The sequence below is a fragment of the Sinomicrobium halophytocola genome (genome assembly GCF_052983395.1).
The window spans coordinates 1-57671 of record NZ_JBRKIT010000011.1; the positions used below are offsets into that span (position 1 = coordinate 1).

Annotated in this window: 50 protein-coding genes; 19 read left to right on the forward strand and 31 right to left on the reverse strand. The window is 43.6% G+C overall.

The features are described 5' to 3' along the window. Together ACVBDY_RS02305 and ACVBDY_RS02310 are read right to left on the reverse strand one after the other, a co-directional pair. The coding region (locus ACVBDY_RS02305) for a phage tail-like protein (protein WP_514360660.1) at positions 1-1238 on the reverse strand (1238 nt) is incomplete at its 3' end. A gap of 486 nt (positions 1239-1724) precedes the next feature. Then, entirely contained in the window at positions 1725-2342 is a 618-nt protein-coding gene (locus ACVBDY_RS02310; protein ID WP_447173852.1) for a response regulator, read from the reverse strand. Positions 2343-2846: 504 nt separating this feature from the next. On the opposite strand from ACVBDY_RS02310, the gene ACVBDY_RS02315 reads away from it, so the two are divergent. The 4 genes from ACVBDY_RS02315 to hxpB all read left to right on the forward strand — a co-directional run bounded on the left by ACVBDY_RS02315 (position 2847) and on the right by hxpB (position 5513). Continuing rightward, positions 2847-3695 (forward strand): methylated-DNA--[protein]-cysteine S-methyltransferase, encoded by an 849-nt coding sequence (locus tag ACVBDY_RS02315; protein WP_447173853.1) that lies wholly within the window; start codon positions 2847-2849, stop codon positions 3693-3695. A 2-nt stretch (positions 3696-3697) separates the two neighbouring features. Next, on the forward strand, positions 3698-4411 hold the full coding sequence (locus ACVBDY_RS02320) for a 2OG-Fe(II) oxygenase (RefSeq protein ID WP_447173854.1): 714 nt from the start codon (positions 3698-3700) through the stop codon (positions 4409-4411). A gap of 35 nt (positions 4412-4446) precedes the next feature. Next, complete coding sequence (locus ACVBDY_RS02325) at positions 4447-4701, forward strand: Ada metal-binding domain-containing protein (protein WP_447173855.1); 255 nt, start codon at positions 4447-4449, stop codon at positions 4699-4701. Positions 4702-4841: 140 nt separating this feature from the next. Continuing rightward, entirely contained in the window at positions 4842-5513 is a 672-nt protein-coding gene (hxpB, locus tag ACVBDY_RS02330) for a hexitol phosphatase HxpB (protein WP_447173856.1), read from the forward strand. A gap of 1 nt (position 5514) precedes the next feature. Here hxpB and ACVBDY_RS02335 read toward each other — a convergent pair whose 3' ends face one another. Beyond that, a complete protein-coding gene (locus ACVBDY_RS02335; protein ID WP_447173857.1) occupies positions 5515-6015 on the reverse strand; it encodes a hypothetical protein in 501 nt (166 codons plus the stop codon). Positions 6016-6562: 547 nt separating this feature from the next. Between ACVBDY_RS02335 and ACVBDY_RS02340 the strand changes: the two genes are divergently transcribed. Beyond that, complete coding sequence (locus ACVBDY_RS02340) at positions 6563-7342, forward strand: SGNH/GDSL hydrolase family protein (protein ID WP_447173858.1); 780 nt, start codon at positions 6563-6565, stop codon at positions 7340-7342. 142 nt (positions 7343-7484) lie between these two features. On the opposite strand, the gene ACVBDY_RS02345 is transcribed toward ACVBDY_RS02340, so the two are convergent. Next, on the reverse strand, positions 7485-8714 hold the full coding sequence (locus tag ACVBDY_RS02345) for a glycoside hydrolase family 88 protein (protein WP_447173859.1): 1230 nt from the start codon (positions 8712-8714) through the stop codon (positions 7485-7487). A 176-nt stretch (positions 8715-8890) separates the two neighbouring features. Next, a complete protein-coding gene (lon, locus tag ACVBDY_RS02350; protein WP_447173860.1) occupies positions 8891-11341 on the reverse strand; it encodes an endopeptidase La in 2451 nt (816 codons plus the stop codon). Positions 11342-11655: 314 nt separating this feature from the next. Here lon and ACVBDY_RS02355 point away from each other — a divergent pair, with 314 nt between their 5' ends. Beyond that, positions 11656-12111, forward strand: coding sequence for a hypothetical protein (locus ACVBDY_RS02355; protein ID WP_447173861.1), 456 nt, complete (start codon positions 11656-11658; stop codon positions 12109-12111). A 412-nt stretch (positions 12112-12523) separates the two neighbouring features. Here ACVBDY_RS02355 and ACVBDY_RS02360 read toward each other — a convergent pair whose 3' ends face one another. From ACVBDY_RS02360 to ACVBDY_RS02395, 8 genes are all read right to left on the reverse strand, one after another. Beyond that, entirely contained in the window at positions 12524-13585 is a 1062-nt protein-coding gene (locus ACVBDY_RS02360) for an adenylate/guanylate cyclase domain-containing protein (protein ID WP_447173862.1), read from the reverse strand. Positions 13586-13984: 399 nt separating this feature from the next. Next, complete coding sequence (locus ACVBDY_RS02365) at positions 13985-14890, reverse strand: hypothetical protein (protein ID WP_447173863.1); 906 nt, start codon at positions 14888-14890, stop codon at positions 13985-13987. Positions 14891-15017: 127 nt separating this feature from the next. After that, a complete protein-coding gene (locus ACVBDY_RS02370; RefSeq protein ID WP_447173864.1) occupies positions 15018-16418 on the reverse strand; it encodes a beta-helix domain-containing protein in 1401 nt (466 codons plus the stop codon). Positions 16419-16473: 55 nt separating this feature from the next. Then, positions 16474-19818 carry a TonB-dependent receptor gene (locus ACVBDY_RS02375; protein ID WP_447173865.1) on the reverse strand — a complete coding sequence of 1115 codons (3345 nt, stop codon included), beginning with the start codon at positions 19816-19818 and terminating at the stop codon, positions 16474-16476. Positions 19819-19947: 129 nt separating this feature from the next. Continuing rightward, a complete protein-coding gene (locus tag ACVBDY_RS02380) occupies positions 19948-20934 on the reverse strand; it encodes a FecR family protein (protein WP_447173866.1) in 987 nt (328 codons plus the stop codon). A 279-nt stretch (positions 20935-21213) separates the two neighbouring features. Continuing rightward, entirely contained in the window at positions 21214-21735 is a 522-nt protein-coding gene (locus tag ACVBDY_RS02385; protein WP_447173867.1) for an RNA polymerase sigma factor, read from the reverse strand. A 288-nt stretch (positions 21736-22023) separates the two neighbouring features. After that, positions 22024-24984 carry a DNA polymerase III subunit alpha gene (locus ACVBDY_RS02390; protein WP_447173868.1) on the reverse strand — a complete coding sequence of 987 codons (2961 nt, stop codon included), beginning with the start codon at positions 24982-24984 and terminating at the stop codon, positions 22024-22026. Continuing rightward, on the reverse strand, positions 24984-26198 hold the full coding sequence (locus tag ACVBDY_RS02395) for a DNA polymerase Y family protein (RefSeq protein WP_447173869.1): 1215 nt from the start codon (positions 26196-26198) through the stop codon (positions 24984-24986). The genes ACVBDY_RS02390 and ACVBDY_RS02395 overlap by 1 nt, the downstream gene beginning before the upstream one ends. 65 nt (positions 26199-26263) lie before the next feature. Between ACVBDY_RS02395 and ACVBDY_RS02400 the strand changes: the two genes are divergently transcribed. From ACVBDY_RS02400 to ACVBDY_RS02415, 4 genes are all read left to right on the forward strand, one after another. Further along, entirely contained in the window at positions 26264-27055 is a 792-nt protein-coding gene (locus tag ACVBDY_RS02400; protein ID WP_447173870.1) for an XRE family transcriptional regulator, read from the forward strand. A 284-nt stretch (positions 27056-27339) separates the two neighbouring features. Continuing rightward, complete coding sequence (locus ACVBDY_RS02405; protein WP_447173871.1) at positions 27340-29568, forward strand: FUSC family protein; 2229 nt, start codon at positions 27340-27342, stop codon at positions 29566-29568. A gap of 95 nt (positions 29569-29663) precedes the next feature. Further along, positions 29664-30656, forward strand: coding sequence for a DUF6929 family protein (locus ACVBDY_RS02410; protein ID WP_447173872.1), 993 nt, complete (start codon positions 29664-29666; stop codon positions 30654-30656). Between the two features lie 536 nt (positions 30657-31192). Next, positions 31193-33187, forward strand: a complete 1995-nt coding sequence (locus ACVBDY_RS02415) for a tetratricopeptide repeat-containing sensor histidine kinase (RefSeq protein WP_447173873.1) — start codon at positions 31193-31195, stop codon at positions 33185-33187. A 5-nt stretch (positions 33188-33192) separates the two neighbouring features. Here the strand turns inward: ACVBDY_RS02415 and ACVBDY_RS02420 are convergent, their stop codons facing one another. The 7 genes from ACVBDY_RS02420 to rpsF all read right to left on the reverse strand — a co-directional run bounded on the left by ACVBDY_RS02420 (position 33193) and on the right by rpsF (position 37497). Continuing rightward, positions 33193-33789, reverse strand: coding sequence for a hypothetical protein (locus tag ACVBDY_RS02420; RefSeq protein WP_447173874.1), 597 nt, complete (start codon positions 33787-33789; stop codon positions 33193-33195). A gap of 148 nt (positions 33790-33937) precedes the next feature. After that, positions 33938-34123 (reverse strand): hypothetical protein, encoded by a 186-nt coding sequence (locus ACVBDY_RS02425; RefSeq protein ID WP_447173875.1) that lies wholly within the window; start codon positions 34121-34123, stop codon positions 33938-33940. A 142-nt stretch (positions 34124-34265) separates the two neighbouring features. Further along, complete coding sequence (gene hisS / locus ACVBDY_RS02430; RefSeq protein ID WP_447173876.1) at positions 34266-35642, reverse strand: histidine--tRNA ligase; 1377 nt, start codon at positions 35640-35642, stop codon at positions 34266-34268. 187 nt (positions 35643-35829) lie between these two features. Then, complete coding sequence (locus ACVBDY_RS02435; protein ID WP_447173877.1) at positions 35830-36306, reverse strand: DUF6495 family protein; 477 nt, start codon at positions 36304-36306, stop codon at positions 35830-35832. Positions 36307-36390: 84 nt separating this feature from the next. Then, a complete protein-coding gene (gene rplI / locus ACVBDY_RS02440) occupies positions 36391-36843 on the reverse strand; it encodes a 50S ribosomal protein L9 (protein ID WP_447173878.1) in 453 nt (150 codons plus the stop codon). A 13-nt stretch (positions 36844-36856) separates the two neighbouring features. Next, positions 36857-37156, reverse strand: coding sequence for a 30S ribosomal protein S18 (rpsR, locus tag ACVBDY_RS02445; RefSeq protein ID WP_447174367.1), 300 nt, complete (start codon positions 37154-37156; stop codon positions 36857-36859). Between the two features lie 2 nt (positions 37157-37158). Beyond that, positions 37159-37497, reverse strand: coding sequence for a 30S ribosomal protein S6 (gene rpsF, locus ACVBDY_RS02450; RefSeq protein ID WP_447173879.1), 339 nt, complete (start codon positions 37495-37497; stop codon positions 37159-37161). 286 nt (positions 37498-37783) lie between these two features. Here rpsF and ACVBDY_RS02455 point away from each other — a divergent pair, with 286 nt between their 5' ends. Then, positions 37784-38473 (forward strand): LytR/AlgR family response regulator transcription factor, encoded by a 690-nt coding sequence (locus tag ACVBDY_RS02455; protein ID WP_447173880.1) that lies wholly within the window; start codon positions 37784-37786, stop codon positions 38471-38473. 201 nt (positions 38474-38674) lie between these two features. Here the strand turns inward: ACVBDY_RS02455 and priA are convergent, their stop codons facing one another. From priA to nadC, 4 genes are all read right to left on the reverse strand, one after another. Further along, positions 38675-41149, reverse strand: coding sequence for a replication restart helicase PriA (gene priA, locus ACVBDY_RS02460; RefSeq protein WP_447173881.1), 2475 nt, complete (start codon positions 41147-41149; stop codon positions 38675-38677). Positions 41150-41292: 143 nt separating this feature from the next. Further along, positions 41293-41724 carry a DUF2147 domain-containing protein gene (locus ACVBDY_RS02465; RefSeq protein ID WP_447173882.1) on the reverse strand — a complete coding sequence of 144 codons (432 nt, stop codon included), beginning with the start codon at positions 41722-41724 and terminating at the stop codon, positions 41293-41295. Between the two features lie 35 nt (positions 41725-41759). Continuing rightward, positions 41760-42680, reverse strand: a complete 921-nt coding sequence (locus ACVBDY_RS02470) for a YihY/virulence factor BrkB family protein (protein WP_447173883.1) — start codon at positions 42678-42680, stop codon at positions 41760-41762. Positions 42681-42754: 74 nt separating this feature from the next. Further along, the gene (gene nadC, locus ACVBDY_RS02475; protein WP_447173884.1) at positions 42755-43624 is read right to left on the reverse strand and encodes a carboxylating nicotinate-nucleotide diphosphorylase; all 870 of its coding nucleotides are present in this window, start codon (positions 43622-43624) and stop codon (positions 42755-42757) included. 229 nt (positions 43625-43853) lie between these two features. Between nadC and rlmH the strand changes: the two genes are divergently transcribed. Both rlmH and ACVBDY_RS02485 read left to right on the forward strand, forming a co-directional pair. Next, a complete protein-coding gene (gene rlmH, locus ACVBDY_RS02480; protein ID WP_447173885.1) occupies positions 43854-44327 on the forward strand; it encodes a 23S rRNA (pseudouridine(1915)-N(3))-methyltransferase RlmH in 474 nt (157 codons plus the stop codon). A gap of 44 nt (positions 44328-44371) precedes the next feature. After that, positions 44372-44950 (forward strand): non-canonical purine NTP diphosphatase, encoded by a 579-nt coding sequence (locus ACVBDY_RS02485; protein WP_447173886.1) that lies wholly within the window; start codon positions 44372-44374, stop codon positions 44948-44950. 5 nt (positions 44951-44955) lie between these two features. Here ACVBDY_RS02485 and ACVBDY_RS02490 read toward each other — a convergent pair whose 3' ends face one another. The 4 genes from ACVBDY_RS02490 to ACVBDY_RS02505 all read right to left on the reverse strand — a co-directional run bounded on the left by ACVBDY_RS02490 (position 44956) and on the right by ACVBDY_RS02505 (position 47453). Beyond that, positions 44956-45822, reverse strand: coding sequence for a phosphatase PAP2 family protein (locus ACVBDY_RS02490; protein ID WP_447173887.1), 867 nt, complete (start codon positions 45820-45822; stop codon positions 44956-44958). A 108-nt stretch (positions 45823-45930) separates the two neighbouring features. Next, positions 45931-46587, reverse strand: a complete 657-nt coding sequence (locus ACVBDY_RS02495; protein WP_447173888.1) for a ClpP family protease — start codon at positions 46585-46587, stop codon at positions 45931-45933. 70 nt (positions 46588-46657) lie between these two features. After that, entirely contained in the window at positions 46658-46927 is a 270-nt protein-coding gene (locus ACVBDY_RS02500; protein WP_447173889.1) for a hypothetical protein, read from the reverse strand. Beyond that, a complete protein-coding gene (locus ACVBDY_RS02505) occupies positions 46908-47453 on the reverse strand; it encodes an RNA polymerase sigma factor (protein WP_447173890.1) in 546 nt (181 codons plus the stop codon). Before ACVBDY_RS02505 ends, ACVBDY_RS02500 begins: the two co-directional genes overlap by 20 nt. A 254-nt stretch (positions 47454-47707) precedes the next feature. Between ACVBDY_RS02505 and ACVBDY_RS02510 the strand changes: the two genes are divergently transcribed. After that, positions 47708-49423, forward strand: coding sequence for a DEAD/DEAH box helicase (locus ACVBDY_RS02510; RefSeq protein ID WP_447173891.1), 1716 nt, complete (start codon positions 47708-47710; stop codon positions 49421-49423). Positions 49424-49757: 334 nt separating this feature from the next. Beyond that, positions 49758-50525, forward strand: a complete 768-nt coding sequence (locus tag ACVBDY_RS02515) for a carboxypeptidase-like regulatory domain-containing protein (protein ID WP_447173892.1) — start codon at positions 49758-49760, stop codon at positions 50523-50525. Positions 50526-50539: 14 nt separating this feature from the next. Here ACVBDY_RS02515 and ACVBDY_RS02520 read toward each other — a convergent pair whose 3' ends face one another. After that, the gene (locus ACVBDY_RS02520) at positions 50540-51196 is read right to left on the reverse strand and encodes a TrmH family RNA methyltransferase (RefSeq protein ID WP_447173893.1); all 657 of its coding nucleotides are present in this window, start codon (positions 51194-51196) and stop codon (positions 50540-50542) included. Positions 51197-51423: 227 nt separating this feature from the next. Between ACVBDY_RS02520 and ACVBDY_RS02525 the strand changes: the two genes are divergently transcribed. The 4 genes from ACVBDY_RS02525 to ACVBDY_RS02540 all read left to right on the forward strand — a co-directional run bounded on the left by ACVBDY_RS02525 (position 51424) and on the right by ACVBDY_RS02540 (position 54911). Further along, positions 51424-52113, forward strand: coding sequence for an SIR2 family NAD-dependent protein deacylase (locus ACVBDY_RS02525; protein WP_447173894.1), 690 nt, complete (start codon positions 51424-51426; stop codon positions 52111-52113). 2 nt (positions 52114-52115) lie between these two features. Next, the gene (locus ACVBDY_RS02530; RefSeq protein ID WP_447173895.1) at positions 52116-52682 is read left to right on the forward strand and encodes a HEAT-like fold family protein; all 567 of its coding nucleotides are present in this window, start codon (positions 52116-52118) and stop codon (positions 52680-52682) included. Positions 52683-52877: 195 nt separating this feature from the next. Continuing rightward, the gene (locus tag ACVBDY_RS02535; RefSeq protein WP_447173896.1) at positions 52878-54053 is read left to right on the forward strand and encodes an acetyl-CoA C-acyltransferase; all 1176 of its coding nucleotides are present in this window, start codon (positions 52878-52880) and stop codon (positions 54051-54053) included. A gap of 108 nt (positions 54054-54161) precedes the next feature. Then, complete coding sequence (locus ACVBDY_RS02540) at positions 54162-54911, forward strand: C40 family peptidase (RefSeq protein ID WP_447173897.1); 750 nt, start codon at positions 54162-54164, stop codon at positions 54909-54911. 93 nt (positions 54912-55004) lie between these two features. On the opposite strand, the gene ettA is transcribed toward ACVBDY_RS02540, so the two are convergent. Both ettA and ACVBDY_RS02550 read right to left on the reverse strand, forming a co-directional pair. Next, entirely contained in the window at positions 55005-56696 is a 1692-nt protein-coding gene (ettA, locus tag ACVBDY_RS02545) for an energy-dependent translational throttle protein EttA (RefSeq protein WP_447173898.1), read from the reverse strand. A 415-nt stretch (positions 56697-57111) separates the two neighbouring features. Continuing rightward, positions 57112-57291, reverse strand: a complete 180-nt coding sequence (locus tag ACVBDY_RS02550; protein WP_123217743.1) for a CAL67264 family membrane protein — start codon at positions 57289-57291, stop codon at positions 57112-57114. Positions 57292-57671: the final 380 nt, after the last annotated feature.

Genomic DNA, 57671 nt, shown 5'->3' on the forward strand with positions numbered 1-57671 from the left:
TTGTTAACCAATGTCGTCACCGTTTCATTAGCCTGTACCAACTCTTCGAAGTTGATCGTCTGGGTTTCTCCATTTTCATCAAGGTAGGTGAACTGGTTGCCGTCGTAGTACACATTGCCGCCAACATTCTCAATAAGTTCGGTGATCTCGTTAACTACATTTTCATTCCGGATAATCTCCTCAAACTGGTTGATCACATCGGCAGGAACATTGATTGTGGTTACCGTACCATCTTCGGAAGTATAGGTGTAGGTACCATTTTCATTGTTAACCAATGTCGTCACCGTCTCATTAGCCTCTACCAATTCCTCGAAGTTGATGGTCTGGTTTTCCCCGTTCTCATCAAGATAGGTGAATTGATCACCATCATAGTACACATTACCGCCGACATTCTCAATAAGCTCAGTGATCTCATTAACTACGTTTTCATTCTGAATAATTTCCTCAAACTGGTTGATCACATCGGCAGGAACATTGATCGTGGTTACCTTACCATCTTCGGAAGTATAGGTGTAGGTGCCATCATTATTGTTTACTAATGTGGTAACGGTTTCGTTAGCTTTTACGATCTCCTCAAAATTGATGGTTTGTGTCGTTCCGTTATCGTCCACATAAGTAAAACTATCACCGTCATAGTGCACATTACCCCCGATATTTTTGATGAGTTCGGTGATCTTGTTGACTATATTTTCGTTTTTAATAATTTCCTCAAACTGGTTTATTACATCCGCCTGAACATTAATTGTGGTTTCCGTTCCGTCTTCCGACGTGTATATATAGATCCCGTTATCGGTATTGACAAGTGTAGTAACCGTTTCATTGGATTTAACGATTTCCTCGAAATTGATCTCCTGAGAATTACCATTCTCATCAATGTATGTAAACTGATTGGTTACCGGGTTATATACAACTATATTATCCGGAATGTCCCCTCCGGTAAGATCTCCCGATGACACTACCCGGTGCCAGCTGTCTATATGCCAGTAATAGTAGCCCGGTTTCAGATCGGCAGTACCGGAGGTGTTAAACACCAGTAAACTCTCGACATTACCATTAGCTATAGTAGTCACATCTTTAATCCCCTTAAGAGCAATTCTGGGAATCAGTACTCCTTTGTCTTTCGCTACAACATCCAACTGGGCAGAACTGTCGGGCATAGGTGTTCCTACACCTACCTGGGCATACCCCGAAAAAATAACTGCCAGAAAAAGTACTAACGCGTAAAAGTGTTTCATCATGCTTTGATTAATTTTATTATTACAATCTGTCTATATTGCCCTATGAGCAATTTTTTAGTCCTGTGATTACTGAATAAAATGTCCGGGACCTCAGACCCGCTGAGTCGGACTACAGAGAAGTGTCAATTGTCCGGTTAAGAACAATGATTATCAATCTGAATACCTACCTTTTTAATAAATACAGATAAAGTAATTTTTTCCCATTCATTTTATTTTCGAACAAACTTATTACTGTATACAGAATGCGAATAATAGGGGATTCCCTACTTTCGGTTAATGGGGAGCTTTTACCGGTCAACAACATCATTTTTGGAATATTTTAAGGGAAATCGAAATAACATCCTGTCTAAAAAAACATTTTTAATAAACTGTAATAAAGACACTTACATACACCGACAAAAAGAAAAGCCCTTTTGCATTCTACACAAAAAGGCTTTATAATGAAAAAAACAGCTATTATCCGGAAGCGCAAAAAGAAGCATCAAATTATAAAAAGACTTTGTTTCTCAGTGCCCAGGATAACAAAGCACCATATGAAGAGGGTAAATCCAGTTTTTTTCGAACATTCGTCTTGATCTTCTCCACATTTTTCTCACTGCAAAAAAGGACCTCGCCTATTTGGCGATTGGTTTTCCCTTCAATAAGTAAGCGGAGGATTTCCATTTCTCTCGCTGTGAGACTATTCAGTCCCGAAGTTGCCTGATCCACTATTCCCTGCATGGATTCCGCTATATATATTTCTCCTTTACCCAGGGCTTCCATACAAACTTGAAGTTCTTCTACCGTTACATTTTTGGACAAATAAGCGTTTGCCCCTACTTCCATCGCCTCCTGATAATACTCTACGCTATTATGCATGGTAAGCACCACAAAATGCGTATCCTTATCTTCTTTCCTGATATTACTTATTACCTCCAGTCCGCTCATATGAGGCATGGTAATATCTATAAAAACCACATCCGGCTTATAATGTCCGATTTTCTGCAAGGCATCATTTCCATCTTCTGCTTCCGCCACTATTATGGTATCCGGTATCTGGGATATCAGAAACCGGAATCCTCTTCTCAAAATAGAATGATCGTCTACAAGTAAAATTTTAACCATAACCTAACCCCTCCTTATTACAATATCACCCTAAAAAGAACTCATTAAACTTTCCTTATCCCGATAATTATCGGAAAACAGTCAAATGCTCTTTAAGATTTTTTCTTAACAGGTATAAAATTCATAACAAAAGCACATATAACTAAACAATATGGCATTTTTCTCGAAGAAAACAGACTAAATGCCTTAATTAATCGATCAAATTAAGTTATTCCCGGCAGTAGAATTAAGTGTCGAACACACGTTTGTGTGCACGAAAACAATAAATTGCTTTTATTTACTGGTTATTGAGTTATTCAAGTGACATTCTTAAATAATTCGGTAACCTCATACCCCTAACCAATACTTTTAGAAAATAAAGTGATTACGATGACTCTAATAAGATCGCCGAAGTACATAGTTTTAGAACTATTTTGAAACTGATCCGGAGAAACAATTCCGCAAATTCCGGGTTTTTCACGACAACACGTGTCCGTATCTTTGTGCATATAAAAATGTAACATCATGAACTCACAAAGCACCTTAGATTATGATCGCATTGCAAAAGCGATAGGATACATACGCGAAAACTTCAGGGAGCAACCCAATCTGGATGAAGTAGCAGAGCAGATTCACCTGAGTTCCTTTCACTTTCAACGGATGTTTAAGGAGTGGGCCGGAGTAAGCCCGAAGAAATTTTTACAATACATTAGTGTGGAACATGCCAAACAAATCCTCCAGGACAAAAACACCACTTTATTTGACGTGGCCTACGATACGGGACTTTCCGGAACAGGCAGACTGCACGATCTCTTTATAAAAATTGAAGGTATGACTCCCGGCGAGTATAAAAACGGAGGAGAGAAACTTACTATAAATTACAGCTTTGCCGAAAGTCCGTTTGGCAATATTCTCGTAGCATCTACGGCCAAAGGCATATGTCATATAGCATTTTCGGCGAATGAAGAAGAGGCATTCCTGGCGCTGACACAAAACTTCCCGAAGGCACAGTTCAGGCAAATGACTGATCTGATTCAACAAAATGCCTTACATGTCTTTACTCATAATTGGGACGAAATAGACCAGGTTAAACTACACCTGAAAGGAACGGAATTCCAGTTAAAGGTCTGGGAAGCCTTGCTTCAGGTGCCTATGGGGCAATTATCCACCTACGGAAATATAGCCATGAATATCGGGAACGAAAAAGGATCGCGGGCCGTAGGCACTGCTATTGGCAGTAATCCGGTAGCCTTCCTGATCCCCTGTCACCGGGTGATCCGGTCAACAGGGGTCATAGATGGCTATCGTTGGGGAAATAACAGGAAAGCGGCAATTATCGGTTGGGAGGCAGCCAAAACTGATTCAGAAGCATAACAATGGAAGATATACCACAAAAAACAGGAGACAGGGATTGGCGACAAATTACCGAAAACCTGAATGAAAAAGGATACGCCATTGTCCCCCGATGGCTGACAGAACAGCAATGCCAGGCCTTGATCGAAAATTATAACAGAACATCGGCATACAGAAAAACTGTAGTCATGGAACGTTACCGCTTCGGACTGGGAGAGTATAAATACTTCGACTATCCCCTACCCGACATGATACAGGCTACACGGGAAAATATTTACCCTAAACTGGTACCTGTGGCTAACCTCTGGATGAAAGTTTTGGGAACAAACATCCGGTTTCCCCAAACCCATTCGGAATTACTGCAACAATGCTGGGATAACGGACAGTTAAAACCCACACCCCTGATTTTAAAATACGGACCGGGCGGGTATAACACCCTGCACCAGGACCTCTACGGGGCCGTGTTTTTCCCTTTACAGGCCGTATTTTTTCTCAATGAAGCCGGGACCGACTATGACGGAGGTGAATTTGTACTTACCGAACAGGTTCCCCGGGCACAGTCCAGGGCAATCGTGCTCCGCCCCGGAAAAGGGGATATGCTGATATTTACCACCAACTTCCGGCCGGCAAAGGGTAAGAAAGGATATTATCGCATACACATGAAACACGGCGTAAGCGAAGTGACCCGGGGTGAACGCTATACTTCGGGAGTTATTTTTCACGACGCTGTCAGTTAATCTCCGGGGACGTACCTTTAAAAATACTTCATAGCATGCTGGAACATAACGATATCCCCGATATCCTGTTGCGCAAATACATCCGTAACAGACATATTTCCATCGGGGGAAATAAAAAACTGAAAATTTATGGAAAACTCCACTGCAGGTCCGGTAAAAGAATGCTCCGGAAAAACAGGATGTTCTTCACTTCCGAACAGGAAGCCACCGAGTATGGCTATCGCCCCTGCGGACATTGTATGCCCGATGCCTACCGGCTTTGGAAATTGAGTGTAAAACCACATAACTAAACGATTGTGGACTTGAAGTCCCCAGGTTTCGGCAGCAATCCTGCCCGTCCGGCGGGAAAATTGCTTTTTAGTTTCAACTCTTTTCGGGACCAATAGAACGATAAAAAGTATCTTTGTAAAGATCATAAAACTTCCTGCATATGTCCGCAACAACTCATGCCGTTATTTTCGATATGGATGGCGTACTCATTGACTCCGAACCGGCCTGGAAGAAGGCAGAATACGAAGTTTTTACTTCCGTAGGAGTACGCGTGGCCCCGGAACTAGCGGAGGTGACCTCTGCCATGACCACTACAGAAGTTACAAAATTCTGGTATGAAAAGGCTCCCTGGCAGGGTAAAAGCTTGCAGGAAGTGGAAAACGAAGTCATAGACCGTGTAGGCCGTTTTATCCTGGAAGAAGGAGAACCCATATCCGGAATAAAACAATTACTGGAACTCTTTCGTCACAGAAACTTCCGGATAGGTCTTTCTACGAATTCCCCTTCCAGGCTGATTCCCCTTGTATTGGAAAAATCCGGTATTTCGGACTATTTTAATGCCATATCCTCCGCAGAAAATGAGATACAGGGAAAACCACACCCGGCGGTATACCTATCTACAGCAAAGAAGCTGGGGGTTTCTCCAGGACACTGTATCGTTTTTGAAGATTCGGTATACGGAGTGATGTCAGGAAAAAATGCAGGAATGAAAACCGTAGCCGTGCCTTCGGATAAACAATTTCACCTGGAAGGATTTAACCTGGCCGACCTCAAATTAAGACAACTGGCTGATTTTAATGAACAACACCTCGCCTCACTTTTGAAAATCTGACTTACTTTTCCGCTGCTTTCCGTAAACCCGAGTAGAAAGAATAGGCCCCGAAGGACAAGGGTATACCTATAGCCACGATCAATATGGAAATAGCAACAATTACCGAGGATATCTCTACTGGTCCGCGTGGAACATCGGAAAGCGGAACCACGACAAAATTCATCAATAGCCCTACCAGAATTCCGTAACCTATACCGGTAATCACCCGGTTGTACTTCCATAAACGCAATGGGGGATATAAGCTAAAGAACAGGATGGTCCAGCACATGGCTATAAGATAATGAAAAAAGAGTCCGTAAAAGACATAGGCTATGGTGCCGGAAAAAGCGGCATCACCAAAGACCCCACTGGCCACATATCGCAGTACACGTTCCGGCCCCACTCCCCTTATACCCGCCTGTATACACGCCGCACTAATATCCAGGGTACCTACCAACAGGCCGTTAAGCAGGATAGCCCGGAAAAGCCTTTTTCCGTTTCCCGGATTTGTATATGATTCCATGTTTCAACAGATATAATATCCTTTAAATATACTTATTTTCACAGTGCGTTGAATATCCATTCGTTTTTTGTGCAAATTTTTTAGACATCTAAATGGCTGATGTCCCGAAGTTACAAAGTTTTAAACCGTGATTTAGAGCAGAGAAATACGAAATCTCCATGCTGAACCAAAAAACACCTTTACCGGCATACAGGGAATCACTTCCCGTTTTAAATCAGATCAGTTTCATTTCGGTATGATGGTATCCAACGTTAAAGGAGCGTTCCGTTTTGCTTTTGTTTTTAGAAATTCGGACTTCATGCGGAGAACATTTATAACCCTAAACAGTTAACACAAACAGGCATCTGCCAATTTTCATTTACTTTACCAGGATAATGCCATGAAAATTACAATTATTTAAAAACAAGGGGCATAATATACACTTCACACAAACACAGTATTTTGCAAATATTTATTAATGTTTTGCTTTAATTCAACTATTTCACATTCAAAAAGAAAAAAATATATTTTTTACGTCATTAAAAAGAATAATATTAAATTTGAGAACATGAAAACTGACATAAAATCAACCGAACGCAGAAATTTTATAAAATCTGCATCCCTGGCCTCGGCAGGGCTACTTGGTTTCCATACCATGCAGGCCGTAACTAATCCGAAATCAAAAACACCATCTCTTAACCTTCCCGGAAAACTTACCGTAGTATTCCAGGGAGATTCCATTACTGATGCAGGAAGAGATCGCGGGCATTACTATCCCAATGAAGCCCGGGGTATGGGACTGGGTTATGTTTTTAACATTGTAAGCCATATTATGGCCGCCAATCCGAAAACGGAATGGACCATGTATAACCGGGGAATCAGTGGTAACAAAGTTTATCAGCTGGCTGACCGGTGGAAAGACGATTGCCTTCAGCTACAACCGGACGTACTAAGTATACTCATAGGTGTTAATGACTTCTGGCATAAGCTCAATGGCAATTATGACGGAACCGCGGAAATATACGAGCGGGACCTGCGAAAGCTTCTGGACAATACGCTGCAAAAATTTCCCAATGTAAAACTTATCCTGGGACAGCCTTTTGCGGTAAAAGGCGGATCGGCCATTACCGATAAGTGGTTCCCGGAATTCAAGGGATACCAGGAAGCGGCAGCACGTATCGCCAAGGATTATAAAGCCATATGGATCCCCTTCCAGGAGGTTTTTGACGAAGCCCTCAGAAGCGCTCCGGCATCTTACTGGTGTCCGGATGGCGTACATCCCTCTATTCCCGGAGCTTACTTAATGGCAGAAGCATGGATAAAAGGTTTTAACTCTGTTGACCTATAAAATATCGAAGAAGAACCAACCAAAATTTTTTATAATTCCTGATTACCCCGATGTACTCCACCGGGGTAATTTTTTTATTCTGTATATGTCCGGATACTTCCTGGCCCGACAGCAGACATCAGAAATGAAATTGCGTCCTGTTTCAATGGAATGTATTGCGGACTTGCCCCACATTAGTTGACTTTCCTTCCCGCAGATATTTTTTACGAAGCAGCGCTTCCAGGTAATAATAATCGGCGTAAGCAAGTGGTACATCCACTTCGCTGTCGAAAGGCCTGGACCCGACACTGTGCAATAAAATAAAGCCGCGGGCCTCTCCTTCGGGTGCGGTGTATTTCATGGATAGCGCATCAATTATCTTATCTGCTGTTTTCCGGTATTCCGCTCCTTTTTTACTGTACGTGCTCAATTCATATAAGCCGGACGCCATTACTGCAGCGGCAGAAACATCTCTTTCCTCGTCAGGTATTTCCGGGGCGTCAAAGTCCCAGTAGGGCACGAGGTCTTTCGGCATATGGGGATGGCTCAATATATAATCCGTGATCTTTTCGGCGTGATGCAAATAGGTTTCGTCTCCTGTCGCCCTATAACACAGGGTATACCCGTAAAGCCCCCACGCCTGCCCTCTTGCCCAGGCAGATGCGTCACTGAACCCCTGGTGGGTGTTCTTTTTATCCGCGGCTCCGGTTTCCGGATCATATCCGATCACATGGTAAGAACTATAATCGTCCCGGAAATGGTTTTTCATGGTAGTGTTGGCATGTTTCACCGCAATATCGTAGTAAACGGAATCCCCGGTAATCTCTGTTGCAGCAAAAAGCAGTTCCAGGTTCATCATGTTATCAATAATCACGGGAAAATCCCACTTATCTTTGTTATGGTCCCAGGAGCGTATAGCTCCTACCCTGGGATTAAAGCGTTTTATCAGTGTCCCGGCTGCCTGTACTACAACATCCTTGTAATGTTCATTTTTGGTAAGCCTGTACCCGTTTCCATAACTGCAATAAATCTTAAATCCCATATCATGGGTGCCGGCATTCCATTTTTCCTGTTCGATATTTGCGGTAAAGATCTCGGCTTTTTTACGCCAGGCATCCTTTCCGCTGTATTCGTACAGGTACCATAATACGCCCGGAAAAAATCCGCTGGTCCAGTCTTTGGAAGCCACAAGTTCCAGCTCTCCGGAGGGGCCGAGAGTCCGGGGAGATACCAGTGCGGATGTATTTGTTTTTTGACGGATTTCCTGCAGCAATAATTCTGTCTGCTTCCCGGCATGCCCAAAGGCTTTGGCCACATCGGTATTTTGAGCTGTTGCAGGAAAAATAAAGAGAAAACAGACGAGAGGGAGAAAATAAAACTGGTGCAGGGTCATTGTTTTGTCGGTTTTATGATGTAATTAATAATATGTCCAAAACTACACAGCACTTCCACATTAGTATTATGCTTTTTTAGCATATGATTAAGCAATTTTAGCAAACTGAAAGAAAAAACCGCCTCCGGGAATATATTCCGAAGACGGTTTTATATATAAACCGAACCGCTGTGGTATCAAAGCGTTTTAGCGTTCTTTACTTTTTCCTTTGTAAGTGCCAGATTCAATACTTCGCTCATATCACTGACATAGTAAAACGTTAACCCTTTCAGGTATTCCGGTTTGATCTCCTCTATATCTCTCCTGTTCTCTTCGCAAAGCAGGACTTCTTTGATACGTGCTCTTTTAGCAGCCAGTATTTTTTCTTTTATACCTCCTACGGGCAATACCTTTCCCCTAAGGGTTATTTCTCCTGTCATGGCCAGACTCTTTTTCACCTTTCTCTGGGTAAAGAGCGATACCAATGATGTCAGCATTGTTACGCCGGCACTCGGGCCATCTTTGGGTGTTGCCCCTTCCGGAACGTGGATATGCACATTGTACTTGCTAAATATATCCGGGTCTATTCCCAGTTCCTGGGCATTAGCTTTAATATATTCCATGGCAATAGTGGCCGATTCCTTCATCACTTTACCGAGGTTCCCGGTAATGGTCAGGTTTCCTTTACCCGCAGAAAGTATGGACTCTATAAAGAGAATGTCTCCTCCCACACTTGTCCATGCAAGGCCGGTAACCACTCCCGCCACATCATTGTTCTCATATTTGTCACGCTCCATACGTGCAGGCCCCAGGATCTTCTCTATATCTTCGGAAGTGACCTTTATGTTGTATTCCTCTTCCATTGCAATGGATTTGGCAGCGAAACGAACCATTTTGGCTATTTGCTTTTCAAGTCCCCTTACACCCGATTCCCTGGTATAACCTTCCACGATTTTCTCCAGGCCTTTTTTCGCAATCTTCAGATTATCGGATGTGAGTCCGTGTTCTTTCAATTGTTTGGGCAGCAGGTGTCTTTTCGCTATTTCTACCTTTTCTTCAATAGTATACCCGGTAACGTTTATCACCTCCATCCTGTCACGCAACGCAGGTTGTATATTTCCCAGGTTGTTGGCCGTAGCAATGAACATCACCTTGGAAAGGTCAAATCCCAGTTCGAGGAAATTATCATAAAAAGACGTGTTTTGTTCGGGGTCCAGCACTTCCAGCATAGCAGACGAAGGGTCTCCGGTATGACTGGTAGTAAGTTTATCTATCTCGTCCAGTACAAAAACAGGGTTAGAGGTCCCCGCTTTTTTCAGGGATTGTATGATCCTACCGGGCATGGCACCGATATATGTTTTTCTGTGCCCCCTGATCTCTGCTTCATCCCGCAGACCTCCAAGAGATATACGCACATATTCCCTGCCAAGCGCTTCGGCTATAGATTTACCCAATGACGTTTTACCTACACCGGGAGGCCCGTACAAACACAGTATGGGCGATTTCATATCGTTGCGCAGTTTAAGCACCGCCAGGTATTCTATGATCCTTCGTTTTACTTCATCCAGTCCGTACTGGTCCCTGTCCAGGATACGCTGGGCCCTTTTCAGGTCAAACTTATCTTTGGAATACGTACCCCACGGAAGTTCCAGGAGCAGGTCCAGGTAATTCCGCTGTATGGAATATTCGGCCACCTGGGGATTCATCCGCTGTAACTTGGCGAGTTCCCTGTCAAAATGTTCCTTTACCTTAATATCCCATTTCTTTCCATTGGCCTTGTCACGCATGTCCTCTATTTCCTCCTCATAAGACACTCCGCCCAGTTCTTCCTGGATAGTCTTCATCTGCTGATGCAGGAAATACTCGCGCTGCTGCTGGTCCATATCGTGGCGGACCTTGGATTGTATATCTATTTTCAGTTCCAGTTTCTGGAATTCCACATTCAGATATTTCAGGGTAGCCAGCGCTCTTTCCCGGAGATTGTTCATCTCCAGAAGTTCCTGTTTATCTTCCACACTAAGGTTCATATTGGAAGAAACAAAATTGATAAGGAACGAACCGCTTTCTATATTCTTGATAGCAAAAGATGCTTCAGAAGGAATATTGGGACTGTTTTTTATGATCTGCAGGGAGAGTTCTTTTATGGACTCGATAATCGCCGTGAATTCCGGGTTGTTCCGTTCCGGCCTTATTTCTTCCACTTCTTTTATACTCGCCCTCATATAAGGTTCCGTAGACACTACCCGGTCTATTTCGAAACGCTTTTTTCCCTGGATGATCACTGTGGTATTCCCGTCGGGCATCTGCAATACCCGGAGAATACGTGCTACTGTACCCAGGGTATTGATATCCTCAACTTCGGGGTTTTCCACCTCTTCATCTTTCTGAGATACCACCCCGATAACTTTATCGCCATTGTTCGCGTCTTTTATCAAACGGATGGATTTGTCCCTTCCTGCGGTAATTGGTATTACTACCCCCGGAAACAACACCGTGTTGCGCAGTGGTAAAATGGGCAATTCCTTGGGAAGTTCTTCTTTGTTTATTTCTTCTTCGTCTTCCGGGGTCATTAACGGAATAAGTTCCGCTTCTTCGTCTATTCCCTGAAATGACAAACTGTCAATATTTAAAAACTTTGATTTAGCCATAGATTATCTGTGAGTCATTCTGTCATTACAACAGCTTATGAACAAATGATTGTTATTTAATAACTTTCTAAAAATCAATACATAAACATATTGATCCCTATGCGGGTATTTCTATATCACAATAGTTATGCCAAGTAATCAGGAGATAGGCCTGTTATAATCGCACTTTCCGGAGCTTTTCCTTCTCCCGATTATCATATCCTTGTTTTTTAAGCATAAAACAATAAATATTCAAAAAAAATATGATAATCCACTAATTTTACGTAAATTAGATACAATGTCCTCCTGAATCAATAACCTAAAAATTCTTCATTATGAAAAATTTTATTTATGTTTTAGCAATTGGATTTCTGGCCGTGATTTTATTGGGTTGGAACCGTTATCCTGATACAAAAGAAGATGCCCCCGTTTCGCTGGAAGGTGTTTGGGAACTTGTAAATTACTATACTTACGAAGATAATAATGTCATAGATAGCTTTCCGAATACGGAAGGATACAGGCAGGTAAAAATGTACCAGGACGGAAAGGTCATGTGGACCAGGAAAGTTCCGCAGGATTCCACACAGTGGTATGGCTACGGAAAATATCTATCTACCGACACCAGCCTGGCAGAAACCCTGGAATACGGTTCGGCCAGTATGATGAAGATCATCGATACCTCCCGTATATTCTCTTTCGAGCTGCAGGGAGGAAAAGACTGGTTCCGCCAGATAAGTATCAATGAAGAAGGAAACCGGACGTTCTCCGAAAATTATATCCGGATCCGTTAAACTTAGTGGGAAATATATAAGTCCGTGTCCCGGTAGTACAGGAAGAGGCAAGCAGGGAATTTTATGTCGATCTACCGGGCCACGGATATTATTTTCTTCACCAGTCCTATTTGTCCTGTATGATAAATATCGTGCTGTATAATACCTTCCAGAATACAGGCAAAAGTGTCTCCTCCGGGCACAGGTCTTTCGTCAAGAAAATCGTCGGTCTTGCTTTCCGGCAGCTTCAGGATTTCTTCCTGGGTTTCTTCCAGTTCTCTGCGTAGAACGTCCCATCCTTTCCGTTCTAATTCTTTTAAAGGCCCTGGAATGGTACCACCGGCAAAAGAAAGGGAAATAGTCGAGGAGTTCGGAGTTGGTTAGTTCAGATAAGTCTAAAATTAAAATGATTCCTCAACTCCAAAACTTCAAGCTAATTTGCTTCCGCCTCTCTTATCGCGACAAGCAAAACTTCCTGCTCTTTGCCTTTCAACCTGATCGCTCCGAGATGACGAATGGTGAACCCACTTCCGTAATCCAGTTCCGAAAGCAGATCGGATGTGACTATGACCTCTTCGTGAAACCTGCTGCACATATCCAGAATACGCGATGTGGTATTCAGTACATCCCCGGAATAGGTAATATCCCTTTTAATAACACCGATCTCCCCGGCTACCACTCCACCGAAGTGTATCCCTGCCTTAAATGAAGGTACCATACCGTATTTATGCATGTATTTGTCTTTCTTCTGTTCGATATGTTTTTTCATTTCTGGGAAACACCGCAGGCATTGCAGGTTTTCCACACCTTCTTCGAACTTCCATACCACTACGACCTCATCGCCCACATATTGGTAGATATTTCCTCTGCTTTCCAGGATAGGGTCCGTTATGTCCGCAAAAAAATCCTTGAGCAACGCATGATAGGCTTCATTACCCAGGCGTTCCGCTATGGTTGTCGAAGAATTCAGGTCCAGGAACATGAATATCCGTTTTTCCGTTTTGGGCGTGTTGTATTTTCCCTTAATGATATTCCAGAAGGTATCCGGGCCAAACTTGCTGTTCATCTGCAGGAGCAACTGGGTCATAGCCACGATAAAAGACCATACCAGTCCGTTTTTTATGGGGTAACTGTCCGTAACAAAAGCGTGGAAAGCTCCTTTGGACACCGGGTCATACAACGGTCTCCCTGTCTTAAAAGGTACTATAATGGCGGCCATAACCAAGGTAATCAGAGCTATGATACAGACAAAGATGACGCTGACGATCAGGATAGTGTATCCGTAAGGTTTATCCCGGTATTTTACATTGATATAAAACACCAGTAAACTTCCGCCCAGCAAGGCGCCGATAAGCCCCGCTCCTACATTGCGCATTACGGATATGGCAAAGGAATAATCTTCGGATGGCCCCAAAGAGGTATTGGTATGCAGTATCAGATGATCGTAAACCGCAATGATAAATCCGATAGCCATCCAGGCTATTATAATGATCATTAGCTGTTTCAGCTTAAGTTGAAGTCCTCTTTTCACAAGTTTGGTATTCCTGCTTTGACAAGATGGTAAAAGGTAATTCCCTGTCCGGTTTTATGGTCCAAGCTAATTTAAGCATTTTTAACATTTTCAGGGAAAAAGAATATCCATGTCTTTTAAGAAGATGATAATATAAAATCAAAAAAAAGACCGAGGACCGAAGAAAAGGCGGTTTTGAAATACGATACTCCGGTCTTCGGACTATAGCCCGGGCGGGCGGGTATGCCGGGCATGGGAGAGGTTGGGAACGGGCAGTATCCCGGCATAAGAAAGGTTAAGTTTAAATATTTTTGATTTTATTTTCTTTTTTATAATCCGGAAAATTTTAAAATTGGGTTAAAAGAATGACTATTCATACTTCATTTATTCACTTAGAGCATTTATAATGCGCTGCTCATATTCTCCATATCCTTGATACGATTCAAATGTCAATTCAAATGTCACTACCTCATAATCCTCTATACCACCTATATTACTTGTTAAATTTCCAATATTTCTTTCTCCCCTGATTACTATTCCCATTCCAAAAGACGGGAAACCGGGAAAAAGCTCTCCTTCTTCAGCATAAACATCAGAGAGCAACTCTCCGGTATCAGCATCAAATATTTTAGCTCCGGTAGTTTTTAACTCATGTCCGACTTCCGTACTCATAGTTTCCAACTCAGGGAGGCTTATAAAAAAAGTAAAATCATCCGGAGAAACCTTTTCAATATTATATATCGGTTCTTCTGTCATGGCTTCATTATAAAAACCGGCGGCATTCAATTCCGTATTATATATCCCATACACCTCCAGTCTTAAATTTTTGCCTTCCAACATCCCTTCATCTTTAATAAAATTGATAAATCGTACTTTTTTATAGCCCTCCGGAGCTGGCTCTTTTTCTTCATCTGTTAAAGGCATCATAGGAATTACAATATCCCCGGTATAAAAGGCAGTAATGGCAACATCTTCACCAAAAACGGTGGTTCTTGTACTGTCCAGTAATACTTCACCCGTTTCCCGTTTTTTTAATTCTATATTCAATGCTGTTCCTTCGGGATAATAATCGGTACTATTGACCAAAGAATCCCCGTTAATATAAAAACCGAGCTCACTTTCCGTATCTCCGATAACGGTAAAGTTGCCTGAGCGGACTGTTACATATGTATCTTCTTCTACCGGATCGCCCTCGGTATCACAACCGGAAAAAAGACTCATTAAAATAATACCCAGTAATATTCCGGGATTTACATTCTTTACTCGTTCTATTATATATTTTATTTTCATAGGTTTTATTTATTTTTATTTCCCAAATTAAAGCTGTTCTTAACTCTCAACCTTCATATTTAAAGAAGTACGGCTGTTACACCGTACTTCTTCCCTATTATTCTTAAGCTTTTTTAAGATACGTTAATTAATACGGGTTGCTGTTAGGTTGATAAGACGCCCAGTTGTCATCCCATCGCCCGGAAGCACTGGCTCCGAAAGCACCTTTGTAATCTACCGGATCAAAAAAGCCTATGGCAAGAGATCCTGTATAATCAGTTCCGAAAGCAGGCAGCGGACTTGCCAGACCATAATCCGGGCTGGTAATGTTATATGGTGCTGTCAAATTCATAAAATTCGAATTACTGGTGTTGGTAGAGTTATCCATATAATTAGGCTCACCAGTAGCTGAAGAAGGTGACACAGGAGTTGTAAAGGCATGCACAAGATTGTTCTTAAACTCACCTGTACCTCCAGATCCCAAATTTCCGTCTGTCCCATTAAAATGAACGCCAGTATCATAACCTGCGATGATAGAATTACGGAATACAAATGAGGCATTCCTTCTCCAATGATTACCATTTAAAAGAGAGTCAGCAGCAGATTGAGAACTCATTCCCAGAATTGTAAAATTGGATAGTACAGGACGAGTTATCGGTGTTTGATTACTTCCGGCACCATCGTTATCGCACTCTATGCCATTGGGATCACTGGAAAAACCAACATTAGGAACTTTTTTAGCTACTGCAAATTGTATGTTTCCTTTATACCCGAAATCAAAATCAAAATCATCATCGGCATTCCCAAAGGCCACAAGGTTTTTGGCATTTACAGTACCTCCGAAGAATTCAAAGGCATCGTCCCTTCCAAAAGACACCTGGATGTTTTCCAGGGTAGTCCCGTTACCAACACCACCCAGGGTAAGACCGTTGATTTCATTACCACCACCAAGGTCACGCCCGGCATATTCAATACGTACATAACGCAGGATACCGGAATCATCACCTGCAATGGTTCCTCCGTAGGCTATACTGATACCACTGGGAATATCCTGGGGCAAAATTCCTTCAATTTCAGGATTGGTTTTGTTTGTAGGGGCTTTCCCCAGCATGAGGATACCTCCCCAGTCTCCGGCAGACCGATTCCCTACGGGCTGATCTGAAGTAAATACAATGGAAGTGTTCGGAGCCCCTCCATCAGCTACCAGTCGGCCTCCTCTTTCTACCAGAAGATAGGAAGCGCTTCCGCTGGTAGGTTGCGTAATCCATTTTACCAGGGTATTTGCTTCTACGGTAAGCGTAGCACCATCAGCAACAAAGGTGGGACCATCTATAAACCATACCCTATCATCGGTCAACGTCATATCGGAACTAATTACACCGGAAACGGTACCGGTAGCCGTAGGCCAGCTCCTGTTGTCTACACCCACGGAAAGCGTTGCGAATTCCGCGTTAAGGGTCGGATCGTTTTCTCCGATCGGGTCTTCTTTGGAACAGCTTGTCAGTAACACAGCTACGGACATAGCAAGTAAGCTAAATTTGGTTTTCATCAGATTTAATTTTTAAGGTTGTTATTTATAAATCACTCAAAATAATAGGCGCTTTTTAAAAGGTATATTTAAAACTTACCATAAGACTCCGCAGGCGGTCAAACCGTCGGCGTACCAGGTCATATTCGGGATCATAATCTTTTCCGCTGGGATCTTTCAATGGTACCCTTAGACTTCCACCTTCATAGGGCACAGGCTCTGTCCTGTCCTGTTTGGTTTCCGGGTCAATATTGTTGTAGTAGCGGATCACGGGATCGTTAAAAATATCGGCAAGGTTCAGTTTGATCTCCGCCCGGTTGTCCTGTAAAAAGGCGTATCGGAACTGGAGGTCCAGCACATCCCGCGGTTTTTCGTATTCGTGGTAAAAAGGCGTCCCACCGGGCAGTACGATACGGGGCCCCACCCGGTTATAACTGGCCGTAAAGCCAAAATGCGCCCCCGTATATTGTAATCCCCCGTTTACAATATAGGGAGCCTGCCCGTATAACGGCCTGCTTTCTTCTACCACGGCCAGTTCGTATACGGGATTGCCTTCCTCATTCGTTTCCCCCGTGTCTATGGGCACATCATCCCGGTCGTAATAAATATCAGACCATATAAAAGAGGCGTTGCCAAACAGGTATAGATTTTCACCAAACGAAGAGTTCAGGAAAGCAAACGATTTCCGGAAATCGATCTCCACACCATAGTTAGTGGCCCGTTTCAGGTTATAATAACTTGCTCTTAGTGCCGTATATCCCGTACTGGGGTGTAATTGCAGCTCAATAGGCTTGTCAAAATCCTTATAAAAGCCCGAAACGGAAAAGGATTCTTCGGGAGTGGGATAAAATTCCCATCGTAATTCCAGGTTATCTACCGTAGTTTGTTCTAATAAGGCTACATCTTCTCCTTCTTCACTGTTAAGAACTCCATAGCCGGATACAACTAATGTCCGCAAGTTAAAATCGTAATAGGTATACTTCCCAAGTTCCGTAAACTCCGGCCTGGCCAGGGAACGAAAATAGGAAGCCCGGGCATTCATTTGCGGAGTTACCTCATAAATTAGGTTGGCAGAAGGTAAAAAGTCCGTTTCGTTGAGCGTATATTCTTCTGTTGCATCGTTGTCAATTATAATGTCCCCGTCAGAATTAATAGGGTCTATTGCAAGTATCCCTGTGGTGGTCTTCATGTTATTAGCTTCCATACGTACACCTCCGGAAAAATGGAGTTTGTCCAATAAATAGACATCCGCTGACAAATATGCAGCATGTAAATCCTGCCTTCCCCTGAAACCATTGCTAAAACCTTCTGTACCACTGCCATCTGATCCGGTAGACTGCGGAACATAATACAGGTATTCATCGTCAAATGAGTCCTGGTTAACGGCTTCATGTAAGGGAAGTCCAAGAAACCCGCTTACATCCCGTCCCCTGTAGGCCAGAATGGCAAACCTGGACTGCTCAAAATTTATATCCCTGATACTCCCGGCATAACCCACCAATAATTTGTTTTTACGATTATTTTTTGAAAGCGGAATCTCCAGTTTTGTACCGAAGGTGTACCGCTTTTCTTGATATTTACTGTAGTAATCATAAGGCGGATTATCTACTGTCCTGTTCTTTATATAACTATATGGAGGATAAGGGTTCCTGAATTCTTCCATAATCTGCTCACGTTCGCTCGGAGCGCCGGTTATTTGTGCTGTATTTCCATTAATTTCCAGGTTATTGGGCTGGTCACGGGTATAATTGGCAATCCCCAGGTCCCATTTCAGTTTATGGTTATTATCCGCACCCAACGTATGTTCCCCCTTTAATATACTTTGCCCAAAACTATTGGTAATCCGTTTTTCTGTAATTCCCGTCATATACCATCCATTTCCATCAATACCATTAAAAATGGTATTTTCAGCTTCCAGTTTTTGATAAAAAGTATTTTTTAAACTAATTTTATGAATACCAAAAGCATATGTAGCATTAAGAACACCGCCCAGACGGGTTAGAAAGGTATAACGATCTCCTCCCGTAATATCTCTGGCACCAGGTTCTTCTTCAAAATATCCCTGTTTGGTCTGCTCATTGCGGTACGTAAATGCTGCGGTCATACCCAGACGATCATCACCTGTTAAATCGATGATTTTCCCCAGGGCCATGGCATAATCCTGGGTAGGTTGTTGAGTATAGCGGTGAAGATGAAAGCGGTCATTACCGGGCATCTGTTTGGAAAGCGGCAATAATTTTTCCGGGTAGAACCGGGATGTTTTGGCTATGTCGTTATAAAGGCCTGGTAGTTTACTGTCGGAAGAAGACAATCCCAGGTAATCGTTCTTATAGCGCGGCAGGGAATAAAAATCGTCAAAAGTATTTTTATTACCCCCGGTCCCGATTTTTATCGATAAAAAATCTTCATTTGGGATCTCCACCGTATTTACATTGACATAGCCCCCGGTAAACTCCCCGGGCAGATCGGGGCTTGCCGTTTTATGGACTATGACGCTTTCTATAAGGTCACTGGGAATAATATCAAACGCATAGTTCCTCCGGTTGGCCTCGGTACTGGGCATCGCGGCGCCGTTCATGGCCACGTTGTTATACCGTTCCGAAACCCCGCGTACCACCACGTATTTATTGTCCTGTACATGCAGCCCGGTAATACGGGTCAGCACCTGGGCCATATTATTGTCGGGGGTACGGGCTATCTGCTCTGCCGTGATCCCGTCTATGGCCGTCACCTCGTTTTTACGGATGGTATTCAGAGCTGCCACATTATTTGCCCTGCGATCGTACTCGGCCGTAACCACTACTTCTTCAAGTGTTTCGCTGGAAGGCTGCAACACGACATCCAGGGTAGTTGTCTTTCCGGCTTCGATCGCTACGTCAGTAATACGCTGGGTTGTGAAGGATATATAACTTATCCTTACCGTATAGGTCCCGGAGGCCAATTGCATATTATAATCCCCATCAAACCCGGTAGATGTTCCCAAAGCACCACTGTTGCCTTCAATGATAATATTAGCCCCGGGAAGCGGTACGTTCTGATCGTCATAAATATGACCGTTTAACCTCCCGGTCTTTTGTTGTAACCGGGGTTTCAGGCGTATGGAAACATTCCTGCCTTCTATATTATATTCTATAGGGATCTGCTTGTTCACATCCCTTAAAATATCTCTTATTGCCCTGTTGGTTATGGTTATATCTTCTGTTAAAGTAACTTTCTCTAACTGGGACTCATCAAATAAAAAGCTGTATTCTGTTTCTGCTATCAATCGCTCCATAAATTCGCGCAGACTGTGTTCGGACTCCTGACCTGAAGATGTTATACCCCGGGCATTTAACAGACTGACAAAGAAGAAAAATAAAAGGCATACTTTTCCTGAATCCCTGCTTATAATTAAGCAGTATTCCTTAATTTTGGTTTTCATGTATTATACGTATGTATAGATTAGTTAATAATTATTGGTTTTGATTTTCCGATCGATCTTTGTTATTAATGTCTTTGCATATCTTGAAAAAAGCGTTGTTGGTAGCAACGCTTTTTTATTGGCTATGTATTAGTTATTTCTCTTAACCAATAGTTTTCCATCCTTTTGTTCCAGTACCATATGATGGATAAACAGAATTCTTTGTATTGCATCTACGGGTGTTGTATTGTGAAATACTCCGGAAACATGCTTCTCCATATCCGTTGCGGATAAAGCGTTCATGTCTATCTCCAGTCCGTATGTACGGGATATTCTGATCAGGGCTTCCCGTACGGTAGTATTGTAAAACACCAGCTTGTTCCCTTTATACAGTTCTTCTCCACTGTTTCTTATGGCATCTACACTGGTATTGTTATTTACCTTATCGAAGTTCAGCAGTTCTCCCGGGTGCATTTTTGCGATTTCCCTTTCGGTCTCTTCATCTTTGAACGTTACACTCACAGAGCCTTCGGTCAGGACGATCTGAATATTTTCTTCAAATTCATAGGCTTTAATATTAAACATGGTACCAAGCACCCTGGTGGTAATATTATCCGTTCGTACCTGAAAGGGTTTTAAAGAATCTTTGGCTACATCGAAGTAAGCTTCTCCTACCAGCTTTATATTTCTTTCCTGTTCGCCGAACTCATTCGAATAGGATATGGAAGAACCGGGTTTCAGCCATATTCTTGTTCCGTCCGCCAGTTCTATTTCTCTTGCCGTGTCCCTGGCATTATCTACTACGATCCATTGTCCGTTTGCAGGCTGATACATAAAATAAGCCACACTTCCTACAGCCAGAAGCAGCAGTAAAGAAGCAGCGACCATCAACGATTTTTTAAATCCGGATGCGGAAAGGCGCCTTACTTTACCCGTATCTTCTTTTACAAAAGCAAAAACCGCTTCCCGGATACTTTGGGAATCTTTACCTGAAATAGGTCCGGGGGCATGATCCCATTCCTTTCGCAATAAGACATCTGCCTCCGATCGATTGTCCCGAAGAAATTCTTCTGCCTTTTCCGTTTCTTCGGCAGAACATTTTCCTTTCCAATACTTTTCTAGTAATTTATAATCCATTGTTCTCTTGATTCATCTGTAGAACGACGGAAGGTCATTTAGAAAATGAAATTAATGTTACGACGGGATAAAGTTTGGGTTAAGCAGAGAGAAAACAGGCCTGTAATTAGCCGGGAAATCTGGAATTGTTGATTTAAAACACAGGCAAAAACCGGAATATTTTTCATCGGCGCTTGTTTTTCCAATATAGAACTCGTTTAAACTTTTTCCATCCCCAATGATTATCGGGAGGCTGCAAAATGATTATTCATTCCCCGTTTTCAACTACATCTGTTCCCGCTAATTCCGGAACTTCCCAAGTTCTTTTCTAAGAAATAGTTTAGCGGTTTCTATGTTTGTCCTTATGGTAGTAATAGACAGTTGCAAGGTATCGGCAATTTCCACCGGGGTCAATTCTTCGAACTGATATAAGGTGTAAATACGCTGTAGACGCTCCGGTAATTTCTTTATTGCACGGTGCACCTCGGTGAAAGTCTCTCCCGCTATGGTACTATCTTCCCCTGCATCAGCGATGGTATGATTAAGATATTCGTTTTCTTCAATGGAAGTTAACACAGTATTCAGCCTGTTTTGTTTGCGCATTTCATCCAGGAAAACATTTTTTACAGTTATGTATACCAGGGCTTGCGGATTGGGATGTTTTTTAAACTTCTCAATATTCTTCCATATTTTTATAAAAGACATTTGAACAACTTCATGAGCAACATTTTCATCTTTGCTCAACGCTTTTAAAAAATTAAAAGCTTTACCATGTGTTTCTTCAAACAACTTTTTGAAAAATATTTCGTTTTTAGATGCCATTCCCTGAAAAAAAATTGCAGCTCTAATTTAGAAATATAAGAAAGGCTCCCCGTTCTGTTACCGTTAACGGAATGTTACTATTTGAATTTTAATATAATGTAAAAGACTTCTTACATAACCAAAACAAACTGAATAAAAAGACATTGTTTATTATAAGGTTACAAACAAAAAACGGCTTTCGTCTCCTTCCGTTATCTTCTAAAATTTACAGAATATTAACCTTATTTTCATTTTTTCATCTTCACATTCGAATTAGGGTTCACAACATGCAAAAATTCCCTGATGATCTTAGCTTTCAAACCGCGGATCACGGATATAATCTTCTTTTCGCATCTTAACTACTTCTATACTAAAAAACCCGAACTCATTGACCACCTTTCCGTACAAACGGTATATCCCCTTTCCACGGAACCTGTTATTCCTGGCTACCGGGGGAAAGATAACCACGTCAAACACTTCCCCGTAATGATCTATAAAAGTGCCGAAAAACATTTCTTCTCCCTTGTGGGTCTGCGTCTTTTTTACCGCTACCAGGTATCCGTAAATATCTATATACCTGCCCTCGGTGTACTTCAGGTCCTGTGCTCCTTTATTGCTCCTCGGTTTTTCCTGTAACAATTCAAAAGGACTGCTCAGGCAAAACCCGAGAAGTTCCAGTTGGTCAAACGCGGCTTCGAGTTTACTGATTTGCAGGACAGGTACGGTAAACTCTTTTTGCTGTGCCTTAAACAATCTGTACTGTTCTTCTTCTCCCGGCACCACTCCCTGCCGCAAATGCGCCTGCCATAACAGTTCGTATTTATCCATACCCGTAAACCGGAACGCCCCGATGCGTATTAATATGGCCAGTTGTTCCACACTTATGGAGACCCTATCCATAAAGTTTTCCAGGGATGTGAAAATTCCGTTTTTGTCTCTTTCTTTCAGTACACGATAACACACCCGGTCTTCAAGGTCTTTCAGGTACCCGAAACCGAGATGAATATCCTTTCCGGATATCCTGGTTTCCATGCGGCTGTAGTTAATGCAGGGAACATGGACCGTAGCCCCAAGCATCCGGGCCTCGTGTATATAGATCTCGGGGCGATAGAACCCTCCTCCGTTATTCAACACGGCCACCATAAATTCCAGCGGATAATAGGCTCTCAGGAACAAACTCTGATAGCTTTCTATAGCATAGGAAGCGGAATGCCCTTTGGCAAAGGCATACCCGGCAAAACTCTCTATCTGTTTCCAGACTTCGAGGATCAATTCGTCTCCATATCCTTTCTGCCGGCAATTGGCTATGAATTTATCTTCTACTTCCCCGAATTCTGCCCTGGAACGGAATTTCCCACTCATTCCCCTTCGCAGTACATCCGCCTCGGCCAGGGTAAGTCCCGCAAAGTGGTGGGCCACCTTTATCACGTCTTCCTGGTATACCATCACGCCATAAGTTTCCGGCATGATCTTGAGCAGAACGGGATGCGCCTGTTCCACACGTTTAGGGTCCTGATGCCGCAGAATATACTCCCGCATCATCCCGCTTTTAGCCACCCCCGGCCGGATAATGGAACTGGCAGCTACCAGTCCCAGGTAATTGTCTACCTGTAACTTTTTGAGTAACATCCGCATCGCCGGCGACTCCACGTAAAAACATCCCATACACTGTGCGCTTTCCAGCATATTATGGATCTTATCGTCTTTTTTGAACCGATTGACATCATGGATGTCCAGGTGTGGTTCATCCGGACGGTTATACCGGATAATTTCCAGGGTCTCTTTGATCTTGGCCAGTCCGCGCTGGCCGAGAATATCAAATTTATATAATCCCACATCCTCGGCAATATGCATATCGAACTGTACCGTAGCATATCCTTTGGGGGGCAAAAAGGTAGCTGAAAAAGTATTTAAAGGGACTTCACTTATGAGAATTCCACTGGAATGCACACTGATATAACTGGGCATTCCCTGAATGAGTTTCCCGTATTTCAAAACAAGCTGAGAAGGTTGGTCCAATTCATACGGATTGTAACTGCCTTCACTAAGGCGGTCGATATCTTCTTTGGGCAACCCGAACACTTTGCCCAGTTCCCGCACCACTCCCTTGTAATTAAAGGTAACGTATGTCCCCAGCAAGGCTACATTAGGGAAACGTTCAAAGATATATCTCGTGACATCATCCCGGTCCCGCCAGGAGAAATCGATATCAAAATCGGGGGGCGTGCTGCGGAAAAGGTTGATGAAACGTTCAAAATACAAATCCAGTTCCAGCGGGTCTACATCCGTGATTCCCAGTAAATATGCTATGATACTGTTGGCCCCGCTTCCCCTTCCTACGTGGAAATACCCTTTCTGTCTGGCATAATCTACAATATCATAATTAATGAGAAAATAGGAGACAAAATCTTTTTGTTTGATAAGTTCCAGTTCCCGGTACAGGCGTTCCAGGGCCATTTTCTGATCGTCCGGATAACGGTAGCGGATATTTTGCATACAAAGCTCCAGAAGGTATTCCTCATCCCCGGCCTTATCGCCGGTATAGGTTTGCTGATTGCTGCTCTGCTTTGCTGTGGAAAAATCAAAGGAAACATGACATTTCTTCATCAGGCGGACTGTGTTTTCCAGGATGAAGTGATATTCCCCGAAAGCCTTGTACAGGTTTTCCGGGGGGTACATCTTCTCTTCTTCCGAAGCCACTTCTCCGGGGGACAGCTTGCTGAGCAGGGTATTGTTATCTATGGCCCGCAACAACCGGTGAGCATTGAAATCTTTTTTGTTCCGGAAAGTCACAGGTTGCAGGACTACCAGTTTATCTTTTAAATGCCGGTATGCAGATAAGGGCAGTTTTCGCAGGTCCTGGACAGAAACCCCTATATACTCATCTTCCCGGAAATCCTCAAACTGGTATTGTTCTACCTTTTTCAGTGGATAAACAATCATCACCTCCGGAATGACAGGGGCCCGCCCGGGAAAATTTTTGTGTGCATGCAGATGTTCGGATAAAAAACCGTTAAGTGCTGTATATCCTTCATTATTCTTAGCTATTCCGACAAATTGCTGGTCCGTTCCGTTCCTGAAATCCACTCCTACAATAGGTTTTATATCCAGGTTTTCCGCTTTACGTATAAAATTAAGACAGGCGGAAGTGTTGTTAATATCGGTCAGGGCCAGTTGTGTTACGTGATTTTCACGGGCCAGTTGCAGGAGCTCCACTTCGGAAAACGTACCGAAGCGCAGGCTGTAATAAGTGTGGCAATTTAAATACATTACTGTTTTCTATGTGCTAAAATGGTTGGAGGTTGTCCGTTAAAAGGATTGGTCATTCTTCCTATGGTCTTCACGCCTAAGGCCGAGGCCCGGGTAACGCTGCGGTCTCCGTACCGCAGGCGGATCTTATCCATAGCCTGGTACAAGCGTATGGTTTCTTCGGTATCTTCAAAAAGGTTGATCTGGTAGTTGCCATGTACCAGGTGACTGAATTTCACCCCGATAAGGCGCACGAGCAGCCTGCGGTTATACAACTGGTGAAACAGTTCCATTACTCGGGGAATGAGTATATGATCGGCACTGGTATACGGGATTTTCAACTGTTTGGAATAGGTCTGAAAATCGGAATACCGGATCTTTACGTTTATACAAGCCGTGAGTTTCTCTCCCCGGCGTAACTGAAAGGCCAGGTTTTCCGTCATGGCGGCCAGTAGTGTACGCAACAGGTGTACATCTATGGTATCCCGGTCAAAAGTACGTTCGGTTGAAATGGATTTTCGTTCGGAAAAAGGAATTACCGGGGTGGTATCTATACCGTTTGCGCGTTCCCAGATGGTGAGTCCGTTACGGCCCAGCACACGGTATAGCATCTCCCCCGGCATTTCCTGTAAGGTCTTCACCTGCTTTATCCCGAGGTTACGCAGAGTGAGGTAGGTCTTGTCACCTATCATGGGAAGTTTCCTGATGGATAATGGGGCTAAAAAAGGCTTCTCCCGCCCGAGCTCTATCTGTATCTGGTTATTGGGCTTGGCCTCATTGGTGGCGACCTTGGATACCACCTTGTTTACGGAAAGCCCGAAAGATATCGGCAGCCCGGTCTCCCGGATAATTTTCTGCCGGAGCCCGGAAGCATAGCGATAAGTTCCGAAAAAACGGTCCATTCCCGAAAGATCGGCATAGAATTCATCTATACTGGACTTCTCGAACAAGGGCACATTCTCCCGGATCAGTTCGGTGACTACCCCGGAATACCTGGTGTATGTAGCGGCATCTCCCCGGATCACCGTGGCTTCTTTACACAATTCCCTGGCCAGTTTCATCGGCATACCGCTGTGTATGCCGAAAGTGCGGGTCTCGTAGCTGCACGCGGCCACTACACCACGATCGCTGAGTCCCCCCACCAGCAAAGGACGATCCTTGAGACGACTGTCTAGCAATCGCTCTACGGAGACAAAAAATGTGTCGAGGTCCAGGTGCAGGATTGTCCGGTTCATACTTCCAGGAATTTTTCCAAATTTATGGAATTTTTCCATATAAAAGGAAATAATCCAATAAATTTATGGACATTTTCCAATTTATAGCCTATATTTGCCTTATGTCCAAAAGTTTAAATACCGAAATACGACGCTTTAAAATGCTTCGCCAGGAACTGGACCTGACACAACAGGCTTTTGCGGAATGCCTGGGAATCAGGAATTCCACGGCAGATATCGAAAGAGGAAAGACCCGGATTTCCGGGGAAGTGGTCGCCGCCCTGCTCGAACAATTCGGGATCAATCCCCTATGGCTGTTCGGTAAAAGCGAACAGAAATACCTGCGGCCTACGGAACAAAACATAGTGCCAAAAGTAGTAACGTTGAATTCGTCCGAAAACGAAAATATCGTACTGGTAAACATCAAGGCTTCCGCCGGATACGCACACAATCTGCAGGATCCCGAATGGTATGAATCCCTCCCCGCTTTCGACCTGCCCCTGCCGGAATACCGCAATGCGTCTTACCGGGGATTCCAGGTAGAAGGTAACAGTATGTATCCCGTACTGCACTCCGGTGAATGGGTCATTGCCCGTGCGGAGGAAAAACTGTCGGACATTAAGGAAAACCAGATATACGTAGTGGTTCTCCCCGATACCGTAGTTGTAAAAAAAGTGATGATCTCGGTGGAAAAACTACGACTTATCTCCATAAACCCGGAATACCCTGTCATTGACACCAATGCCGGAGAAGTAAAAGAAATATGGCAGGTAGTCAGTAAAATATCCGGAGAATTTGACATCCCTTCCAATAACCTGGGAACCTGGGCCGAAGAAATAAAATCGGAACTCAAGGAAATACGCAAACGGTTATTGTAGTCCGGGAGTCTTTTAGTTTAGGAGTTAATTAGGGTATTTAATCGTTTCTCCCGGTGTTTTTTCAAGAGGAGATCATATTTCTGTAAATTCAGCGGAACTGTACTTTTCAGGTACAAAACCGGATCATTACATCGGAACAACTCCGAACAAAAAACATCCGTGAATCCGTGACAAAAAAATCACCCCGTTCCAAAACTCCGGACTCATCAACACTACTTTAAATCAACGTATTTTCTTAATAAATCTCTACGTTATCCTTACTTTTGTCGTTAGCAATCCGGAATATGAATCGTCAGCTCCAGAAATTCTTAGAAAGTACCGACTTTATCAGGGCAGTAAAAGTAACCCTAGCCGCTGCCACCCCGGTTATATTATTCTCTTACCTGGATCTTTTCAGTATTGGTTTCACGGTGGCTTTAGGGGCATTATTCACTTTTATCAGTGACATTCCCGGCAACCTGCGTCACCGGGTAAACGGTATGCTGGCCTCCAACCTGATCGCCACGGGCAGTACCGTGCTCATCAGTCTCGCTACGATAAGCTACTGGATATTTTATCCCGTGCTTATCCTGTTGGTATTCTTCCTTTCCATGATAGCGGTTTACGGACACCGGGCTACCCTGGTCTCTTTTTCCGGGTTGCTGGCCATGTCCCTTTCTTTTAGTCACAATTATACCGGGTGGACACTCCTGGAACATGCCGGCTTAATGATCGGCGGGGGGCTTTTCTACCTGTGTATTTCCATGTTATTCTATTTCATAAGGCCATACAGGTATGCAGAACTTCAAATGGCCGAGTGTATTTTACTGACTTCCAAATACCTGAAACTACGGGGGCGATTATGGGATACTAATGCCAACAGGGATAAGATTACGGAAAAACTGCTCAATCTACAGATAGAATTAAACGACATTCATGAAAATCTCCGGGAAACCCTGATACGCAACCGCACCAAGGGAGGCTCTTCCAACCAGAACAGGAGATTGCTTATTGCCCATATAGAACTGGTAGAGATCCTGGAACTGGCTATGGCCACTTCTTTCGACCACGAAAAACTGCACCAGACCTTCAGCAAACATCCGTATGTATTAAATGCGTACAGGCACCTGGCATTTAACCTGGCAGCCCTGCTGAACCAGTTGGGACAGCGTGTGGAAAAGAGAAAAAAATACACTTCCGTCCATCATCCGTTCAAAGACCTGGAATCTTTTAAAAAGGCCATAGATCGTTATGAAACGGAAACAAATACCGATATCCGTACCACCGATGAGGTACTGGTATTGACAAACATGTTCAATTACGTGGAAAAACAGGTGGAAAAAATTAAGGTTGTGGAATACACCTTTACCCACGCTATAAATCCGCAGGACCTGAAACGGAAGGACAGGGAACTGGAAAAGTTACTGACACCCATCCACTACGCTCCTATCACCCTGACGCAAAACCTCAGTTTTTCTTCTACCATATTCCGGCACTCCCTGCGGCTTACGCTGACGATAGTGGTTGGTTTTCTGATAGGTAATGTATTGCCCATACAAAATACGTACTGGATACTGCTCACCATAGTGGTGATCATGCGTCCGGGTTACGGACTCACCAAGCAGCGGTCCTTTCACCGGACCATCGGCACCCTTGCCGGGGGAGTTATTGCTTTCGGGATCATTTCCGTTGTGCACAACAGCACCGTTCTCGGCATACTGGCCATGACCTGTATGGTGCTCGGGTTTTCCTTTTCTCAGCGAAATTATCCTATAGGGGCCACTTTTATTACCTTGTATGTCATCTTTGTTTACGGTATGCTCACCCCCGACATCCGGGACGTCATCCTGTTCCGGATCGCGGATACCCTCATCGGTACCACACTGGCCTTCACTGCCAATCATTTCCTGTGGCCTTCCTGGGAGTTCCTGAGCCTGCCTACGTTCCTCAAGAATTCCATAAAAGCCACGAGGGATTATATTCAGGAAATTTCCGTTTTCTATAATCAGAAAGGGGAAGTCCCCCTGCCTTACCGCCTTGCCCGAAAACACGCTTTTATAGAGATCGGCAACCTGATGGCCTCTTTTCAACGGATGACACAGGAGCCTAAGTCCAGGCAGAAACAACTGGGACAATACTACGCGCTCGTAGTGCTTAACCATACCCTGTTATCTTCTGCGGCCTCTATGGGAGCTTTTATCCAATCCCGCAAAACGACAAAGGCTTCGGAAGCCTTCAACGTCATTACCGGGGCCATTATAAATAACCTGGACAACGCCATGCGGCTTCTCAAAGAAGAAGAGCAGAATATTTCCGTGGATACTGTGGAAGTAAAAGAAATGCTGAAACTGCGCTTTACCGAACTGAAAGAGATACGGGAAAAGGAAATCATGGCATCCAACGGGGTATATGACGATAGCTTTAAACTGAAAATGGAAGAAGGACAGCTGATCATCGAACATCTGATAGGGCTGACCAATCTTTCTGAAAACATTGTCAAAGCGGTACGGGACATTCAAAAAATCAGTAATTAAACCACTTATGGATTTGAAATCCAGATAGTCATCGGAAGCAGAGCTTCAACCCTTAAATTGATCATCAATGCTTCCGGGAACAAAAAAATGAGTATATGAAACCTATATCCGGTATAAATACAAATCTAATGATCCGTAAAAGAAATTTATATTTCTTTCTTATCACCATTGTATCTTCTGCATGTTCAGGACCCGCTGTCGAATGTGAAATTACGCATCGTCAGGCACTTCCCGGGGTACCATCGGCATCCGGGACAGCAGTAACCGAGGACCAGGTTTTTATTACCGGTGACAATTCTCCGTGGTTGTTCCGGTTCAACCGCAAATACGAACCCATTTCCAGGATTTCTGTCTTCCGCTATACCCCATTGTCTAAAGGTGAGATCATTCCGAAACCGGAAAAACCTGATTTTGAGGCTATGGAGATCGTCAACAATAAATTATACTTGTTCGGCTCCGGTTCCAAATCTCCTCAACGGGACATCATGGTACAGGTGGATGTGAAAAACAGGAATAAAATAAGTACCTTTTCTCTGACATCCTTTTACGACATCATAAGGAGCCGCCATATACCCGAAGGCGGGGAACTTAATATAGAAGCTGTTGCAGCCCCAAAAAACCGGATCTATTTTTTCCTGAGAGGAGAAGGTAAAGTGCTGGAGTATCCTGTTTTTGGTCTTTTCGAATTCCTGGAAAATAAAGGAGCATATCCCGAACCTAATATATACGTGTTGGAACTTCCTTCTATAGATGGTATCAAAGCCGGATTTTCCGGGGCTACTGCCATTCCCGGACAGGATAAAATAGTATTTACCGCATCGGTGGAAAATACACCCAACGCCATTGACGACGGGGAAATACTGGGTAGCTTTACCGGTATTATAGATTGTACAAAACTGAAAGACAACTACTCTCCCGCCTGCGTTCTGCTCTCCGAAGGAGACAAAAACAATACCCCGTTAAAAATAAAGGTAGAATCTGTTTCCGTCCTGGAAACCGCTTCTTCCCGGAATCTGAAGATTCTTTTCGTGACTGACAATGATACGGGAAGGGATTCGGAATTACTGGAAGCCCTGCTACGCTGGTAAGTTTTGTACTAAACCAAATGAGGCCCTCTGAAAAGTCCGGCTGCTATTGACGAATCATGGTAAAACAGCTATTAATGCGAATTAAAGGTCAGATTTTTGTTTTGGCTAAAGATACTTAATTGTGGTTTTTCAGTCCGGTTATTAGGTGTTATTTAGTAACTAAATCGTAACAACGTATCCCCCTGAAAACTATAAAGGTTTAATTTCGACGCTTAATTCACATTAACATTCATGGCCCAAAAAAAGCTAAAATAACTGCAATAAACTGCATGTAAAACGACAACTTGTCGAAATAGAAGCTCCCGGGCGTTGCACCTCCGGAAAAAGTAATCTATTTTTGTACTCCCCCTCACAATAATTTCAATACGGTTTCCGTAATGTTACGGGCATCGCTATACAGGTAAATGATGTAACACATGTCGTAAACGGTTATTCCATCGCCCCATATAGGATCGAAATTCCCATACCATTCGAAAGGAAATTCCGTTTATTAATTATTATCTGTTTTAACCTTGTTGTTTAACCAAAACCATACTATGCGCCACACTTCTACTCTGTTTTTACTATTGTGTTGTCTTTTTTCTTTTTTTTGTGCCAGGTCCCAGGAACTTTCCGTGACCGATAGCCTTCGCCAGGAGTTGCAGCAAGCCACTTCCGACAGTGCAAAAGCCACAGTGATGATGCTTTTAGCCAACAGGCTTCCTATGAGCGACAGTACGGAAATAAAAAGTTATTACCGGGAAGCGCTGTCCCTGACCGAACGGGAAAAACAAATTGTACTCACCACGAAGATCTACGGGAACCTGGGAAGGTTTTACTACAACCTGTACCGTTTTGAAGACGCACAAAAATACCTGGATACCGCCCGGAATATCATAGCGTCCGATACTTCCATGGCCGGTAAAAAGCTCAGCGGACTTATCCGCCTTAATGCCGCCGCATTATACGGCGTCAACGGGGATATCCGGAAACAACAGGAACAGTACCTGGAACTCATCCCGCTTTTTGTGAGATTAAAGGACACTTCCAACCTGGCTCTCAGTTATAGAAATCTGGGCGTTATTTTCTTCAATAAAAAACAGTACTCCACCGCCCTGGAGTATTACACCAAAGCACTTGAAACCCATAGCGAATCGGATAAAAACAATTATTACTTCGGTACGCGTCACCTCGACATAGCTTTATGCCTGAGCGAAATGGACAGCCTGGAACCTATGGGAGACTATCTGAAGGAAGCAGAAAACATCCTGAATTCCAATAAGGATACGGTAGATCAAATGGCCCAATTGTATTACCTGAAAGGCGAACTCGCTTTTAAACGGGAGAATTACAAGGAAGCAGAATTGTTGTATGACTCCAGCCTCAAAATTGCCAGGGGATTTAAAAATCTGCATTACATGTCCAATGCCATCATCGGGCTTGTAAATGTCTATGAAATACGGGAACAATACCATAAAGCACTCACATATGCGGAAGAATATTATCAACTGGGTGGCGACCTGAAAGATTTTCACTTCCAGCTGCTGGGACTGGAAAAACTCGGAGAACTGGAATATAGGCTACATCACTACCCGGAATCGCACAATTATTTCACAGAATATATAAAAGTTTCCGACAGCCTTAATGAAATGGAGCTCACCAAAACCATGCACGAACTCGACAAGCAATACGAAAGTGCCCGGAAAGAAAAACAGATCGCACATTTACAATACGAAATGGAAGCTGCGGAACTGCGACTGGTACGGAATCAAATGGGGATATGGCTTTTATTGATTACGGTGGCGGGGCTACTTATTATTTCCGTACTGTACTACCTGTACTATAAAAAAGGGAAAACACTTATCGCGCAACAAAAACGGGTACACGAGTTGGAGATGGACACCTTGCAGCAGCAGCATAAAATATCGCTTTTATACGCGACAATAAACGGGGAAGAACACGAACGGAGCCGTATAGCCAAAGACCTCCATGACGGCCTTGGCGGATTGCTCTCGGGAATAAAACTATCGCTGTCCAACGCTGTCAAGGATATAGATGAAACATCATCCAGAAAAAACGTATCCAATGCCCTCAAACACATGGACGAAGCAGTAGACGAACTTCGTACCATAGCACAGAGCCTCATGCCACAAGTGTTGAATATACAGGGACTGGGAGAAGCCGTGAAACAATTCTGCAATAAGATTTCCAGGCCGGGGCTCACACTTACCTGCCAGGTCATTCATGTCAGCGACAACATCCCTAAAGACAAACAGGTAACCATATACCGCATTGTCCAGGAACTGGTAAACAACGCCCTTAAACATGCCGAAGCCACACATATACTCGTGCAGTTACAACAACGTGACGATATGTTGTTTCTCACCGTAGAAGACAACGGAAAAGGCTTTGACCCGAAGACCACCATCCACAAAAACGGACTGGGAATGTCCAGCCTGAAAGCCAGGGTTGAACTCCTGGAAGGTGAAATGGATATTCATTCCGGCCCGCAGACAGGTACATCAGTTAACATACAATGCACTATCGTCTGAAAAAACTATGGCAGTACGGCTACTGTATTTACTTTATGGTATAAGGAATTCTGAAAAATGTTGTTCATAACCGGTAGACAGAGTAAGGAAGAAAGGGCAGTTAACACATAACCGGCTATTCCGAATACAAGGGACACCTTATACAAGCCTTCGGGCACTTCTCCTTTTGACCGCAAATACGCTATAGTTAGAAAGGACATAAGGCACAGGGCGGCTATAAAAAGACCTATGCTCATCCATTCCTCATCTCTCGAAGAGGCCAGGAAAAATATTAGCAAAGCATAGATGACACCCAATGCTATTCCCAGGCCCCATTCCGGGCGGGAATACAAATTGTACTTTTTCAGTAGCTGCAGAAACAGGGTTTCTTCCTCTTTATCCATGTTTCCGAAGCGGACCAACCCCTTGTTTCGTACCTGGCGGAAAAACCACTTGCCATCCTTCTCCAATTGCAGGAAATTGACGCCTTCCCCGTATTCATCTTTCTTTTTAGTTCCTTTTTTCCAGACTACCTGAATTCCCCATCCCGCAGTGTGCAGATCATTTGCAAGCGCCTGTAAAATAGTGCCATCGAACCGGTCTGCTTTAAATTGGTCGTACATATATACTTGTTTTTAAACCTGATCCACTTTATGATTACCCGATTTTTCACTCTTTAATTAGCGATATTCACACAGCATACACAACGGGTTTACTTTTAGTCAAAAATAAAGATCTACAGTCAGTTCAAAAATCCCGGAAAACCATGATTTATCCCGATTTTCCATTCCTATGTAGTGTCAATGCCGTAGCAGTCCAGTTCTTATTCGTTTCCGAAGCCATACCGTTTCCCAAAATACCGGAAATCAGGGATTTCAGAAAAAATACTACCGGGGTATATTTGTAAAACACTATACCGGTCATCCGGGTAAAAGGGGATAATTTTATCCGGACCATATCGGTGAATTAGTATGTTTGGGGTAATGAAATAGCCATAAACAAGCAAATTAAACACAGAACTTAATTTGTTTTATGGCTATTTCTATTTTTCGGAACGGACTACTTTTAGTTTCAAGTTGCAGGTTATGAGCACGCAACCTTAAATCCGGCTTGACAATTCCCGGGTCAATTCTGCCAGGGAAACGGCTTTTTGTTCGCCTGTCTGCATATTTTTCAGGGTGTAATATCCCTTGCCCATTTCTTCTTCTCCTACCAGCACTGTAAACAGAATACCTCGTTTATCCGCATACTGCATCTGCTTTTTCATCTTCGTATTATCCGGGTATAATTCCGCTTTAATACCTTCTTTCCGTAATGCCTGCAGGGCTTTCATGCTATACAATGCTTCTGCTTCCCCGAAATTGATGAACAGTGCCCGGGACGAAGAAGTTACGGTTTCGGGGAAAAGGCCCAATTCTTCCAAAACCAGGTAAATACGATCCAGGCCAAAGGAGATCCCTACACCACTAATGCCTTTAAGTCCGAATATTCCGGTAAGGTCGTCATATCGTCCGCCACCACCAATGGAGCCCATAGCCACTCCCTGGGCCGATACTTCAAAAATAGCTCCGGTATAATAATTAAGTCCCCGGGCCAGGGTGACATCAAGGTCGAGTACCGCGGTTTGTAACCCGGTTTCTTCTATAGTTTTACAAATAAATTGCAATTCCTCTACACCATTGCTCCCCTCTTCGGAAGTGTTTAAAAGTTCTGCCAGGCGATCGAGTTTTTCCCCGGTAGTCCCGTTAAAGTTAAACAGGGGCCGTACCTTTTCTATAGCGCTTTCGGAAATACCTTTTTCCAACATTTCCTTTTTTACGCCGTCCTCTCCTATTTTATCCAGTTTGTCCAGCGCTACGGTAAAATCGATCAGCTTGTCTTTCTCCCCTATGACCTCGGCAATACCCGAAAGTATCTTCCGGTTGTTCATTTTTATGGTTACGCCTTTTAATCCGAGAAAAGTAAACACCGTATCATACAACTGTACGAATTCCACCTCCTGCCAGAGCGACTGTGATCCGACTACATCGGCATCGCACTGATAGAATTCGCGGAAACGCCCCTTCTGGGGACGATCTGCCCGCCATACGGGCTGTATCTGGTAGCGCTTAAACGGAAAATCTATTTCGTTCTGGTGCTGCACCACATATCGCGCAAAAGGAACGGTAAGGTCATACCGGAGGGCTTTTTCTGTAATTTTCCCCGTAAGCTGTATGCTGTCCTTCTGTGTGTAAAGACTATCCTCCACTTTTTTGAGAAAATCCCCGGAATTGAGTATTTTAAAAATAAGCCGGTCCCCTTCTTCTCCGTATTTTCCCATCAGGGTGGAAGCGTTTTCAAAGCTGGGGGTTTCTATCGGCTGAAATCCGAAAAGTTCGAAATGGTTCCGGATTACGGAAATAATATAATTTCTCCTGGCCACTTCCGTGGGAGAAAAGTCACGGGTTCCTTTGGGTATGCCTGGTTTTTGTGCCATTGGATGGTCTGATTGTTTCTGGTTTGCTTTTTTGTCCGTACCGAAATTGAAAAACACTACATCTCACTCCTCTATCACAGCTTCGGGCTCCGGAATTTTAATAAGGACAAATATCTTAATTTTTGATAACATGACAGAATACCTCATACGCAAAGTTCAGGTCGGTAACGGGTATTCGGAGCAGGGTTTATTCTTCTTTAAGTATTTCATCGAACCAGCGGTACAATTCTCCCCTGGTTATTGCTCCTCCCTTTTCTATCAATTCAAATTTATCTTTGTTCTTATCTGTAGAATAGGCTTTGGTAGCTGTCATAATGTCTACCATATCCGTCATAAAGTGTTTCTTAAACCAGCCAAAACCTATTTTGGTCGTAAGGTCAATATCCGGATTAAGTATTCTTATGGCTATAAGTTTCATTTCTTTATCTGTCATATAAAACAGATGCATCTGCCGGGCCGAAATATTTTCCAGGTATTCTGTTTTGGCCAGGACACCTTCCCAGATAAGGTCGCTGAATACATCCAGTTCTTCTTCTGCCGTTCCGGGTTTTTCTTCTTTGATCTTCGCCCATTCGTTGGCAGTGATGGATTGTGTAGCGAGAAAATTGATAAATTCCGGGTGCAGTTCTTCCAGTTGTTCTTTTGTAAGTCTCCTGTATTTCATACTTCCGTCTGCTTTTAAATCAAAAAAGAAAATCGCCTAAAAATTACTTTTTAGACGACTTTCAAAGATCTATATCTTAAATACTTACTTTACTTCGGCAACTACTTCAAAAGGAAGGTCTATAATAACTTCCCTGTGCAGCCGGATAACAGCGTTGTATTTTCCGGTTCTTTTTATAATGCCACCGTTGATGTTGATGAACTTTCTTTCAACGCCTTGTCCTTCTTTTTCCAATGCTTCTGCAAGGTCGATATTGGAAACAGACCCGAATAGTTTATCTCCGGCTCCGGCTTTTGCCGTGATTTTTATCTCCAGTTTGTTAAGGGCATCCGCAACTTTTTTGGCATCATCAATAACCTTTTGCTCTTTAAATGCTCTTTGTCTGAGGTTCTCTGCCAGTACTTTTTTGGCAGAAGGCGTAGCCAAAACGGCAAAACCCTGAGGAATCAGATAGTTACGTCCGTAACCGTTTTTTACGGTTACTACGTCATCTCTAAATCCTAAATTATCTACGTCTTTCTTTAATATTAATTCCATTATCTGCCTTTTTTTATTTTAACAAATCAGCTACATAAGGCATCAAAGCCAGGTGGCGTGCTCTTTTGACAGCTACGGCTACTTTTCTCTGGTACTTCAATGATGTTCCTGTTAATCTGCGAGGTAAAATTTTACCCTGCTCGTTTACAAACTTCAGCAGGAAATCCGGGTCTTTGTAATCGATGTATTTGATTCCGGATTTTTTAAATCGGCAGTATTTCTTAGCCTTGCTGGTTTCAATGTTCAGGGGGGTAAGATATCTTATTTCCCCGTCTTTTTTACCTTTGGCTTGTTGTTCGATAGATGACATAATTCCTAAGCTTTTTGGTTTAATTTATTTCTTCTTTTCTCCGCCCAAGCAATAGAGTGCTTGTCCAGTTTTACGGTTAAAAACCGCATAACTCTTTCATCCCTTCTGAATTCGGTTTCGTAAGCATTCAGGATTTCTCCGGCCACTTTGAATTCGAACAAATGATAAAAACCACTTTTCTTGTGCTGAATAGGGTAAGCCAGTTTTTTAAGCCCCCAATCTTCTTTGGATACAAATTCCGCTCCCCTGGAAATTAAGAAATCTTCGAACTTCTTAACTGTTTCCTTTACCTGGGTCTCAGATAAAACGGGATTAAGAATGAAAACAGTTTCGTAATGATACATAATTATTATTTTTATTTTGTGGGTGCAAAAGTACTCTTTTGGGAGTTAATTACAAAAAATATATTTGCAATATTTCTTCAAATAGAGATTTTATCCTTTTTTTTACCTAAAATTGTGTCAAAGCAAAAAAAAACGTAAAATTGTTTATTATTTTTGTCTCATTAGTATAGAGTACCTGATCCTCCGGACGTAAACTTTTTTTTACAGAATCGCCCCATCGGTTTATACTCCCGGCACAATTTTTGTACGAAGAAAAGAACTTAACCCAAAAGGCAGCAGCACAGCAATGAAGATGAATTGCATAATTGTAGATGATTCGAATATTCAGCGAATGGCGGTAGCCAGACTTATTAAGAATAGTACCTCCCTCCAACTTATAGCTGAATACGGAAATGCTATAGAGGCGAAAAACGGGTTAAAGCTAAAAAAGATAGACCTTATTTTCCTGGATATAGAAATGCCTATTATCACCGGGTTTGACCTCCTGGAGTCTTTACAGGACCCTCCCCAGGTGATCCTTATCACCGGTAAGGCGGAATATGCGCTCAGGGCTTTTGACTATGATGTAACGGATTATCTTCACAAACCTATTTCCCTGGAACGTTTTGAAATAGCCGTAAAAAGGGCCCTGGAAAAGCATAAACTGAAAACAGCAGCCAAGGAAGACGATGATTATATCTTCGTAAAAAGCAATCTGAAAAAGCACAAGGTTTTCCTGAATGAGATCAAATGGATAGAGGCACTCGGGGATTATGTAAAACTGGTGACAGAAGAAGAAAGCATCATTGTATTGTCAACCATGAAATCTTTTGAGCAGGAACTGCCCGGGGATCGCTTTATGCGGATACACAAATCGTTTATCATCAACCTGGATAAGGTAGACCGGTACAACAGTCGTGTTGTAGAGGTCAGCGGCACCAAGCTTCCTCTAAGTCGCAACCGAAAGGCCAAACTGGCCGAAATCCTCGGAAAATAACCGGGGGAAAGAATCCCTTTCAGGCTCCGGTTTAGGAATCTGTTACCCGGGGCTTCGATACCTCCCGAACAAAGTCCGGGACACTCAGCCGCCTCCGTTTTGGCTTAACCAGACCTGCCCTTCGGCTTTAGTTCCTGCCCGCCCGGCGGGTATCCTGAGTTTATTGAGAGGCTCAGGGACCAAAACTTGCAACTTGTAACCTCAATAACAATCCACATCAAATGCTACACGGACGCTGCGGTATGAAGCAATAGCCGCAAAGCTTTTATGCACACGCCATATTCCGCTTTTTACGGATTTCAGGTTTTGATCTGGCGGAATTTTTATGAGTATATTCTTTATATACAGGTTCCTGATCCGACCGACAGACGGGGATTCGGGCCCCAGTATATGATCTTTTTTCCATCCGGAAGCGCTGAAATAATTTCGCAGCGTCCCGGAAAACCAATCCGCACCTTCCTGAACGGTGTTATAATTACGGTGGCGCAACGATATTTTTATAAGCCGGTAATACGGAGGGTACAAGAACTGTTTCCTGTCATTTAACTGGTCCACCAGCATATCACCGTATTTATTCATCGAAGCCTGTTGTAATATCTGGTGATACGGGTTGTATGTTTGTATCAGTACTTTTCCTCTTTTTTCCGTTCTCCCGGCACGGCCCGCCACTTGCAATATCAGTTGAAAGCTCCGTTCGAAAGCACGGAAATCCGGGTAATTGAGCAGATTGTCCGCATTCATAATACCCACCAGGGTTACATTCCGGAAATCCAGACCTTTGGTCAGCATTTGTGTTCCCACCAGGATATCTATTTCCTGCTGCTCAAAAGCCGTGATGATTTTCTCGTAGCCGTATTTTCCCCTGGTCGTATCGGAATCCATTCTTCCTGTTCTGGCCTGTGGAAAAATAGATCGTAATTCCTCTTCTACCTGTTCCGTCCCAAATCCTCGTGTATCCAGGTCACTGCTTCCGCAGGCAACACAGCTTTCCGGCAGGGCCATGTGGTAACCGCAGTAATGGCACCTCAATTGCTTCCTGATCCGGTGATAAGTAAGGCTCACGTCGCAACTCGGGCATTGCGGGGTATGCCCGCAGGTATTGCATTCCATTACCGGTGCGTATCCCCTGCGGTTCTGGAAGAGGATGACCTGTTCTCCCGCCGAAAGGGCTTCTTCAATCTCCGCTATCAAACGATCGGAGAAATGGCCTTTCATTCTTTTCTTCCGGGATTTCTCTTTAATATCTACGAGTTCCATTTCAGGCAGGAGTACATTGCCGTATCTTCGGGTAAGGCCAACCAGGCCATATTTTTCCATTTTGGCATTATAACTGCTCTCCACACAAGGCGTAGCAGACCCCAGTAATGTTTTCGCTCCATGTAACCGTGCCAGTACCACGGCAACATCGCGGGCGTGATATCTCGGAGCCGGATCAAATTGTTTGAACGACACTTCGTGCTCTTCGTCCACGACTATCAATCCAAGGTCGGCAAACGGCAAAAACACAGAAGACCTTGCCCCTACGATAATCCGGGCTTTAGGGGAATTCAGAAGCAGGTTGTTCCACACTTCCACCCTCTCGTTATTGGAATACTTGGAATGGTATACACTTACCTTCTCCCCGAAATATCCCTGCAACCGATGGATAAGCTGGGATGTAAGGGCAATTTCAGGCAACAGATAGAGCACCTGTTTTCCCCGGGCCAGTGTTTCTTCGATAAGTTTTACGTAGATCTCCGTTTTACCGGAAGAGGTAATGCCGTATAAAAGTGTGACATCGCGGGTTTGAAAATGTTCTTTGATCCCGGAAAGCGCCTTTACCTGAAATTCGTTCAGGTCCTTGGTACCGTTCACGGGCTTACCGGAATATTCAACCCGGTCTGTTTGTATGTGATAATCTTCCAGTATTCCTTTATCTGACAAGCTTTTAATTACTGCCGCGGAGACCCCGGACCTTTCCTGTAATTCTTTAAGTTTAACAGGTCTTTTGGTCGTTGCAGAGAGTGAGAAGAGCGTTAATAATACTTCTCTCTGTTTCGGGGCCCTGTTCAAGGTGTCCAAAAGTTCGCGCAATGCGTCTTCCTCTTCATAACGGGGAGTTAACCGAACAAAACGGACCAGTTTCGGGCGGTATTGCTCCTGTATTTCTTCCTTTACCCGTATCACATCTTTTTCCAGCAACCGCTTTAGCACAGGCAGCGTATTCTTTTTATCCAGTATAGCCGATATCTCGGTCACCTTGAGTATCGGCTGGTGTTGCAATGCTTCATACACCAACCACTCATCGTCTTTAAGTGTGGCTTCGGATACCCGGAATTCCTCGTTCTTCAGTACAATGGTTTCGCTCTCCAGAAGCAGGGTGCCCGGCAAGGCAGCACGAAAGACTTCTCCCGTCGAACACATGTAGTATTCGGCCATCCAGAACCACAATTGCAGTTGTTTTTCCGTCACCACAGGACTTTCGTCCAGTATCTGGTGGATTTCCTTTGCTTCGTATAATTGCGGACGATCCCGGTGAAGTTTGTACGCAAGGGCAGTATATATTTTAGACTTACCAAAGGGGACCGCTATCCGCATCCCCGGTTGTATAAAATGGAATTCCTGTTCCGAAATACGGTACGTAAATTGTTTTTCTACGGGTATGGGCAGAATAACGTCTACGAAATACTGTTGCATGCAACAAAGATATGAAAAGGACGGGTGACCGGTGACGGATAACCGCCGGAAATTATTACCGGTGCGTTCTCATATGAAATCCGAAGCCACAGATGGCCTCCGATCGCATTTTCGATTCCCTTAAAAATACGGACCAAAGCTTACTACTGTACGCGGAACCAGTTTTGCGTGCGGTAAAAGAAAGCTACATACCCTCTTACATTAAGCTTATCAGGATCGCTTTCGTCCACCCATAATTTACAACGATATTCTTTTCCCTTGTTCGGGTCCAGGATACTTCCGCCCGAATATTCATTCCCGTCTTTTTCCAGGCCGTCAATAATGACCATTCCCAATATGGGCTGGTCTTTTTTATCTCCCTTACATTTATCGCACTTGGCATCCAGTTTTTCTTTATTGAGGATCTCTACTACTTTACCATAAACCTTGCCCCCTTGTTCGTAAATCTCCACAATAGATTTCTCCTTTCCTGTCTCATCATCTATCGTCTTCCATTTTCCAAAAATATCCTGGGCGGTCACCGATAAGGTGGCAAGCAGGAAAAACATCCCGCTTAGTGTTATTAATCGTATCATTTTGTCTGTTTTTTGTGATTATATAAATAAATATATTAAAATTTTTGTTTCAAACTACGAAGGGAAGCATTTAGTTCAAACCCGAGAAGCAGGATATTGGAGTTTAACCAGATGTATAACATTAAAATAAGTAACGCTCCTATAGAACCGTACAGTTCGTTGTATTGCGAAAAGTTCTCTATATAAACCCCGAAAAAATAGGACGTAAGTACAAATAACACTGTGGTGAGTAAAGCCCCGGGCGAAAAGAAACGGGTATGTTTGCCTTCTATGGTCCCGAAATAATAAAGAATAGCCGTAAAAAGATAAGCGATAAATACAAAAAACAGGTATTTTCCGATCCCTATCCAAAGTTCAGCGTTTTCGATATACCCTCTCTCGGTAAGTCCGTCTATAACATCCGTCTGAAAAAATACGAAAGCTGCAACCGAAAATAATAGCAAAAGGGCCATAATAACGGCTACACCGAGGGCTATAAAGTACTGGCGCACCACATTCCGGCTTATTTTTACGTGGTAAGAGTTTTCAAATCCTCCGAATACGGCATTTATGCCGTTGGTCATCAGAAAAACGGAAAGTACAAATACGGAAGAAAGCAGGCTCCCTCTCTTTTTACCGGCAATATCGCTAAAGATGGGGTTAAAGTACGAGGCGGTTTCCGGCGGTAATAAACCGTCTATAAAGTGCAGAAACTGGGCCTGGAAATCCCGTATAGGAACATACGGAATAAGGTTAAGCACAAAAAGCAGGAAGGGAAATATAGCCATGAAAAAACTAAAGGAAATAGCACTTGCCCTGTATGTAAGCGCCCCTTTCACAATTCCGAATACATACATTTCGAGCAGATCGTAAACGGAAAGCCCTTCGAAAGCTTTGAGCTTTATCTTTTTAAAAAAAGCAACAAGAAGGTTTACTACCGGTATCTTAGAAAGTTTTTCTTCGATTTCTATAGACATATTGCTCTGTGATTGGGGCCTGCCTTCCGGCAGGAATTTACAATTCCCGGAACGGGCTTCACCGGTCCGTTTTCTCAGTATTGATCATGAACCGCCTTAAGGCTCAGGTCCATGTTATATACAGAATGGGTCAGTGCCCCGGAAGATATGAAATTTACCCCGCATTCCGCGTATTTGCGTATGGTACTTTCATCAATCCCCCCCGAAGATTCGGTCTGGCATTTTCCTCCTATCCGCTTTACGGCCTCCACGGTATCTTCAAAAGTAAAATTGTCCAGTAATATACGATACACCCCGTCCGACTGCAATATCTCTTCTACTTCTTTCATATTTCTGGCCTCAACGATTATTTTCAGGTCCTTCCCTTTTTCCGCAAGATATTTTCCGGTCTTTTCTATCGCTTTGGCAATCCCTCCTGCAAAATCGATGTGATTGTCTTTGAGCATGATCATGTCGTACAGGGCAAACCTGTGATTTTCCCCACCTCCTATTTTTACCGCCCATTTCTCCAGGGCCCTTATACCGGGAGTGGTCTTACGGGTATCCAGTATTCCGGTCCCCGTACCTTTCAGAAGGTTTACATATTTAGCTGTTTTTGTCGCTATGGCACTCATCCGTTGCATAGCATTGAGTACTAATCTTTCCGCTTTAAGAATAGACCTGGAACTCCCTGTCACAAAAAAAACAATATCACCTCGTTTTACCTGTTCCCCGTCCCGGATCAATACTTCGATCTTCATATCTCTATCCACGTGGTTAAAAACCTTTCGGGCAAAATCCACCCCGGCAATAATCCCCTGGTCCTTTACCAGGAGTTTCGCTTTTCCTTTTGCAGATTCCGGTATACAAGCCAGTGAACTGTGATCGCCGTCTCCGACATCTTCACGGACGGCATTGACTATTATCAGGTCTATTTCACGATCAAATTGTTCTTTTGATATCATTTACGGACGGTTTTATTACTAAATGCTAAAATACTAAATTATACCCTTTTTTATCAAGATTCGGAAAACATAGTCCGAAACGCGGTAGCCAAAGTTACGAACAGAACTATTCCGGGTGAAATTAAATTTCTGTTGTTCCTGTACAAAAAAATGATAAAACATGGAGGTTGCCCGGCAGATTTACATCAAATTCCTTGTTTTCTATACTTTGCTCCGTTTATTTTGCCTTATGAATATAAAACTCCTCGCCATAGGCAAGACGGACAGCACCGCTTTGCAGTCGCTTATACAGGATTATGAAAAGCGGCTGGGTTTCTATGTACGCTTTTCCATGGAGATCATCCCCGATATACGGAATGCGGGAAAACTCAGTGAGGTCCAACAAAAAGAAAAGGAAGGCGAGCTCATATTCAAAAAACTACAACCTACGGATATCCTTATTTTACTGGATGAAAACGGCAAACAGTTCTCTTCCGTTGGCTTTTCGGAATTCCTTCAAAAAAAGATGAACTCAGGGATCAGGCAACTCGTGTTTGTCATAGGCGGCCCTTATGGTTTTTCGGATGCCGTATATCAAAAGGCACAGGGAAAACTGTCCCTTTCCGCCATGACCTTTTCGCATCAAATGGTCCGCCTGTTTTTTACAGAACAATTGTACCGGGCCTTTACCATACTGAATAACGAGCCTTACCACCACAGGTAATAAATACAAATAGTGATCCTGTTTTTTAAATATTATTACATCCTATGAAACTGGTTTTTGCCACACATAATAAGAACAAGCTTTACGAAGTACAGGCTTTACTACCGGAAAGTATTACCGTTTTAAGTCTTGATGATATAAACTGCTACGAAGATATCCCCGAAACTTCCGACACCATAGAAGGAAATGCGGTACAAAAAGCGGATTATATCAGGGAAAAATACGGTTATGATTGTTTTGCCGACGATACCGGTCTGGAGGTGAATTCCCTGAACGGAGCCCCCGGTGTATATTCTGCCAGGTATGCCGGCGAAGCAAAGGACACTGAAGCGAATATGACAAAACTCCTGGAAGCGTTACAGGATAAGCCGGACAGAAGCGCCAGGTTTAAGACTGTTATCGCTTTGCACATTAACGGGGAACAACTGCGCTTTGAAGGGATTGTAAACGGTAATATTACACAGCGGAAATCCGGTGACAAGGGATTTGGATATGACCCGATATTTATGCCTGACGGTTATGACAAAACCTTTGCCCAGCTCCCCCTGCACGTAAAAAACGATATAGGGCATCGCGGAAAAGCCGTAAAACAGCTTATCGCGTACCTGAAAGACAAAGTGTAGCGCTCCTAAAATACCCCAACAATACCGATTCTTCCCGGACCGACATTAAAGTTCCAGGATATTTTACTCCGTTTATCCGGATAAGGAGAAGCGTATTTGGAATCGAGATAATGGTCTATGGCTTCTACGGTGGCGACACTAATGGCCAGACTGAGCACCACGTCCGATAACCAGTGCGCCCCTTCCCATAAACGGGATACCGGGGGAATAAGGCCTACGGTATAAATACCGGCTTTTGCCCAGGGATTATTCACCAGTTTTGCCAAAGCATAGGCATTGGTAAACGAGAGTATGGCATGCCCGGAAGGAAAAGAATGATAATCCGCATCTTCCGGAAAAGGATCGAAGGTATCTTTGGACTTCCCGGTCCGGGGCCTCGCCCGTCCCACGACCAATTTGCTTACCTGCTGCAACAGGCCGGCAGTACTGGCTGACGAAATAAGAAGGACTCCGGTTCGTCTCCATTTCTCATTTTTAGTGACCAGCCCTGTCAGGTAAACCGCACCGGTAAGCATGTAGTTGTTCTGCGGACTGCCATAATACCAGCCATAATCGCGTATGACCTGCGGGACATCGTCCCGCTGCCTTGCAAAAAATTTATTCGTTTCATCATCGGCCAGGAAAACCAGCCCGGTACCTACCATCACCCCACCGAAAGTCAGCCAGTCGTCCCCATCCCAGTGGAATGGCCTGCTATAGGCATGTGCCATTCCCCCGAAAATATTGACACCGTCATATTTGAACATTTGCCATCTGGTCAGTTCTTCCTTCGGGTTTTCTTCTTCCTCCTCCTGCCCGTAAACAGTAAGAGAAGATGCCAATAAGCTGATGACAAAAAGAATTCGCAAAGCTGAGGTAAAGGGTTTAACCATATTTTTTCTTTTATCGTTTATAGCAAAGTAAAAAGTCTGCTGCAAGATACGATAAAAGCAAAAAGCCCGATCACCCGTTTTAAAAATTTTACAGAAATACCGGTAATATCAATTTTTCCCTGTCTCGAAAAAGGACACTTTAAACCCGGGGGTTTCCAGCCGGATCACATCACTCGTATCCCCCAGTATTTCATCGACAAGCCCGTAATCCCTGGCTTCGGGGGCACTCATAAACCTGTCCCTTAAAAAGAGTTCTTCCACTTCCTCTCTTGACTTTCCCATATTGTTACCGAAAATATGGAACAACTGCGCCTGGAGGCGTTCCTGTTCGTGCGTGGCAATACGCACATCCTCCGTATACCCTTTGGCACCCCCGCTGGTAGGATGCATATGCACGGTAGCATGAGACAGGGCATAACGTCTGCCTTTGGCTCCGGAGGTAAGAAGAGCGGTGGCCATACTTCCCGTAAAGCCCACGGCTACCGTCGATACCGGGGCCGACATCATTTTCATGGTATCATAAATGGCCATTCCCGCATATACACTACCCCCGGGGCTTTGAATATAAAGATCTATCTGCTTTTTAGGGTCCTGGCTATTGAGATAGAGCAATTGCGCCACAATAACATTAGCAACCTGATCGTCTATGGCCGATCCTAAAAACACGATGCGTTCTTTAAGTAACAGGCTGTAAATATCATACGCCCGCTCTCCCCTGTCGCGGTTATCGATAACCATAGGAATTACACCGGATAAAAGTTCCATATCAAAATATAATTAAAAGGTTTATAAATTCGGATGAAGTTATAAATAGCGTATTCCTGCTTTTCCTCACCTAGTTTCCGAAGAGTTTCCGTACCCTCTCCCGGAATCCCTTGTATCTTCTTTCGGAAAAGAGTTTATGATCTGCGGAGGCTATCTCCATCTTTAGCTTTTTCTTCCCGTATGCCCGAACATAATCATAGGTCAGTCGTTGTGCAATAAGCTTATCCTCCAACCCTTTGTCCAGGTAAAGTTTCACATTCAACACCAGGGCTTCCGCCTCATTTTCTCTTCCGAATATACGATCTTCGAGTTGTCTGATCTCACACAGTGAAGTCCTCATAGTTCAGGGATTTTTCTTTGACTTTATCTCTTATTTTTTCCAGGCATTTATATTTCTGTACAGTTGCGGAGCGCACACTCCCGAAACCAAAGTGTTCTGCCATTTCGCTCATGTTGTAATTATCATAATAGAAAGCCTTCAGCATATCCATACATTTTCTCCCGGCACGTTCGAGGTATTCCACAATATTTGCCGATACGGAAACTTCCGATGAAGGCGTTTCATATGTATTCCCTGCAAAACCATACTGCTCTTCGCCGGAATATCTTTTACTTTCCGCATACATCCTGTACCACAATTTTTTGGCAACTCCCATAAGATAGGCCTTTTCATTCCGTACGGGCGGGGAATCCGGGGCAATGACCCGCTCATAATAGATCGCCAGGCATTCCTGAAAAATATCCCTGGCACAATCGAGTGTTCCTCCTCTATTCCGCACATAAGCAGCCACATCGGGGAAGGTCGACTTGTACAAATCCAGGAAAAACGCTTCCCGGTCCTGATATGTTTTTAAGCTGTACTGCATGGTTCCGAATAAGAATGTTTTATAAGTACGTGTCCTTTTCAGGGAATTATCACCCGGAAAAAGAATTTTTTTTCAGGTAAAAGGATATTTTACATGGTTTTAGCGGCATATTCACGGTACAAAAAAGACTTTTACCACCCTAACTACATATAATCCAATTAATTCCACCTCCTCCCGCGGGTATAAATAATTAGTAAAAAATAGCGATTAACCGCGAATAAAGAGTACCTTTGCCCCTTATTTTAATTTTATTTATGAACAAATTTAAACAATTAGGACTGAACGACCTGCTTTTAAAAGCCATTGAAGATATGGGTTTCGAGATACCTTCTGAGGTACAGGAAAAGGCTATTCCGGTTCTACTCGCCAACGATACCGATATGGTAGCCCTGGCACAGACGGGGACTGGGAAAACAGCAGCATTCGGATTTCCGCTTATCCAAAAGATAGATGCAAATGACAAGACCACACAGGGACTCATCCTTTCTCCCACCAGGGAATTGTGTTTGCAGATCACCAATGAACTTAAAAACTACTCCAAATATGTCAAAGGCCTGAACATCGTGGCCATTTATGGCGGAGCCAGTATTACCGCACAGGCAAGTGAAGTAAAAAGAGGAGCTCAGATCATAGTAGCTACACCGGGTAGAATGCAGGATATGATCAACCGCAGAATGGTAAACATATCCAGTATAGATTACTGTATACTGGATGAGGCGGATGAAATGCTGAATATGGGATTTTATGAAGACATTACATCCATACTTTCCCATACTCCCGAAGAAAAAAATACCTGGCTGTTTTCGGCGACCATGCCCAGAGAAGTAGCCACCATTGCCAAGAAATTCATGTCCCAACCCGAAGAGATCACCGTTGGGGCCAAGAATTCGGGTACGGATACCGTACAACACGAATACTACCTGGTAAATGGCCGGGACCGCTACCAGGCCCTGAAACGTCTCGCCGATGCCAATCCGGATATTTTCTCCGTAGTTTTTTGTCGGACCAAGAGGGATACGCAAAGCGTCGCGGAAAAACTGATTGAGGACGGTTATAACGCCGCAGCATTACATGGCGACCTGAGCCAGAACCAGAGAGATATGGTAATGAAAGCCTTCCGTACCCGGCAAATACAGATGCTGGTTGCCACGGACGTAGCGGCAAGGGGAATTGATGTGGACAATATAACACACGTTATTAATTACCAGCTTCCGGACGAAGTGGAAACCTATACCCACCGTAGCGGTCGTACAGGAAGGGCGGGAAAATCAGGGATATCCATGATCATCCTTGCAAAAAGCGAAATCCGCAAGATCCGCGCGATCGAAAAGATCATTAAAAAACAGTTCGAAGTCAAGACGATTCCCAGCAGTATGGAAATCTGTGAAATTCAGCTGTATCACTTAGCCAGCAAAATAAAGAACACAGAAGTTAATGAAGAGGTAGACCATTATCTCCCTGCCATTAATGATGTTCTTCGCGATATAGACAGGGAAGAGCTCATTAAAAAAATGGTATCTGTGGAATTCGGCAGGTTTTTCAACTATTATAAAAAGGCTAAGGACCTCAATATTAATGCAGGTCCGGAGAAACGCAATCAACACGCTACAGACGACATACCGGAACAAGGGGATGTACGCTACTTCATCAATGTAGGAGAACGCGATGGTTATGACTGGAAATCCTTAAAAGATTTTCTCCGGGAAACCGTCGGACTTGACAGGGACGATGTATTTAAAGTCGATGTTAAAGAAAGTTTTTCCTTCTTTAATACGGATGCCATACATACGGAAAGTATTCTTAATATTTTCACTGATTTTAAAATGGACGGGCGTTTCATCAATATCGAAATTTCCAAAAATCCCGGAGGTAGCCGAAAAAGCAAAGGCTGGAAAAAAGGAGGTAACACCAGGTTCAGCACTGCGGATAAAGGTTTTAGCAAGAAAGGCAAAAAAGGAAGGAGACGATAAGTCTCTCCGACATAATTTTACAAGACTTTCCGAAAGAATTGATAGCCCATTCCCCCAGGGCGGTACTTTCGGGAAGTTTTTTTTGTGATCCGGTGAACACCACACTTAAATCCGGATACCTGCCGAACTCCTGCCACACGGCCGACGGTGAATTCCCGATTCTGACAAGGCTGTTAATTGTATATTAAAAAAATGTCCAAACACACATTTTTTTAATTTTGGTTTAGTATTTTTAGCCTCCCGGTAAACCCTGACGAAAAGGGCCCATTGCGGACAGGAAACTTTGCGAATACAGTTATATTCCTATCTGCCCCCGGGAAAAATAAATTGACTAGTGAGAAAGATAATTCCTTTTATAATTACCATATTCTTTACTGCTCTGTGCTTTTCTCAGGAGGCAGACAAAGTTAAAGGTGTTGTGTTTAATGTCAGTACGGACAGGGTGATGGACAATGTACACGTAGTAAATCTCAACCAGGTGATAGGTACTGTTTCCAATCCGCGGGGAGAGTTTCAGATCACCGCCAGTGTAAATGATACCCTGTACTTTTCATTCCTCGGATTCAAATCCATAAAGATAAGGGTTACCAACGACATGCTTAAGTTTGACGGCACAAGGATTGGTTTGACAGAACTTGCCTATGCCCTCGAAGAAGTTGTGATACGCCCCTATAAACTAACCGGTTACCTGGATATTGATGCCAAAAACATCCCGATAAACAATGCCGGACGCTACAGTATATCCGGACTGCCCAAAGGGTATGAGGCCGGAAGTGCCAATCCGGGTGCCATATCCAAAGTTCTGGGTGCCATTTTCAACCCGGTGGATTTTCTGCATAATATTTTCGGAAAAAAGCCGAAAGAAATGCGTAAACTGCGTAAAATGAAGGAAGATGATGAAATACGCAACCTGCTGGCATCCAAATTTGACCGGGAAACCCTGAGTGAATTACTTCAGATAGATCGTGTAGATATTGACGAAATTCTGCGTAACTGTAACTATTCCAAAGACTTTATCCGAACGGCAAACGACCTCCAGATCCTCGATGCCATTCACGGCTGTTATGAAGAGTACAAGGTACTCAACCGCGTGGACGAATAGGCTATATAGCTATTTTACTGATTGTCATAATATCTTCTTAGTATATTGTCTATACTCCTTATGGATTTCCGGGACCAGTCTATCCTCTTTTCGAGTATCTCTTCTTCCGACAATTGCCAGGATATTCCGGATCTTTTCAGTTTCCCCGTCAATGTATGCAGGATTATGGCTGCGGAAACCGAAATATTAAGACTCTCCGTAAACCCTGCCATGGGTATTTTCAGGTAACCGTCGGCCTGAGTCAGTATTTCTTCGGAAAGACCTTCTTTTTCCGTCCCGAAGAACAATGCGGACTTTTCGGATATATCAAAATCTTCCACATAACAGGAATCGTTATGCGGCGTTGTGGCTATGATACGATATCCTCTTTCCCGTAATTGCGCCATACATTGCCGGGCAGAAGCATAACGGTGCACATCCACCCATTTCTGGGCGCCCATAGCAATGTTTTTATCCAGTCTTTTACTGAAACGCTTTTCTATAATATGTATGTCCTGCACCCCGAAGACATCACAACTTCGTATTACCGCACTCGCATTATGCATCTGGTATACATCCTCCATGGCTATCGTAAGATGCCGGGTACGGCGGGACAATGTATCCGAGAACTTCTCTCTTCTCTCTTCCGTAAGAAACCCTTCCAGGTATTGTAACAATGCTTTATCTGCCATTGGTATTCGTAATCTGTGTATTACACTTCTCGAACATGACTGTATTCCGATTCCGTGTAACGCATAACTTTTTAAACACATCACTTTTAAACGGCCACAATTTACATTATTTTAGACTAAAATTTGAGTTAAGTCGTTTTCCTCTGGCCCGGAGACTTGTATAAATGTTCTTCCACCGGAAAATAATTCGTAATTGTTACCCGGAAGCGGCTTTTAAAAGTATCACAGTGAAAAAAATAGTTGTTTTGACCGGTGCGGGAATAAGCGCTGAAAGCGGGATAAATACTTTCCGGGATGCCAACGGGCTCTGGGAGGGGCACGATATCATGGAAGTAGCCTCCCCCGATGGCTTCAGAAGGAACCCGGAATTGGTGCTGGATTTTTATAACAAAAGAAGGAGACAGCTCCTTGAAGTAAAACCCAATACCGCTCATACCGCCCTGGCCGGATTGCAGGGTAATCACAACGTAATCATTGTAACCCAGAATGTAGACGACCTGCATGAAAGAGCCGGAAGTAAGCATGTCATACACCTGCACGGCGAACTGCTCAAGGCCCGGAGTACTTTTGACGAGGATCTCTATTACGACTGGAAAAAAGATATTCGTATCGGGGATTTCTGCGAACACAATCACCAGTTACGCCCCCATATCGTATGGTTCGGTGAAGCCGTACCTATGATGGACCATGCCATAGCCGCGGTTTCACAGGCAGATATTCTTATGGTGATAGGTACCTCCATGCAGGTTTACCCGGCCGCCGGACTTGTTAATTACGTCGGAAAAAATGCCCCCGTTTATTTTATAGACCCCAAGCCTAATGTTTCCGAAAACAGCTTACCCAATTTGACCATTATCGCGGAAAAAGCGACTACCGGAGTTCCGAAAGCCATCTCTCATTTTCAAAACTCCCTGTAACATTGGAAGGCAGTATATACGAAAAACTGGATTATGTCAATGCCCTCCGGAAACGCAGGAAGTTGTTATCGGATGAAGTGCTCTCTACGCCTGCTCTTTTTCCCGGCCTCGTGTCGGCATGTTTTTCAAAAGATGAGATCATTTCAACAAAAGCATGCTGGGTCCTGGAATTTGTCTGCAAAGAAAAGTTATACTGGCTAATACCGTATATCGATATGTTTACCAGCAGCATACAGAACCTGAAGGCAGATGGAGCCATCCGGTCTTCCGGGAAAGTATGCGAGCTCCTGTGCGAACAGTATTTTGGCAAACGTCCGAACCCGATAAAGGAATCTCTTAACGAAGAACACCTACGTAAAATCTCCGAAACATGTTTTGACTGGCTTATCGGAAACCAGAAAGTTGCCGTAAAGGCATACGCCATGTATTGTCTTTTTCTTCTGGGGACCAAATTCGAGTGGATAAATCCGGAACTGCGGTTGGTCCTCATGCAGGGATACAGGGAGCATTCCGCCGCATACCGCTCCAGGGCAAAACACATTTTGAATAAACTCGCCGAAGATACCTGATTGTGAGTAATAACTCCCATGCCGGTCCGGTCAATATCTCAATTTTACTTAAATTCGCAACATAAATCCTTTTGAAAGCTATAGTACGGGTAGCGGGTGTGATTAGAATTCGTAATAAAAATATGTATCCGGAAAAAGAGAATGCAGAAGCCCCGTCCCGGAAAAAATAAAGAAAACACACTAAAACAGAATAAAATGATAAGAAAAGTAGTTATAGTATCGGCTGTAAGGACTCCGATAGGGAGTTTTCTGGGCGGCCTTTCCGGCGTCCCGGCTCCGAAATTAGGGGCCATTGCCATACGCGGTGCCCTTGAAAAGATAGACCTGGACCCTTCACAAGTAGATGAAGTACTGATGGGGAATGTGGTACAGGCCGGGGAAGGACAGGCTCCTGCCCGACAGGCCGCAATATATGCAGGAATACCTGACACCGTACCCTGCACCACTGTCAATAAAGTATGTGCCAGCGGTATGAAAGCGGTAATACAAGCCGCCCAGGCCATTGCCCTTGGCGATGCGGAAATTATAGTGGCCGGAGGAATGGAAAACATGAGCTCCATACCCCACTACGTTCATATGAGAAAAGGAACAAAATTCGGCCCGGCCTCTCTGGAAGACGGAATGCAAAAAGACGGCCTTGTAGACGCTTATGACAACAATGCCATGGGCGTATGTGGAGATGCCTGTGCCGCGGAATACGGTTTTTCCAGGGAAGACCAGGACAACTTTGCCATCCAGTCCTACAAACGGTCTGCAGGCGCCTGGAAAGAGGGAAAATTTAAAGATGAAGTAGTTCCCGTTGAGGTCCCACAACGAAAAGGAGATCCCGTACTGGTTCAAGAGGATGAAGAATACAAAAACGTTATCCTGGAAAAGATACCATCTCTGCGCCCTGCGTTTACCAGAGATGGTACGGTAACGGCAGCCAATGCTTCCACCATCAATGACGGTGCCGCCGCATTGGTATTGATGAGTGAAGAAAGAGCATCGGAACTGGGCCTTACACCCCTGGCCACAATAAAAGGCTATGCCGATGCGGCCCAGGAACCGAAATGGTTTACCACTGCCCCGGCCAAAGCCTTACCCAAAGCACTGGAAAAAGCGGGAATAACCCTGGAAGATGTGGATTTCTTTGAGTTTAACGAGGCTTTCTCCGTAGTGGGACTGGCCAATATGAAGATTCTGGGCCTTAAGGATGATAAAGTAAATGTAAACGGAGGCGCGGTTTCGTTAGGACATCCTCTCGGATGTTCCGGTGCCCGTATCCTGGTAACACTTATTCATATTTTAAAGCAAAACAACGCGAAAACCGGTGCTGCTGCCATATGTAACGGAGGTGGCGGCGCGTCGGCAATCGTTATTGAACGATAATAAATTAGTTCTTAGTCTTTTAGTTTCGGAGTATGGGCGTTCTGGTTACAAAGAACAACCGTGAACTCCGAACTCCAAAACTAAAAAACTCCAAAACTAAAGAAATAAATGCAATACGGAATTTGTAACCTCAGTATCGTTCCTCTACGATCGAATCCCTCGGATACGGCCGAACTCACTTCGCAGGCCTTGTACGGTGAACATTTTAAAGTACTTGAACAACAAAAATACTGGAGCAGAATTCGTCTTGCATCGGACAGGCACGAAGGCTGGATAGACAACAAACAATACCTGTTCATTGAAGAAGATACCTATAAAAACATGGACAAAGATGTTGTGGGGCTTTCTTCGGATATGGTGGAATTTATTACCGATCACAACGGGCAACTCATGCCCGTACCGATGGGATCGCATGTCAGTTCATCTTCCTTCCTTTCCCATCATTTTGACGGCAGGATACAATCGGGCATACAGAAGAAAGAGAACCTGGTGGAAACCGCATTCTTGTTTCTGAACGCACCGCATCAGCAGGGAGGTAAAACACCTTTTGGTATTGATGCCGCCGGATTGGCACAAATGGTATATAAATTAAACGGTTATCCACTGCTGAGACAGGCAGCTCAACAAGCCACCCAGGGAGAAGCCCTGAGCTTTATCGAAGAATCCGAACCGGGCGACCTGGCCTTTTTTGATGATGACGAAGGGAATATCGTACACGTAGGCATTATTATGAAAGACAACTATATTATTCACTCCTACGGTAAAGTACGTATTGACCGTATTGATCACACCGGGATTTTCAATGTAGATACCCGCAGGCATACCCACAAACTACGTGTTATCAAGAAAATAATATAAACAAAAACCCGGCTTCCGGATTATTTACCGCCCGTAACAATTTCAAGGCGTTTTTAAAAATCGGAAGCCGGATTTTATTTTATTGCCGATCAGCTAGCGGATCAATTTTTTATACTTAATACGCGTTGGCGTTACATCGGCACCAAGGCGTTTACGCTTATTCTCTTCATAATCCGAGAAGCCACCTTCAAAAAAGTAAACCTCCGAATTTCCTTCAAAAGCGAGGATGTGGGTACATATACGGTCCAGGAACCAACGGTCGTGAGAGATCACTACCGCGCAACCTGCAAAGTTCTCCAGCCCTTCCTCCAGGGCCCGGAGTGTATTTACATCCAGGTCGTTGGTGGGTTCATCCAGCAGCAATACGTTACCTTCTTCTTTCAGGGTCATGGCAAGGTGAAGTCTGTTCCGCTCTCCCCCGGACAAGGTTGAAACCTTCTTGTTTTGTTCACTCCCGGAAAAGTTAAAGCGACTGAGGTATGCCCTGGAATTTACCTGTTTTCCTCCCATCATCACCAATTCCTGTCCGTCCGAAAAATTCTCCCAGATGGATTTTTCCGGATCGATATTCGTATGACTCTGGTCTACATAAGCGATCTTAGCGGTTTCTCCCACGACAAATTCTCCTTTATCCGGATTTTCCTCGCCCATGATCATCTTAAAAATAGTGGTCTTACCTGCGCCATTAGGCCCGATAATACCAACTATTCCTGCCTGCGGAAGCTTAAAATTCAGGTTTTCGTATAGAAGTTTATCTCCAAAAGCCTTGGCTACTCCGTTTCCCTCTATAACATTGGTCCCCAGTCTGGGTCCGTTAGGGATATAGATCTCCAGTTTTTCGTCCAGTTGTTTCTGGTCCTCGTTGAGGAGTTTATCATAATTGTTAAGACGGGCTTTTTGTTTGGCTTGTCTCCCTTTAGGCGCCATACGTACCCATTCCAGTTCTCGTTCCAGGGTCTTTTGTCTTTTAGAAGCCTGTTTTTGTTCCTGGGCAAGTCGTTTGGACTTCTGATCGAGCCATGAAGAGTAGTTTCCTTTCCACGGAATTCCTTCTCCCCTGTCCAGTTCCAGTATCCATCCGGCCACATTGTCCAGGAAATACCGGTCATGGGTCACGGCAATTACGGTTCCGCTGTACTGCTGTAGGTGTTGCTCCAGCCACAACACGGATTCCGCATCCAGGTGGTTGGTCGGTTCGTCCAGTAACAGGATGTCGGGTTGCTGTAAAAGCAACCGGCAAAGTGCCACACGTCTGCGCTCCCCTCCGGACAATACCTTAATCGGGGTATCCGGTTCCGGGGTGCGGAGGGCATCCATCGCAATTTCCAGTTTGGTATCCAGCTCCCAGGCATTGGTGGCATCTATCTTATCCTGAAGTTCGGCCTGCTTGTCCATGAGCTTCTGCATCTTATCGGCATCTTCATAAACCTCGGGTAACCCGAACATATCGTTGATCTTGTTGTATTCATCCAGAACGGCTACTACTTCGGCCACTCCTTCCTTTACGATCTCGATCACCGTTTTATCCTCATCCAGTTGTGGTTCCTGTTCCAGGTATCCTACGGAATATCCGGGAGAAAAAACCACATCTCCCTGGTAATTTTTTTCTACACCGGCAATGATCTTAAGTAAAGTGGATTTACCGGAACCGTTAAGTCCGAGTATCCCGATCTTGGCCCCGTAAAAAAAACTCAGGTAGATATCTTTCAGTACGGTCTTGTTTGTACTCTGGTACGTTTTGGAAACGCCCGACATCGAAAAAATGACTTTCTTATCGTCTGACATTGAATAATGTTTGTTGTTTATGATTTAAATTTTTAACCTTTAATACCTGAATTACACAAATAATATATAAAGGCACCTATTTTATTTTTTTGCACTCATATATTTAGGAAAACTTGAAAGTTGTTCTTTGCTTATAATTTTTTTATCCATTACCCCTGTATCCCTGTGATTTCAGTCCACTTACGGAACCTTCGGCAATACTTAAAAAAATGAAATTACTTATCTCCATCCCGGTCAAAGCCTTCCGCTATATTATTCATAATAGAACCGGAATCCATTTGACTGTATAAACTTCAAGAACGTTGTTTGAAAGAGTTCTTCTGGATATCGGCATATCTCTCTGGTTTTTTGGCGGATTCCCAAATTCTCAAATCTGGTTATCTCACTCATAACTATGAAGTATAAACCACAAATTTTAAATCCTTCCTTTCAATGCATTAAAGATCCATGACATTGCAAAAAAACCGATACCAACAACCGAAAATCCTATGGCGTAGTCCCTGTATTTCAAGACGCCCAGTAATACCAAAGCGGTTCCGATCAAAAACATAATTAAGGAAGCCCAGCCAAATATAGTGTTCTTATTCATTCCCATTGATGTGTCCATTAAATGTGTTTTAGGTACAAAAGTCCGTATTCATACCGAATTAATGGGCAAATATCGTACAATTTATGAAATATTTAAGCATTACAAAAAGATGTCTGTTATAATCACGTTAATTTCACGGAAAGCGTTATGGAGTTGAGAAGTTAAGAGTTAATGGTAAAAAACGCCGAACCCCGATACTAAAAAAACAACTTGCAACCTGCGATGCCGAGAAGCTTTTTGAATTTTAAGAAACTGTTTAAATTTTATCCCTTCGATAAACTCAGGACATCGCCTTCGGTTCTTTTATGCGCTTTTTGCCTCATACTTCGCTGGATTTTCTTCGAATAGCTACGGCTATTCGCATCAAATCCGCCTCGTCTGGAACA

What these genes read in the sequence shown, in the direction of transcription:
- ACVBDY_RS02415 (WP_447173873.1), top strand. Translation starts at nt 31,193, where the DNA reads ATGCGCCACACTTCTACTCTGTTTTTACTATTGTGTTGTCTTTTTTCT.
- ACVBDY_RS02505 (WP_447173890.1), bottom strand. Translation starts at nt 47,453, where the DNA reads ATGCAGTACAGCTTAAAAACATATCAGGACCGGGAAGCGTTTTTCCTG.
- ettA (WP_447173898.1), bottom strand. Translation starts at nt 56,696, where the DNA reads ATGTCAGACGATAAGAAAGTCATTTTTTCGATGTCGGGCGTTTCCAAA.
- ACVBDY_RS02315 (WP_447173853.1), top strand. Translation starts at nt 2,847, where the DNA reads ATGAACTCACAAAGCACCTTAGATTATGATCGCATTGCAAAAGCGATA.
- ACVBDY_RS02355 (WP_447173861.1), top strand. Translation starts at nt 11,656, where the DNA reads ATGAAAAATTTTATTTATGTTTTAGCAATTGGATTTCTGGCCGTGATT.
- rpsF (WP_447173879.1), bottom strand. Translation starts at nt 37,497, where the DNA reads ATGTATCATTACGAAACTGTTTTCATTCTTAATCCCGTTTTATCTGAG.
- ACVBDY_RS02405 (WP_447173871.1), top strand. Translation starts at nt 27,340, where the DNA reads ATGAATCGTCAGCTCCAGAAATTCTTAGAAAGTACCGACTTTATCAGG.
- ACVBDY_RS02485 (WP_447173886.1), top strand. Translation starts at nt 44,372, where the DNA reads ATGAAACTGGTTTTTGCCACACATAATAAGAACAAGCTTTACGAAGTA.
- lon (WP_447173860.1), bottom strand. Translation starts at nt 11,341, where the DNA reads ATGGCTAAATCAAAGTTTTTAAATATTGACAGTTTGTCATTTCAGGGA.
- ACVBDY_RS02390 (WP_447173868.1), bottom strand. Translation starts at nt 24,984, where the DNA reads ATGTATTTAAATTGCCACACTTATTACAGCCTGCGCTTCGGTACGTTT.
- ACVBDY_RS02335 (WP_447173857.1), bottom strand. Translation starts at nt 6,015, where the DNA reads ATGGAATCATATACAAATCCGGGAAACGGAAAAAGGCTTTTCCGGGCT.
- ACVBDY_RS02470 (WP_447173883.1), bottom strand. Translation starts at nt 42,680, where the DNA reads ATGTCTATAGAAATCGAAGAAAAACTTTCTAAGATACCGGTAGTAAAC.
- rplI (WP_447173878.1), bottom strand. Translation starts at nt 36,843, where the DNA reads ATGGAATTAATATTAAAGAAAGACGTAGATAATTTAGGATTTAGAGAT.
- ACVBDY_RS02465 (WP_447173882.1), bottom strand. Translation starts at nt 41,724, where the DNA reads ATGATACGATTAATAACACTAAGCGGGATGTTTTTCCTGCTTGCCACC.
- ACVBDY_RS02360 (WP_447173862.1), bottom strand. Translation starts at nt 13,585, where the DNA reads ATGATCATTATAATAGCCTGGATGGCTATCGGATTTATCATTGCGGTT.
- ACVBDY_RS02410 (WP_447173872.1), top strand. Translation starts at nt 29,664, where the DNA reads ATGAAACCTATATCCGGTATAAATACAAATCTAATGATCCGTAAAAGA.
- ACVBDY_RS02420 (WP_447173874.1), bottom strand. Translation starts at nt 33,789, where the DNA reads ATGTACGACCAATTTAAAGCAGACCGGTTCGATGGCACTATTTTACAG.
- ACVBDY_RS02550 (WP_123217743.1), bottom strand. Translation starts at nt 57,291, where the DNA reads ATGGGAATGAATAAGAACACTATATTTGGCTGGGCTTCCTTAATTATG.
- priA (WP_447173881.1), bottom strand. Translation starts at nt 41,149, where the DNA reads ATGCAACAGTATTTCGTAGACGTTATTCTGCCCATACCCGTAGAAAAA.
- ACVBDY_RS02370 (WP_447173864.1), bottom strand. Translation starts at nt 16,418, where the DNA reads ATGAAAACCAAATTTAGCTTACTTGCTATGTCCGTAGCTGTGTTACTG.
- ACVBDY_RS02490 (WP_447173887.1), bottom strand. Translation starts at nt 45,822, where the DNA reads ATGGTTAAACCCTTTACCTCAGCTTTGCGAATTCTTTTTGTCATCAGC.
- ACVBDY_RS02400 (WP_447173870.1), top strand. Translation starts at nt 26,264, where the DNA reads ATGGACATTTTCCAATTTATAGCCTATATTTGCCTTATGTCCAAAAGT.
- ACVBDY_RS02520 (WP_447173893.1), bottom strand. Translation starts at nt 51,196, where the DNA reads ATGGCAGATAAAGCATTGTTACAATACCTGGAAGGGTTTCTTACGGAA.
- ACVBDY_RS02385 (WP_447173867.1), bottom strand. Translation starts at nt 21,735, where the DNA reads ATGGCATCTAAAAACGAAATATTTTTCAAAAAGTTGTTTGAAGAAACA.
- hxpB (WP_447173856.1), top strand. Translation starts at nt 4,842, where the DNA reads ATGTCCGCAACAACTCATGCCGTTATTTTCGATATGGATGGCGTACTC.
- nadC (WP_447173884.1), bottom strand. Translation starts at nt 43,624, where the DNA reads ATGATATCAAAAGAACAATTTGATCGTGAAATAGACCTGATAATAGTC.
- ACVBDY_RS02535 (WP_447173896.1), top strand. Translation starts at nt 52,878, where the DNA reads ATGATAAGAAAAGTAGTTATAGTATCGGCTGTAAGGACTCCGATAGGG.
- ACVBDY_RS02345 (WP_447173859.1), bottom strand. Translation starts at nt 8,714, where the DNA reads ATGACCCTGCACCAGTTTTATTTTCTCCCTCTCGTCTGTTTTCTCTTT.
- ACVBDY_RS02340 (WP_447173858.1), top strand. Translation starts at nt 6,563, where the DNA reads ATGAAAACTGACATAAAATCAACCGAACGCAGAAATTTTATAAAATCT.
- rlmH (WP_447173885.1), top strand. Translation starts at nt 43,854, where the DNA reads ATGAATATAAAACTCCTCGCCATAGGCAAGACGGACAGCACCGCTTTG.
- ACVBDY_RS02375 (WP_447173865.1), bottom strand. Translation starts at nt 19,818, where the DNA reads ATGAAAACCAAAATTAAGGAATACTGCTTAATTATAAGCAGGGATTCA.
- hisS (WP_447173876.1), bottom strand. Translation starts at nt 35,642, where the DNA reads ATGGCACAAAAACCAGGCATACCCAAAGGAACCCGTGACTTTTCTCCC.
- ACVBDY_RS02425 (WP_447173875.1), bottom strand. Translation starts at nt 34,123, where the DNA reads ATGGTCCGGATAAAATTATCCCCTTTTACCCGGATGACCGGTATAGTG.
- ACVBDY_RS02395 (WP_447173869.1), bottom strand. Translation starts at nt 26,198, where the DNA reads ATGAACCGGACAATCCTGCACCTGGACCTCGACACATTTTTTGTCTCC.
- ACVBDY_RS02510 (WP_447173891.1), top strand. Translation starts at nt 47,708, where the DNA reads ATGAACAAATTTAAACAATTAGGACTGAACGACCTGCTTTTAAAAGCC.
- ACVBDY_RS02540 (WP_447173897.1), top strand. Translation starts at nt 54,162, where the DNA reads ATGCAATACGGAATTTGTAACCTCAGTATCGTTCCTCTACGATCGAAT.
- ACVBDY_RS02325 (WP_447173855.1), top strand. Translation starts at nt 4,447, where the DNA reads ATGCTGGAACATAACGATATCCCCGATATCCTGTTGCGCAAATACATC.
- ACVBDY_RS02500 (WP_447173889.1), bottom strand. Translation starts at nt 46,927, where the DNA reads ATGAGGACTTCACTGTGTGAGATCAGACAACTCGAAGATCGTATATTC.
- ACVBDY_RS02310 (WP_447173852.1), bottom strand. Translation starts at nt 2,342, where the DNA reads ATGGTTAAAATTTTACTTGTAGACGATCATTCTATTTTGAGAAGAGGA.
- ACVBDY_RS02495 (WP_447173888.1), bottom strand. Translation starts at nt 46,587, where the DNA reads ATGGAACTTTTATCCGGTGTAATTCCTATGGTTATCGATAACCGCGAC.
- ACVBDY_RS02455 (WP_447173880.1), top strand. Translation starts at nt 37,784, where the DNA reads ATGAAGATGAATTGCATAATTGTAGATGATTCGAATATTCAGCGAATG.
- ACVBDY_RS02380 (WP_447173866.1), bottom strand. Translation starts at nt 20,934, where the DNA reads ATGGATTATAAATTACTAGAAAAGTATTGGAAAGGAAAATGTTCTGCC.
- ACVBDY_RS02320 (WP_447173854.1), top strand. Translation starts at nt 3,698, where the DNA reads ATGGAAGATATACCACAAAAAACAGGAGACAGGGATTGGCGACAAATT.
- ACVBDY_RS02435 (WP_447173877.1), bottom strand. Translation starts at nt 36,306, where the DNA reads ATGAAATACAGGAGACTTACAAAAGAACAACTGGAAGAACTGCACCCG.
- ACVBDY_RS02365 (WP_447173863.1), bottom strand. Translation starts at nt 14,890, where the DNA reads ATGAAAATAAAATATATAATAGAACGAGTAAAGAATGTAAATCCCGGA.